Source organism: Paenibacillus sp. JJ-223, assembly GCF_927798175.1.
GTDB classification, from domain to species: Bacteria; Bacillota; Bacilli; order Paenibacillales; family Paenibacillaceae; genus Paenibacillus; species Paenibacillus hubeiensis.
In genome coordinates this window covers 57,672-115,342 of the sequence record NZ_CAKMMP010000020.1, presented here as the reverse complement: position 1 = coordinate 115,342, position 57,671 = coordinate 57,672, and the positions used below count along the sequence as shown (strand labels likewise).

47 protein-coding genes (1 of these 47 only partly in view) are annotated in these 57,671 nt (G+C 49.6%); 36 read left to right on the top strand and 11 right to left on the bottom strand.

The genetic code is table 11. The annotated features are described in order from the left end of the window. Window positions 1-112 precede the first annotated feature (112 nt). From L6H98_RS27705 to pseC, 12 genes are all read left to right on the top strand, one after another. A complete protein-coding gene (locus L6H98_RS27705) occupies window positions 113-484 on the top strand; it encodes a flagellar protein FlaG (RefSeq protein WP_236420930.1) in 372 nt (123 codons plus the stop codon). 16 nt (window positions 485-500) lie between these two features. Beyond that, window positions 501-2,003: a flagellar filament capping protein FliD gene (gene fliD, locus L6H98_RS27700; protein WP_236420929.1), complete on the top strand. Its 1,503-nt coding sequence runs from the start codon at window positions 501-503 to the stop codon at window positions 2,001-2,003. A 24-nt stretch (window positions 2,004-2,027) separates the two neighbouring features. Then, the gene (gene fliS / locus L6H98_RS27695; protein ID WP_236420928.1) at window positions 2,028-2,411 is read left to right on the top strand and encodes a flagellar export chaperone FliS; all 384 of its coding nucleotides are present in this window, start codon (window positions 2,028-2,030) and stop codon (window positions 2,409-2,411) included. Continuing rightward, window positions 2,411-2,755, top strand: a complete 345-nt coding sequence (locus tag L6H98_RS27690) for a hypothetical protein (RefSeq protein WP_236420927.1) — start codon at window positions 2,411-2,413, stop codon at window positions 2,753-2,755. The genes fliS and L6H98_RS27690 overlap by 1 nt, the downstream gene beginning before the upstream one ends. A 279-nt stretch (window positions 2,756-3,034) precedes the next feature. Next, window positions 3,035-4,816, top strand: a complete 1,782-nt coding sequence (locus L6H98_RS27685) for a 6-hydroxymethylpterin diphosphokinase MptE-like protein (protein WP_236420926.1) — start codon at window positions 3,035-3,037, stop codon at window positions 4,814-4,816. A gap of 16 nt (window positions 4,817-4,832) precedes the next feature. Next, window positions 4,833-5,828 carry an SDR family NAD(P)-dependent oxidoreductase gene (locus tag L6H98_RS27680; RefSeq protein ID WP_236420925.1) on the top strand — a complete coding sequence of 332 codons (996 nt, stop codon included), beginning with the start codon at window positions 4,833-4,835 and terminating at the stop codon, window positions 5,826-5,828. A gap of 14 nt (window positions 5,829-5,842) precedes the next feature. Beyond that, entirely contained in the window at window positions 5,843-6,574 is a 732-nt protein-coding gene (locus tag L6H98_RS27675; protein ID WP_236420924.1) for a glycosyltransferase family protein, read from the top strand. Window positions 6,575-6,576: 2 nt separating this feature from the next. Further along, the gene (gene pseG, locus L6H98_RS27670) at window positions 6,577-7,644 is read left to right on the top strand and encodes a UDP-2,4-diacetamido-2,4,6-trideoxy-beta-L-altropyranose hydrolase (RefSeq protein WP_236420923.1); all 1,068 of its coding nucleotides are present in this window, start codon (window positions 6,577-6,579) and stop codon (window positions 7,642-7,644) included. Window positions 7,645-7,646: 2 nt separating this feature from the next. Further along, window positions 7,647-8,255 carry a formyltransferase family protein gene (locus L6H98_RS27665; protein ID WP_236420922.1) on the top strand — a complete coding sequence of 203 codons (609 nt, stop codon included), beginning with the start codon at window positions 7,647-7,649 and terminating at the stop codon, window positions 8,253-8,255. Next, complete coding sequence (gene pseI / locus L6H98_RS27660) at window positions 8,252-9,304, top strand: pseudaminic acid synthase (protein ID WP_236420921.1); 1,053 nt, start codon at window positions 8,252-8,254, stop codon at window positions 9,302-9,304. Before L6H98_RS27665 ends, pseI begins: the two co-directional genes overlap by 4 nt. A gap of 34 nt (window positions 9,305-9,338) precedes the next feature. Then, complete coding sequence (locus tag L6H98_RS27655) at window positions 9,339-10,292, top strand: GDP-mannose 4,6-dehydratase (protein ID WP_236420920.1); 954 nt, start codon at window positions 9,339-9,341, stop codon at window positions 10,290-10,292. An 11-nt stretch (window positions 10,293-10,303) separates the two neighbouring features. Then, on the top strand, window positions 10,304-11,506 hold the full coding sequence (pseC, locus tag L6H98_RS27650) for a UDP-4-amino-4,6-dideoxy-N-acetyl-beta-L-altrosamine transaminase (RefSeq protein ID WP_236420919.1): 1,203 nt from the start codon (window positions 10,304-10,306) through the stop codon (window positions 11,504-11,506). Between the two features lie 140 nt (window positions 11,507-11,646). On the opposite strand, the gene L6H98_RS27645 is transcribed toward pseC, so the two are convergent. After that, on the bottom strand, window positions 11,647-13,518 hold the full coding sequence (locus L6H98_RS27645; RefSeq protein WP_236420918.1) for a glycosyltransferase: 1,872 nt from the start codon (window positions 13,516-13,518) through the stop codon (window positions 11,647-11,649). 229 nt (window positions 13,519-13,747) lie between these two features. Here L6H98_RS27645 and rfbH point away from each other — a divergent pair, with 229 nt between their 5' ends. From rfbH to L6H98_RS27600, 9 genes are all read left to right on the top strand, one after another. Then, window positions 13,748-15,313, top strand: coding sequence for a lipopolysaccharide biosynthesis protein RfbH (gene rfbH / locus L6H98_RS27640; protein WP_236420917.1), 1,566 nt, complete (start codon window positions 13,748-13,750; stop codon window positions 15,311-15,313). 16 nt (window positions 15,314-15,329) lie between these two features. Then, window positions 15,330-16,127, top strand: a complete 798-nt coding sequence (gene rfbF, locus L6H98_RS27635) for a glucose-1-phosphate cytidylyltransferase (RefSeq protein WP_236420916.1) — start codon at window positions 15,330-15,332, stop codon at window positions 16,125-16,127. Further along, window positions 16,127-17,200, top strand: a complete 1,074-nt coding sequence (gene rfbG, locus L6H98_RS27630) for a CDP-glucose 4,6-dehydratase (RefSeq protein WP_236420915.1) — start codon at window positions 16,127-16,129, stop codon at window positions 17,198-17,200. The genes rfbF and rfbG overlap by 1 nt, the downstream gene beginning before the upstream one ends. Window positions 17,201-17,215: 15 nt before the next feature. Continuing rightward, window positions 17,216-18,112, top strand: coding sequence for an NAD-dependent epimerase/dehydratase family protein (locus tag L6H98_RS27625; RefSeq protein ID WP_236420914.1), 897 nt, complete (start codon window positions 17,216-17,218; stop codon window positions 18,110-18,112). Window positions 18,113-18,351: 239 nt separating this feature from the next. After that, window positions 18,352-18,549, top strand: coding sequence for a cold shock domain-containing protein (locus L6H98_RS27620; protein ID WP_024631599.1), 198 nt, complete (start codon window positions 18,352-18,354; stop codon window positions 18,547-18,549). 397 nt (window positions 18,550-18,946) lie between these two features. After that, complete coding sequence (gene raiA / locus L6H98_RS27615) at window positions 18,947-19,507, top strand: ribosome-associated translation inhibitor RaiA (RefSeq protein ID WP_236420913.1); 561 nt, start codon at window positions 18,947-18,949, stop codon at window positions 19,505-19,507. A gap of 739 nt (window positions 19,508-20,246) precedes the next feature. Further along, the gene (secA, locus tag L6H98_RS27610) at window positions 20,247-22,751 is read left to right on the top strand and encodes a preprotein translocase subunit SecA (protein WP_236420912.1); all 2,505 of its coding nucleotides are present in this window, start codon (window positions 20,247-20,249) and stop codon (window positions 22,749-22,751) included. Between the two features lie 111 nt (window positions 22,752-22,862). Beyond that, window positions 22,863-23,976 (top strand): peptide chain release factor 2 gene (gene prfB, locus L6H98_RS27605; RefSeq protein ID WP_236420911.1). Its coding sequence is split into 2 segments (ribosomal slippage): window positions 22,863-22,934 and window positions 22,936-23,976, totalling 1,113 coding nucleotides; the frame shifts between segments, so codons are not numbered across the junction. A gap of 327 nt (window positions 23,977-24,303) precedes the next feature. Continuing rightward, window positions 24,304-25,167, top strand: a complete 864-nt coding sequence (locus L6H98_RS27600) for a YitT family protein (RefSeq protein ID WP_236420948.1) — start codon at window positions 24,304-24,306, stop codon at window positions 25,165-25,167. A 128-nt stretch (window positions 25,168-25,295) separates the two neighbouring features. Here the strand turns inward: L6H98_RS27600 and cls are convergent, their stop codons facing one another. Beyond that, window positions 25,296-26,744, bottom strand: a complete 1,449-nt coding sequence (gene cls / locus L6H98_RS27595; RefSeq protein ID WP_236420910.1) for a cardiolipin synthase — start codon at window positions 26,742-26,744, stop codon at window positions 25,296-25,298. A 561-nt stretch (window positions 26,745-27,305) separates the two neighbouring features. Here cls and argC point away from each other — a divergent pair. The 7 genes from argC (at window position 27,306) to argH (ending at window position 36,272) form a co-directional block, all read left to right on the top strand. Continuing rightward, window positions 27,306-28,355, top strand: coding sequence for an N-acetyl-gamma-glutamyl-phosphate reductase (gene argC, locus L6H98_RS27590; RefSeq protein WP_236420909.1), 1,050 nt, complete (start codon window positions 27,306-27,308; stop codon window positions 28,353-28,355). A gap of 127 nt (window positions 28,356-28,482) precedes the next feature. Then, the gene (gene argJ / locus L6H98_RS27585; RefSeq protein ID WP_236420908.1) at window positions 28,483-29,721 is read left to right on the top strand and encodes a bifunctional glutamate N-acetyltransferase/amino-acid acetyltransferase ArgJ; all 1,239 of its coding nucleotides are present in this window, start codon (window positions 28,483-28,485) and stop codon (window positions 29,719-29,721) included. A 173-nt stretch (window positions 29,722-29,894) separates the two neighbouring features. Beyond that, window positions 29,895-30,668, top strand: coding sequence for an acetylglutamate kinase (gene argB, locus L6H98_RS27580; protein ID WP_236420947.1), 774 nt, complete (start codon window positions 29,895-29,897; stop codon window positions 30,666-30,668). 94 nt (window positions 30,669-30,762) lie between these two features. After that, a complete protein-coding gene (locus L6H98_RS27575) occupies window positions 30,763-32,025 on the top strand; it encodes an acetylornithine transaminase (RefSeq protein WP_236420907.1) in 1,263 nt (420 codons plus the stop codon). A 194-nt stretch (window positions 32,026-32,219) separates the two neighbouring features. Beyond that, the gene (gene argF, locus L6H98_RS27570; protein ID WP_236420906.1) at window positions 32,220-33,185 is read left to right on the top strand and encodes an ornithine carbamoyltransferase; all 966 of its coding nucleotides are present in this window, start codon (window positions 32,220-32,222) and stop codon (window positions 33,183-33,185) included. 299 nt (window positions 33,186-33,484) lie between these two features. Beyond that, window positions 33,485-34,720 carry an argininosuccinate synthase gene (locus L6H98_RS27565; protein ID WP_236420905.1) on the top strand — a complete coding sequence of 412 codons (1,236 nt, stop codon included), beginning with the start codon at window positions 33,485-33,487 and terminating at the stop codon, window positions 34,718-34,720. A gap of 148 nt (window positions 34,721-34,868) precedes the next feature. Beyond that, a complete protein-coding gene (gene argH, locus L6H98_RS27560) occupies window positions 34,869-36,272 on the top strand; it encodes an argininosuccinate lyase (protein WP_236420946.1) in 1,404 nt (467 codons plus the stop codon). 134 nt (window positions 36,273-36,406) lie between these two features. On the opposite strand, the gene L6H98_RS27555 is transcribed toward argH, so the two are convergent. From L6H98_RS27555 to allC, 8 genes are all read right to left on the bottom strand, one after another. After that, complete coding sequence (locus tag L6H98_RS27555; protein ID WP_236420904.1) at window positions 36,407-37,192, bottom strand: alpha/beta hydrolase family protein; 786 nt, start codon at window positions 37,190-37,192, stop codon at window positions 36,407-36,409. Between the two features lie 186 nt (window positions 37,193-37,378). Next, complete coding sequence (locus L6H98_RS27550) at window positions 37,379-38,734, bottom strand: allantoinase (RefSeq protein WP_236420903.1); 1,356 nt, start codon at window positions 38,732-38,734, stop codon at window positions 37,379-37,381. A gap of 46 nt (window positions 38,735-38,780) precedes the next feature. Continuing rightward, on the bottom strand, window positions 38,781-40,175 hold the full coding sequence (locus L6H98_RS27545) for an NCS1 family transporter (protein WP_236420902.1): 1,395 nt from the start codon (window positions 40,173-40,175) through the stop codon (window positions 38,781-38,783). A gap of 316 nt (window positions 40,176-40,491) precedes the next feature. Further along, window positions 40,492-41,352 (bottom strand): fumarylacetoacetate hydrolase family protein, encoded by an 861-nt coding sequence (locus L6H98_RS27540; RefSeq protein ID WP_236420901.1) that lies wholly within the window; start codon window positions 41,350-41,352, stop codon window positions 40,492-40,494. Continuing rightward, window positions 41,349-42,674, bottom strand: coding sequence for an amidase (locus L6H98_RS27535; RefSeq protein WP_236420900.1), 1,326 nt, complete (start codon window positions 42,672-42,674; stop codon window positions 41,349-41,351). The genes L6H98_RS27540 and L6H98_RS27535 overlap by 4 nt, the downstream gene beginning before the upstream one ends. A gap of 104 nt (window positions 42,675-42,778) precedes the next feature. Beyond that, a complete protein-coding gene (locus L6H98_RS27530; protein ID WP_236420899.1) occupies window positions 42,779-44,080 on the bottom strand; it encodes a uracil/xanthine transporter in 1,302 nt (433 codons plus the stop codon). A gap of 176 nt (window positions 44,081-44,256) precedes the next feature. Beyond that, window positions 44,257-45,507 carry an alanine--glyoxylate aminotransferase family protein gene (locus L6H98_RS27525; RefSeq protein WP_236420898.1) on the bottom strand — a complete coding sequence of 417 codons (1,251 nt, stop codon included), beginning with the start codon at window positions 45,505-45,507 and terminating at the stop codon, window positions 44,257-44,259. 25 nt (window positions 45,508-45,532) lie between these two features. Next, a complete protein-coding gene (gene allC / locus L6H98_RS27520; protein ID WP_236420945.1) occupies window positions 45,533-46,777 on the bottom strand; it encodes an allantoate deiminase in 1,245 nt (414 codons plus the stop codon). Between the two features lie 171 nt (window positions 46,778-46,948). Here allC and L6H98_RS27515 point away from each other — a divergent pair, with 171 nt between their 5' ends. From L6H98_RS27515 to L6H98_RS27495, 5 genes are all read left to right on the top strand, one after another. Then, window positions 46,949-48,583, top strand: coding sequence for a PucR family transcriptional regulator (locus L6H98_RS27515; RefSeq protein WP_236420897.1), 1,635 nt, complete (start codon window positions 46,949-46,951; stop codon window positions 48,581-48,583). A gap of 201 nt (window positions 48,584-48,784) precedes the next feature. Continuing rightward, window positions 48,785-49,408 (top strand): YhbD family protein, encoded by a 624-nt coding sequence (locus L6H98_RS27510; protein WP_236420896.1) that lies wholly within the window; start codon window positions 48,785-48,787, stop codon window positions 49,406-49,408. A gap of 13 nt (window positions 49,409-49,421) precedes the next feature. Further along, the gene (locus L6H98_RS27505) at window positions 49,422-50,147 is read left to right on the top strand and encodes a polymer-forming cytoskeletal protein (protein ID WP_236420895.1); all 726 of its coding nucleotides are present in this window, start codon (window positions 49,422-49,424) and stop codon (window positions 50,145-50,147) included. 38 nt (window positions 50,148-50,185) lie between these two features. Further along, the gene (locus L6H98_RS27500) at window positions 50,186-50,902 is read left to right on the top strand and encodes a hypothetical protein (protein ID WP_236420894.1); all 717 of its coding nucleotides are present in this window, start codon (window positions 50,186-50,188) and stop codon (window positions 50,900-50,902) included. 77 nt (window positions 50,903-50,979) lie between these two features. After that, window positions 50,980-52,530, top strand: coding sequence for an MDR family MFS transporter (locus L6H98_RS27495; RefSeq protein WP_236420893.1), 1,551 nt, complete (start codon window positions 50,980-50,982; stop codon window positions 52,528-52,530). Window positions 52,531-53,309: 779 nt separating this feature from the next. On the opposite strand, the gene L6H98_RS27490 is transcribed toward L6H98_RS27495, so the two are convergent. Next, window positions 53,310-54,740 carry a VanW family protein gene (locus L6H98_RS27490; RefSeq protein WP_236420892.1) on the bottom strand — a complete coding sequence of 477 codons (1,431 nt, stop codon included), beginning with the start codon at window positions 54,738-54,740 and terminating at the stop codon, window positions 53,310-53,312. Window positions 54,741-54,991: 251 nt separating this feature from the next. Here L6H98_RS27490 and ftsE point away from each other — a divergent pair, with 251 nt between their 5' ends. The 3 genes from ftsE to L6H98_RS27475 form a co-directional block, all read left to right on the top strand. Further along, window positions 54,992-55,678 (top strand): cell division ATP-binding protein FtsE, encoded by a 687-nt coding sequence (ftsE, locus tag L6H98_RS27485; RefSeq protein ID WP_236420891.1) that lies wholly within the window; start codon window positions 54,992-54,994, stop codon window positions 55,676-55,678. Further along, window positions 55,668-56,585, top strand: a complete 918-nt coding sequence (gene ftsX, locus L6H98_RS27480; RefSeq protein ID WP_236420890.1) for a permease-like cell division protein FtsX — start codon at window positions 55,668-55,670, stop codon at window positions 56,583-56,585. Before ftsE ends, ftsX begins: the two co-directional genes overlap by 11 nt. A gap of 191 nt (window positions 56,586-56,776) precedes the next feature. Next, window positions 56,777-57,671, top strand: partial view of a M23 family metallopeptidase gene (locus L6H98_RS27475; RefSeq protein ID WP_236420889.1) — the 5' portion only. The gene runs 389 nt beyond the window's last position; only the first 895 of its 1,284 coding nucleotides appear in the window; its start codon is at window positions 56,777-56,779; its stop codon lies off the right edge, out of view.

The window sequence follows — 57,671 nt, the reverse complement described above, 5'->3', positions numbered from 1 at the left end:
TTTTTTAATTAAATTTCTTGAAATTCATAAAGAATAGCGAAATTTTACCGATATATAAGTTAACGATGGGAAGAAGCTGGATATTTTATTTTAAACCAAATGGAGGAAAAGTATGGACTCGAGTATTTCGAACGGAATTAGCGGGAACTTGCCTGTACCAATGAGGCCCTATCCAAAAAGCGATTCGTCCTCCAATCCGAATGATGTCGATTCAACTTTGCAGCCCCCACCCGTAACCACCATACCCAAGCTGCATCAAACCCAGGAACAATCTATTCGGGAATTGCAGAGAGCCATCGAGGCCATTCAGGGACCCCAGAGAACATTGGAAATATCTGTTCATGATAAAACTCATGCCATTACAATCAAAGTTTTGAATAAAGAAACCGGGGACCTGATTCGTGAAATCCCGCCTGAAAAAATTTTGGACGTGGTTGCGAAGATGATGGAGATCACGGGAATCATCGTAGACAAAAAAATATAATGAGGAGGAGAAGCGAATGGTTACCAGAATTTCGGGTTTTTCTTCAGGTTTGGATATTGATGCAATGGTCAAGAAGTTGATGACTGCAGAAAGCGTACCTCTCAACAAACTGAATCAACAGAAACAGCTTATGGAATGGAAGAGGGAAAGTTACAGAGAAGTGAGCACGAAGATGGTCACGTTTCTTCAAGACAAAATAACAAAACTAAGTTCAAGCACCGTGATGAATGCCCAGAAAGCAACTGTTACCGGAAATACTACGGCGGTGACTGCTGTAGCCTCATCGTCAGCGAGCGGTGTGTTTGAAGTGAAAGTAAATCGCTTGGCGACGGCCTCAAGCGAGGTTTCAGGAAACTGGACGGCAGAAAAAAAATCGGCTAAAACGCTTGGAGAGCTTAACATTGCTACAGGAACGTACCAAATTGGTAATGCCCAAATTGATCTGAATGCCGGAGATACGATCGATGCTTTTGTAGCTAAAGTAAATAACAATAAAACTGCAGGAGTAACCGCTATTTATGATCCCAATAATGGTTTGTCCCTGACAAGCAAAACTACGGGATCAACCGCTTTGCAAATCGATCCCGGGATCACCAGTGCGTTTGGTCTAGTATCAAAACCGGGGCAAGACGCCGAAGCTGTCATCAATGGGCTTACGGTTACTAAATCATCCAACACCTTTGATATCAATGGAGTTGCATTAACGCTCAATGAAACAACTCCAACAAACGGCACAGCCTCCCGGATTGTGGTCTCCAAGGATACAGATAAAGTCGTAGAGGCGGTTCAAGGCTTCGTAGATGCCTACAATGATGTTTTGTCTTCCTTGAATAGTAAAGTTAGTGAAGAACGCTATAAAAAATATGCGCCATTGTCTACAGAAGAACGAGCTGCAATGAGTGATGAGGAAGCCAAGCTCTGGACCGATAAAGCCAAAAGCGGCATGCTCAAAAACGACAGCATATTGCAGAGAACCATATCGGATATGAGAACAGCGATGCTGCAGGGCGTGGATATCGGGAGAACGGTTGAGGTCACTAATGCCGATGGTACCAAATCAACTGTCAAAAAACCTTTGATGCTGACTGAACTCGGGATTACAACGGGGACGTATCAGACCAATGGTAAATTGCAGCTGGATACAGACAAGCTTAAAGAAGCTCTGGAGAAAGATCCGGATATTGTAACCAATTTCTTCTCAACCAATTATAGTTCATCCTTTACGGATAATGACTATAAACAATCGGACGGTTTGCTTGCAAAAATGCGTAAAATCACCAATGTATCTTTGCAGCAGATGGCCGAGACTGCTGGTACTTCCCAAGTAAGCAAAGATCTGACCTCAACATTTATGGCCAATAGCACCATGGGGGAAGAGCTTACAGCTTTGAACCGTCGCATCGGCGAGCTGACCAGTAAACTGAACAGAATCGAAACCAACTATTATAAAAAATTCACCGCTATGGAGACAGCTATAAACAGGTATAATTCAACATCATCGGCACTGGCTGGTTTCTAGGATTTAGAAGGAGGAACGAAGACATTGATCAACTCACCCTATCAGAAATATCAGCAAGCCCAAGCCCAGACCGCGTCAAAATCCAAATTGCTGATTATGTTGTACGATGGGGCGATTCGATTCGTCCGGGCTGGAATAGAAGGCATTAGTGAACGTAACCACGAGAAAGCGAACAATAATCTCTGTAAGGCTCAGGCCATCGTAAACGAGCTAATTTCTTCCCTTAATTTTGATTACAGCATATCCAAAGATCTATTAGCAATATATGAGTATATGCTGCACCTTTTGATTCAATCCAATGTTCGCAAGGATGCAACAAAAGCCAATGAAGTATTGGAACACTTGTTGGAACTGCGTGAAGCTTGGATGGAAGCGAGTAAAATCTCCGGAATTTCTGGTGGAGCTTGATGAGTACGGGCAAGGTTGATATTTTACTCGGGAAGCTGCAAGAGATTACCGAAGAGGCGGTTCAACATCTGGACCAATGGGATCATGATGAATTTACACGGATGACCGAAACAAGGGAAGAAATCATGAAGGAGCTTCAATTGCTTCGATCCGAAATTAATGATCAGCATCGTGAAATTATTCAAGACATCCTAGGTTTTGATAGCAGCATCCTTCGTCGGATGCATCAGCTGAAAGATGAAGCAGGGGAATGGACGCAGAAACAGGGAGTAATTCGTGTACAGCAAAATGCATATCATCAAACGTATATGATAGATGGTCTGTTTATTGACCAGCGAAAATGACTTCACGACAAAACTTGGACCCATACGAAAAGCGCTTTGAGAAAAGCATTCTTCGTATGGGTCATTTGTGTTTTTTGGTAACGATCAGGGCAAGAGAAAACAAGGGAAGTTAGAACCTGGCGAAGTTAACGGAATAGAGTTGAAAGTTGCGTTTTCATTATCTTTACATTGGGGGAGAGCGCGTCTCTCCTTCATTTCAGTATTTTTGGGGAAATGTTCATTTCCATTCAGCGTATACCGATAAATGAAATATAAAGCCCAGAATGGTGGTATGTTGATTTGTCGAATTTAATGTTAAATTTAAATGTACTGAAAGAACGTTTTTCTCATGTTGCACATAAATTCGCTTCGTTCGAAACTTACCCTGAGGAAGACAGCTTCACTTACATTGAACGCGTTGAACAGGATCATGAATGGCTTCAGGCTGTTCGCGAATCGGTTGCAAGCACGGAATGCATCTTCATATATGGGTTTGCCCAAGGCTTGGCCATAGCCGATTTGTTGGAGATGTACCCTGACCGGCTGTTGTATGTGTACGAGCCTGATATTCATCAATTTTATAAGACTTTAGTAAATTATGACCTTAGGGATTTGCTCAACCATCGGAATCTGTATTATATAGGGATTGGGGAAGATCAATTAAATGCAGTTTTCTATATGGCCGCTATCCATATGCAGCAGACTCTTGCCTTTGTGGCCCTTCGCTATTATTTGGAGCGGGAGATGGATGTTTTGAGAGGGATCAAGAGCAAGTTTGAGGAGTTTCAAGTGACGTATGACTCGAACCTGAAAACCCACCAATTTTTTAAGGAAGATTGGGTTCGTAACGCACTCTACCAAATGGCCGATATGCTGTCATCCACTCCGATCGAAAGCTTAAAGAATGTTTTTCCAAATAGTACGGCTGTGGTTGTAGCTTCAGGCCCTTCTTTGAAGGCGGATATAGAATGGATTAATCGATTATACCCTCATGCACTTATACTAAGTGCCGGCTCAAGCATTCAAGCTCTTGTTAAACATGGTATACGGCCGCACATTGCTGTTACGTTGGATGGTGGTCCGATCAATGGAAAAGTGTTCTCGGATCCGAGAACACTGGAGGCACCTCTATTATATGCGTCTACGTCTTATTATGAAATTACGGATCGAAAAACGGATCATAAAATACATGCTGTAATGAGCAATGATGAGGTATCCCAATATTTTATGGGGATAGATAAAGCTCACACAGCACTGTCGCCGACTCCGACGGTTACGGGAACAGCGATTCAGGCTGCCGTGTGGATGGGAGCGAGAAGAATCATCATGATGGGCCAAGACCTGTCTTTCCCGGGAGGGCAGTTTTATGCCGATGGGGTTGAACATATCGATGATGAAAAAATAGCCTCCTTGATAGAAAAAGCGCCTCATAAGGTTCCGAACGTTCAAGGTTCCTATAATCAAGCAAGCGATAGCTTTATTTTTATGAAAGATTCACTTGAAAAATTGTTTGAAGCTTTACCTGGGATCGAAATCATTAATTCCACGAGATATGGGGTCTCTCTGGAGGGGACCGTTTGGAAGCCGATTGAAGAGGTGTATGAACTGATTCGAAATCATGAGTTTGCTGCGGATAAAGTTGCTGGGTTATTCAACGGCAGAAGCTGGGTTGATGAGGATTCGATCAATCTTGTAAGAGAAAAAATCAATACAACAATGAATGATCTGGTTATCATGAAAGATGAAATGTCGGCACTTGGGAAGAAAATGAGTGCAATTCGGGAATTGAGCAGGAATAAACCTGCCAAGTGTCAACAACTCATCGCAGAAATTGAAAAAGCCTGGGCTAACATTGCTTACAGAGAATGGTTCTCAGCCATTTATGAGATTGTTTTACCACTTGAGATTGCGCATTTTGACCAGCATCAGCCATTGATAGCGATTGAGCAGAATTTGATTCGAAAAGCAGACCTTATTCATAAACATTTAGGAACCTTGATTAAGCAAATCGAAAGTAAAATTCCAATGCTGAAAAGTGTTTTCGAAGAGTCTATCCGAAGAATTGATGCCATTAATATGTAGAGGGCGGTTATGAGTGATGTATAACGAATACTATGGTAAAAAAATTCTCATTATTGGCGGAAGCGGGACGATCGGAAATCACCTTGTAAGAAGGTTATTATTGGAAGAGCCCCAAGTGATCCGGATCTTCAGCAGGGATGAACATAAGCAATATGAAATGAACATTGAGTTTCAAAAAGATGCAAATCGGCTTAGATACCTGATCGGTGACGTAAGAGACCTGCAGCGTTTGACAAGAGCCATGGAGGGGATTGACTATGTATTTCATCTCGCTGCGATGAAGCATGTCCCTTCGTGTGAATATAATCCCTTCGAAGCCGTTCAGACCAATGTAATAGGCACGCAAAATGTGATACAGGCGGCTTTAGAGAATGATGTTACCAAAGTGCTGTTCACAAGTACGGATAAGGCGATTTCACCAACCAATACGTATGGGGCTACCAAGCTTACAGCCGAAAGATTGATTTCGGCTGCCGAATTTCAAAAAGGCTCAAAGGGAACCATTTTTTCATCTGTAAGGTTTGGAAACGTCATGGGATCAAGAGGCTCTGTTATTCCTCTATTCAAAAAGCAAATCTTGGAGAACAGAAGAATAACCGTAACGGACTCTAATATGCTTCGATACATGATGACGCCATCTCAAGCGATAGAGCTCATACTTCAGGCGAATAATAGAGCGCAGGGCGGGGAGGTATTCGTTCTGAAAATGCCGGTCATCCGTATAGGCGACTTGGCAGAAGTCATGATTGATTTGGTAACGAAACGTTATCGAATCGATTCAGAAGTTGAAATACGGAATATTGGGCTTCGACCTGGCGAAAAGAGATATGAAGAGTTAATGACGTTTGAAGAGAAATTGATCGCAGAAGAAGACCTGAATATGTTTATAATACCTTCAGTTCATAATGTAAATCCATCATTAAGCTCTGGAGGGCTTTCTGATAGTCCGTCTTTAAACCCAATTCATAAATCGGTAATTAGAGATTGGTTGATTCAAGAGAATTTAATCTGATAAGGGTGAAATTAATGACAGCCGTTGTAGTTATTCAGGCTCGGATGGGCTCAACTCGTCTACCTGGCAAAGTGATGAGAAAGATTTATGGGAAAACTATTCTTCGGCATGTAGTGGACAGGATTACTTCTACAAAAGGCATAAACGAAATTGTAATAGCAACAACCGAGTCAGCATTAGATGATGTTATTGTCAATGAAGCAAAAGCAATCGGCGTTAATGTGTTTAGAGGCAACGAGAATGATGTCCTTGATCGATATTATAAAGCAGCCTCTTCTTATAAGGCTGATACCGTTATTCGTGTTACGTCGGATTGTCCACTAATCGATAGTGAAATACTGTCATCCATGATTTCGCATTACAAAAGTACGAATTTTGATTATGTTAGCAACACTATCAAGAGAACTTTCCCTCGAGGGCTGGACGCTGAGATATTTTCTTTTAAATCTTTGGAAGAAGCCTTTTACAATGCCTCTTCCCCAGCCTTTAGGGAGCATGTTACACCATATATATATAATAATAGAGGTGATTTTAAGATTTATGATTATCTTAATCCAGTAGACTATTCTAAATATCGTTGGACACTTGATACTATAGAGGATTGGCATTTAATAGAGAAAATATATCATGAGCTATACGAATCCAAACAAATTTACTATTGGAAAAATATCCTATCCCTGATTGAAAAAAAACCGGAATTGCATCATATAAACATGCATGTTGAGCAAAAAAAGGTGTTGGAATAAAAATGAGAATCTTTATAAGAGCTGATGCTTCGAAAAGTATTGGTACTGGACACTTAATGCGATGCTTGTCTTTGTGTGAGGAGTTATCCCGCTACAGTGAAAGTATTATTTTTCTTTTTAAAGAGCTCACTGAGTATCTGAAAGAATCGATAATGAAAAAAGGATTTCGTTTGTTACAGTTAGTGTCCACGTATCCTTCGGGATCTGAGGAAGATGCAGAACAAACTATTGCTCAATTATTCGATAAATTCGGCTCTGTGGAAAATGACTGGATCATTATAGATAATTACTGTATAGATCATGTTTGGGAAAGAAAAGTAAAGGCATTATTTCGTAAAACGATAATTATTGATGATTTGGCTAATAGAGAGCATGATTGTGACGTGCTGATCGATACCAATCTACATGAAGGTAATGAGACTAAATATGATGGTCTTTTGCAAAACGATACGCTTAAACTGCTAGGCCCTAAATATGCACTGCTTAGGAGCGAATTTAAAGAAACAATAAAGAATATTGATTTCTTTGAGTACAAAAGCAAGGTTGAAAGAATTTTCGTGTGTTTTGGCGGGACAGATCCTACTAGCGAAACATTGAAAGTAGTAAATGTGCTAAGTTCTCTGGCAACGAGAAAAAATTTTATAGTCAATATCGTTGTTGGAGAATCTAATACTGATATTAAATTAATAGATAAAAAATGTGATGAAATAGAAAAATTCAATCTTTTTGTACAACCAAAATCTATCGCAGCCATAATGGGTGATTCTGACATAGCAATATGTTCAGGGGGGTCTTTAACTTGGGAAAGATATTGTATGGGGTTACCTGGACTTATAGTTACGGTTGCTGAGAATCAGGTTAGCATAGCTAAACAATGCGAACGGATTGGCATTGATAATTATCTTGGTAAATCAAGTGAAATTACAGAGACTAGTTTATTAGAATGTATAGAGGGAACTTTGAATGAAGAGTTTGGAATTATAGAAAGAAAAAATAAAGCCCGTTCTATTGTTGATGGTCTAGGAGTTACAAGAGTGGCAAATATTCTTTTTGAAAGGGACACAAAGTAAAAATGGATATACTGTGGCTTGGACCTAAAAATGAGGTTATTGAAAAAAAGCTGTTTGAAGAGCACCACGACACTCTTACTTTTTATGAAGACAGGTTATATAAAGATAGCGAGATACTAAAAGGAAAAGATTTTGTAGTAAGCTTCGGTTATCGATATATTATCCCAATGGACGTAATTAATCTGCTCAATAAAAGGATAATAAACTTGCATATTTCTTATCTTCCCTGGAATAAAGGAGCCGATCCGAATTTCTGGAGTATAGTCGAAGGAACAAAAAAAGGCGTTACGATTCACTATATTGATGAAGGTTTAGATACAGGAGATATTATTGCTCAAAAAGAGGTTGCTTTGGAACCCTCTGATACTTTGAGGACGAGTTATACGAAATTAGTATATGAAATAGAGAGGCTCTTTTTGGAGAAATGGGAAGATATTCGAATCAACCGCATCTCGGTGAAGCCTCAAAATAAGTCAGAAGGCAGTTTCCATTATAAGAAGGACATTAAACTTTATGAAGATTATTTAATAAAAGGTTGGGATACCCCTATTCAACAATTAATTGGCTTAGCTAATAAGCGAACAAATATAAAGCAAGGAGAGGGAAAATGAAACCAATATCCATATCTAATCGGCTTATTTCAACAGAGGTGCCACCCTTTATAATAGCCGAGATGTCGGGAAACCATAATAAATCACTTGATAGAGCCATTCGAATTGTAGAAGAAGCAGCAAAAGCCGGAGTTGATGCCATTAAATTGCAGACGTATACTCCTGATACTATGACATTGGATTTAGATCGTGGGGATTTCTTTATTAACGAAGAGAATAGTTTATGGAAAGGTCAGTCCCTGTACCAACTCTATAATGAAGCATACACTCCTTGGGAATGGCATGAGGCTATTTTCAAAAGATGCGCGGAGTTAGGACTTATTGTCTTCAGTTCACCATTTGATCATAGTGCTGTGGATTTCCTTGAGAAACTTAACGCCCCTGCTTATAAGATAGCTTCCTTTGAAAATACTGATCTACCGCTTATCCGAAAGGTTGCAGCGTTAGGTAAACCCCTTATTATTTCAACAGGTATGGCTTCCGTGGCTGATTTGGATGAGACAGTAAAAACTGTGAAGGAACAGCAAAACGAACAGTTGATACTGTTAAAATGTACAAGCACGTATCCTGCATCTCCAGAACACACAAACTTGGCCACTATACCTCATATGAGGGATCTTTTTGGTTGTGAAGTAGGGTTGTCAGATCACACACAGGGAATAGGTGCCGCTGTTGCAAGTATCGTGTTTGGTGCGACAGTGATTGAGAAACACTTCACACTATCAAGAGCCGATGGAGGAGTCGACTCGGCTTTCTCGTTAGAGCCAGAAGAAATGAAACAACTGGTTCAAGAATCCAAAAGAGCCTGGAAGGCATTAGGTGGTATTCGTTATGGGGCTTCTGAAACAGAGAAAGATTCCATGAAATTCAGACGTTCGATTTATACCTCTGAAGAGGTTAAAGCTGGTGAACAGCTTTCTTCAAGTAATGTAAGAATAATTAGACCGGGTTATGGCCTTGCACCTAAATACTATGATTTCTTGATTGGTAAGAGGGTGAACCGAGATATTCCTAAAGGAACACCATTAAATTGGGATTTTATTAGTTAAGAAAGTAACGCACAATAGTTGGAGGTAAATTAAAATGGCACATAATATTTTGTTAACGGGTGGCGCTGGTTTTATTGGACGTTGGGTGGCAAAGCGTCTATTGGAAGAAGGCCATTCTGTATGGATTCTGGATGACTTGTCCAATGGTCGCGCTTCGAATATTGCGGAGTTTGAGAATCATCCTAACTTGAAAGCTTTTATCGAAGGGACCATTCTGGATGAGAACTTGTTGAGCGATTTGTTTGACAAACACCAATTCTCGATTTGTTATCATTTGGGAGCCTCCATTAATGTACAGGATTCGATTGACGATCCCCGGACTACCTTTAATAATGATACGGTTGGAACCTTCTACATCCTTGAACAATGCCGTAAACATCACACCAAAGTAGTGTTTATGAGTACATGTATGGTATATGATCGTTGCGCTGATGAAAAGGGGATCGATGAGCTGCATCCAACCAAACCGGCTTCTCCGTACGCGGGAGCCAAGATTGGCGCTGAAAACATGGTTCTCTCCTATTATTATGCTTATGGCTTGCCTACTGTGGTCATCCGTCCGTTCAATACGTACGGTCCTTTTCAGAAAACGGGTGGGGAGGGTGGCGTAGTGGCCATCTTCATCAAAAATGAACTGGATGGTAAAACGCTGAACATTTACGGTTCCGGTACGCAGACGCGCGATTTGCTGTATGTCGAGGATTGTGCCCGTTTTGTGGTGGCCGCGGGATTCAGCGACGCCGTAAACGGTGAGGTAGTAAATGCAGGATTAGGTAGAGATATCTCGGTGAATGACTTGGCTCAACTCATAGCTAAGGACCCAAAAAAAATCAAACATGTGGAGCACATTCATCCCCAAAGCGAAATTGAGAAGCTGCTCTGTAATTCAGCAAAGGCGAAAAAACTGCTTGACTGGGAACCTGAGGTGTCCCTTGAAGAAGGAATTGCCCGCACAACACAGTGGATTGCACAAGGTGGTCTTCAATAGGAGGGGAATACATGAGCGAATCATTTCAGCCCAGATCCAGTATGCTTCCATATGGTCAGCAGTGGCTGGATGAAACGGATATTGAATCCGTCATCGATGTATTGAGAAGCAATTTTCTGACGCAAGGGCCTGCGATCCAGGCCTTCGAACAAAAAGTAGCCGACTATGTTGGGTCCAAGTATGGTGTGGCCTTCACCAATGGAACAGCCGCACTGCATGGCGCTTGTTTTGCGGCCGGAATTGGGGTGGGTGACGAAGTCATAACGACTCCGCTGACATTTCTGGCAAGCAGCAATTGCGTGCTTTATCAAGGCGGAACCCCGGTGTTCTGTGATATCAACCTAGAAACATATAATATAGATCCGAATGAATTGGAAGGAAAAATCACACCTAACACCAAAGCGATTATCGCTGTTGATTTTGCAGGCCAACCTGCCGAAATGGACCGAATCTCCGAAATAGCCCGAAAACATGGGCTTATTGTGATCGAAGATGCGGCCCATTCGCTTGGAGCTGATTATGATGGTCGTAAAGTGGGAACATGGGCGGATATGACGATGTTTAGCTTTCATCCCGTTAAACATGTAACGACGGGAGAAGGCGGATTAATCGTCACGGATAATGAGGAATTTTATCGAAAGTTAATTCAATTCCGGAGTCACGGCATGACGCGTAATCCGGATGAAATGACCAGAAACGACGGTCCATGGTATTACGAGATGCAATCGCTGGGTTACAATTATCGGATGACCGATATTCAGGCAGCATTAGGCGTATCCCAGATGGACAAGCTGGATCGTTTTGTTCAAAGACGCAGGGAGATTGTTGAGGTTTATAACAGGGAACTTGCGGGTATTCCAGGACTTATCTTACCGTATCAGCATCCCAAGGCCAATTCCAGCTGGCATCTATATGTTGTTCGTTTCCTTCTCGAATTTTCCAAACATAGTCGGAGGGAAATTTTCGAGAAATTAAGAAGTCTCAACATAGGCGTGAATGTGCATTACATTCCAGTATATTTGCAACCTTATTACGAGAAATTAGGTTATCAAAAAGGATTGTGTCTGAACGCTGAGAGATATTATGAGACTGCGATCACGCTTCCGTTATTCCCTAAGATGACAGACGATGACGTCTGGTATGTTATTAGTGCAATTAAAGCTCTCAGTAATAAATCAGAGATCCAGTTACCTTACGCTACTACAAGTGAGTAAATTGATTCTGTAAAACACAAATATTATGTTGGTGGTTTATACAGCTACTGGACAGAACCAAACCAAGCCTTTGTTGACTTCGATTCAACAGAGGCTTGGTCTCATTTTTTACTTGGTGGGAAGGTTGATTTCTCCAAGAGTTATCTATTCAATTTTTCATAAACAGATTTTATTTTTGTGGAATCAGCAGCCCATGCTTCTTCATTAGTACTGACGTAAAGTCTATAGAAGTCAGGATCAGACATAAATTGAAAAGCTCTTTTAAATATTTCTGCTGTATCTACATCCGTTTTGCTGTAGTATGCGTTAATCGATAAGTTGGTCAGAAACAATGTTTTTATACAAAGTTTCAGGTACATAAGTCTATGAAAGTTGAAATTTTCTTGAGAGATTTGCATTTCTTTTATGATTTTCGCGAATCCCTCGTGTTGCTCCAGCCGTCCCTCAATTGTAGCATAGTGAGTAATTTCAACTTTGCTATTCTCAAGTGCCATTTGTGAAAAACTCGTTTTTTCTGCTAAACCTGCTTGAATGAGAACAACAGACGTGCTGATCACGGCTCCATATTGAGCCAGTAATAGTTCCCAATACATGTGTGGGTAATAATAACATACCTTGTTATCCAGGTTGTTTTTTATATAATCAATACCTTGGTGCTGCTTAAGTAACTTATTGTTTAGTGTAAATCCCGATATATAGTTGGAGGTGAGCATGAATTCTTCCAAAGCCGCTGAACCTGCTGCCTTCATGGCATCCGTTAACTGGGAATGATTGGAGACGGATGGTTTCAGTAAGGCCAGCGTGTCAGATGATTCGTCAAGCTGCTTCATGATCAGATGTAGCGATTGAAGATCGATTAAATCTTCATCACTAAGCAACATGATGAATTTCCCAGTTGCCATTTCGCACACTTTGCAGCAGTTTACCGCAAACCCTTGGTTCTCCTCAAATTCATAATATTTTATCCGCGAATCTTCTAATTCTTTGATTTTAGCATAGGAGCTTTTTGTATCATTTTCAGTTCCGTTGTTGGATAAAACGAACTCGATTTCTTCATCATAATACGATTTCATTAATGCCAGGATATTCTCGTAAGCACGGTTTCCGCGATTGTAGCTTGGAATGCAAATGCTTAATAAAATATGTGAGCCATCTCGATTTTCTTTTGAAAGCCTAAATTTATGCCACTGATCGATATAGTTTTCTACTGATTCTTGGTTTCGGGTAAGGTCAATAATATTTCTTGGCAGCCTTGTACCGGGGTCAGAAAAATAAAAGTCTAGTTGACTTATATCGTCAGTAACTACCACATCTGAAATTACTGTACGATCCAGAAGATGGCCTTGTAAGCAAGAGAGAAATTTGCCTATTTCATTCACGACCAGATAGCTTTTTTTGTTAATATTTTTGATGGCTTGAATACATGTTAAAGTGTTGCTCCAGTTCCAATTGACCATGACTAAATAATCAGCTAAGGCATCAACGGTTGGAAGCTTCTGTAGACTTTCATATTCGAATAAGACAACCCGTTCTTCTATTCTTCTGTTCTTTTTGTTATATAGATAAAATTCATTCTCTGTTCCTGTGGGAAGCATCCAGTAAGGGAGATCTTGGAATGAAGGGATGGCCTTCAGATGAAGCTTATTGTCTGATTGAAGAAACTGAATATTCTCTGCATAATTTCTTTCAAATTCCGGAATGTTTGGTTCTATAAATGCAGCCCACAAGAAGGATTCCATCTCTTCTGATGGGTATCCATACTCCTGGGCTTTAATTAGCATAGTATAGAAATATCCGTATTCAGATACTCTGAACAAAAAATCAGCAAATGAACTATAAATCGTGGCGGCTAGACTTGTATCTATTATTAAAATGTTCTTTTCTACCTCAACGATAAGCGAGTCATACTCACGGAAGGTGTCATCTGCACGCCCCATGTTAATGAGTTCTTGGATGTCCATTAATTTTTGCTCTAATCGCTTGGCCAGCTCAGGTGATTCCGTGTTTTTCATATGCATGTGCTCCTAAGTGTAATATATTTTTTAAAGTGACTAATCAAATTAAAAATATGCTCTAATTAATTTAACGGTTTTTGTCGTTAAATTAATTAGTGGTTTGAATTTATAGGTCCTTGCTTATACTCGAAATTTGTGTAAATTGCAGTCATAGTTTTGCATTAGACTATGTCGTTCTACATTAATTAAATCGAGGATGAGGGCTAAGATGGTAAGGGGTGTGCAGATGATTGATCAAGGAAAGATTGTTTTTATAAAGGAAACTGAGGGATATGGTGTCGTTGCTTCTAAAATCAATGAGTATACGATTGAAATCTATCCATTCACCTTCAATCCTCCAAACACATATGACGAAAAATATATAATTGAAATAACCTTGTCCATATTTGAACAATCGGTGTTTCTAGATGTTCGGAATAAAGATGTAATGAAGCCTGCTAGTCTCGTGACGATTGGCGAACTGGATACTTCCTATCTCGAAAAGATCACCAGGCTTGAAATACTCTTAAAGGTAGAAAACTTTTACGATCAGTTCCATGCTGGCCGGGACAAAGTCTTTGATCCGGATACATCCTCAGTCTCATATGGCGGACGTGTCTATGATGAACGGGAAATGAGAAGTCTTGTCGACTCTTCTCTGGATTTTTGGTTAACCGCGGGCCGGTACAATAAACAATTTGAGCAAGAGTATGCCCAATTTCTAGGAGTCAGATATGCGCTGCTGACCAACTCTGGTTCCTCCGCTAATCTATTAGCTTTCTCTGCACTTACCTCGCCCAAATTGAAAGATCGTCAGATCAAGCCTGGAGATGAGGTGATTACGGTAGCGGCAGGGTTTCCAACGACAGTAACCCCTATTGTTCAGAATGGTGCAGTTCCAGTATTTGTAGATGTAGATTTAGGCACCTATAATATTTTGGTTGATCGGATTGAGGCTGCGATTACTCCTAAGACGAAGGCGATCATGATAGCTCATACGATGGGGAACCCCTTCGAGCTTGACCAAGTGATGGAGATTGCCTCCAAGTATAATTTATGGGTTATTGAAGATAACTGTGATGCTCTCGGGTCCACTTTTAAAGGTAAATTGACAGGAACTCATGGACATATTGGCACGTCCAGCTTTTATCCACCTCATCATATGACGATGGGAGAGGGTGGAGCGGTATATACGAATAATGCGCTGTTAAAGTCCATTGTTGAGTCGTTCAGAGATTGGGGAAGAGATTGCTGGTGCCCTTCCGGCTGTGACAATACCTGCAATAAACGCTTCGGATGGGAGCTAGGTTCGTTACCTTACGGGTATGATCATAAATACACATATTCGCATATTGGTTATAATCTTCGAGTAACTGAGATGCAGGCGGCGATCGGGGTGGAGCAGCTGAAAAAGGTTCCACGGTTTACTCAAGCTCGCAAAAATAACTTTAATCGCCTTTTGGAAGGACTCAAGGATCTGGAAGAATTCTTTATCCTTCCAAGAGCTACGAGAGATTCGGACCCAAGTTGGTTTGGATTTATATTAACGGTCCGTGATGGTGTGAAGTTTACCAAAAATGAAATTGTGGCTCATTTAGAAGCTCATCGTATTCAGACGCGAATGCTGTTTGCAGGCAACCTCACACGTCAGCCAGCATTTCAACAAGTCAATTACCGAGTTAGTGGGGGCCTAACGAATACAGATAAAATCATGCACGATACATTTCTGATAGGAGTCTATCCAGGACTGACAGAAGAAAAGATAGACTACATGATAAACACCATTCGGGGGTTTGTACTGGAGAAAAAATAGATTCGGAGGATTAAATATGAAGGTAGTCATTTTGGCTGGAGGATACGGTACTCGAATTAGCGAGGAATCTCATCTTAAACCGAAGCCCATGATTGAGATCGGGGAAAGACCAATTTTATGGCATATAATGAAGCATTATTCCTACTATGGATATAATGATTTTGTCATATGTCTGGGATATAAAGGCTACTATATTAAAGAGTATTTTGCGCATTACTTTTTGCATGAATCCGACGTTACCTTTGATTTTAAAAATAATAGTCAATTGGTTACACACACTCACACAGCTGAGCCCTGGAAGGTAACTTTGGCTAATACAGGCATAGATACGATGACAGGTGGACGGGTCAAAAGAATACAAAAGTATATTGGGAACGAACCTTTTATGCTGACTTATGGAGATGGTGTCTCTAATGTAAATATTGCTGAACTGGTAGAGCAGCATAAGATGCGCGGGCGATTGGCTACGGTGACAACAGTCCAACCTAGCGGACGCTTCGGAGCCCTTGATATTGATGGAAACAATGAGGTAAGGGGATTTCAGGAGAAGCCTGCTGGTGACGGTTCTTGGATTAACGCTGGTTTCTTTGTCCTACAGCCCGAGGTATTCGATTATATTGATGGAGACGATACTTTTTTTGAGAAGGAGCCGCTTGAGCAGCTTGCACGGGATGGTGAACTGGTCGGCTATAAGCATGATGGGTTTTGGCATCCGATGGATACTTTGCGCGATAAAAATTACTTAGAAGAACTGTGGAGAACAGGTGCGCCTTGGAAAATATGGGAATCCAATAAGATGGGAATGGTAAAGTGATGGCGGAGCATCATCCATTTTGGAACGGGAAAAAGGTTTTTATTACAGGCCATACCGGATTTAAGGGCTCCTGGCTTAGTCTTTGGTTATCTTCATTAGGAGCGAGGGTGACCGGTTATGCTCTCTCCCCTCTTGATAACCATAGTTTGTTTCATGTGGCAGAGATCGAGAGTACGCTTGAGCGGAGCATTAGTGGTGATATTAGAGACGGTGCCCATTTTACGAAATCCATGCTGGAGGCGGAGCCGGAGATCGTATTTCATTTGGCAGCTCAGCCGTTAGTTAGGGAATCATACCGTAATCCTGTGGATACGTACATGACGAATGTGATGGGGACAGTGCATTTGTATGAGGCGAGTCGAGAAAGTAGTACGGTAAAGGCTGTTGTTAATGTCACGACAGATAAATGTTATGAAAATAAAGAGTGGGTGTGGGGGTATCGCGAAGATGAGCCATTAGGAGGATATGACCCATATTCAAGCAGTAAAGCATGTTCTGAATTAATCACCTCAGCATACCGCAATTCTTTTTTTAATAAGGGCGGGAAAGGATCAGAGATTGCATTGGCTTCAGCGAGAGCTGGCAATGTCATCGGTGGAGGCGATTGGGCCGAAGATCGTCTCGTGCCTGATATTATCAGATCTTTGCTGAAGGGAACTGATATTATAATTCGCAATCCCCAATCAATACGCCCGTGGCAGCATGTATTAGAACCGCTTAGCGGCTATATAGAGCTGGCAGAGCGGTTGTATAGGGGAGAAGCGGTCGCGGAAGCATGGAATTTTGGCCCTGATGATGCGGATGTGCAGACCGTTGAATGGATTGTGAGATCCTTCTGCAGCAAGTGGAGAGAACCGTCAAAATATGTAATTCAACCAGAGACAACATTACATGAGGCTCACCAATTAAAATTGGACTGTTCAAAAGCTAAGGCATACCTAGAGTGGCGCCCGCGTTGGAATTTGGAGCAGGCAATAGATAAGATTATCGAATGGACTTTGGCATATGAGCGCAATGAACGGATGAAAACTGTCTGTCTGAGACAAATTGAAGAATATACACAGAGTCGCTAAAGGTGGACGCGTAATATGGAAATACTCTTAACGGGAGCTACAGGATTTGTAGGAAGCCATGTGCTCGAAGCGTTGCTGGATCAGGGACATAAGGTCTCTATTATAACAAGAGGCTCATCCGATCTCTACAGAGTCCGTACTAGACTACATGAGGTAGAACAAGTGTATAATATGGATCATGATGATTTGGAATCTATTTTTCAAACCAAGCATTTTGAAACTATTATTCATACGGCTACCTCTTATGGCCGCAATCAACTATTAAGTGAACAATTAGAGGCCAATATCCAATATCCCATTCGATTACTTGAATTAGGGTCCAAATATCAAGCTACAGCATTTATAAATACGGATACTTTTTTTGCTAAAGAACAACATCGTTCATATACCTACTTGGATAGTTATAGCAAGAGTAAAAAGTTCATGGATGGTATGGCGAAGGCATATGCAGCCTCTCATCCGATAAAATACGTAAATATGAGATTGGAGCATGTGTACGGCCCGAAGGATCAGAAGAATAAGTTTATAAGCGCTACGATTCGGGCGTTGCTTCAGGAGGCATCGTTACAGCTCACGCCGGGAGAACAAAAAAGGGATTTTGTCTACGTGAAAGATGTGGCGAAGGCGTATACAACCGTGCTCGATCATTTGGACACTTTGTCAGATACAACAGAATTTGAGATTGGTAGGGGGTTTAGTACCTCCATTCGAGAGTTTGTGGAGTTGGCGCATCGGCTTACCGTTTCATCGACAACTCTGGATTTCGGTTCATTATCATACCGCGAAGGCGAAATCATGGACTCTTATGCGAATCATAAAGAATTGCTTGCATTAGGTTGGAAGGCAGATACGGACCTCTTTGCGGGGATTTCAGCGATCATAGAGAGTTTGATCGAAGAACCAAAATACTAACACTTTTAAGAAATTATCGAATATTGTTTCGCTTTCCTAAATTGTGGGTTATTCTTCATTGAGTGTGCAGTTCAATGCAATGTTTCGACAGAAGTCCACATATCCATTACATTTTATTACAAAAAAACATTTGCATTACCAATTGACAATGGATAAGTTTGGATGGTATAGTCTGAGTTGTGAGCTAGGTTTTCGAGCTGAGGCTTCACTTCATTTGATGACGAAGGGAATGTTAGTGCATGCAAGGTAAAGTAAAATGGTTCAACGCAGAAAAAGGTTACGGTTTCATCGAAACTGAAGACGGCGGCGACGTATTCGTACACTTCTCCGCAATTCAATCCGAAGGCTTCAAAACTTTGGAAGAAGGTCAATCCGTTGAATTCGACATCGTCGAAGGCGCGCGTGGACCGCAAGCAGCTAACGTAATCAAATTATAATCATCCGGGCGATTCCGACCTACATACATGGTTTGATGGTTACCGAATTGAATTAACGCTAGCGTAGGACTCTGGCACAGGCCAGGGTCTTTTTTTGTTGTCAACGGAAGTCGCACGAATCAGCGAGAGCTTGCGATCATAGATTGGCCTTCTCTTTGTGCCACAGCGATTGGTACAGCGAAAAAACGGTTAATTTACATACTCAAGCGCCGTTTCAAAAAAATCTTTATATATCAAGGATAACGCCTAAAAATGGCGAGAAATCGCGAAATATGGCGATTGGCCTATGCTGGAAGAACTGGCTCGTGCAGATGTCATTATTCGGACACCCGGAGTTTTTACATGGCGCTTACATTCGTGGTATAATGAAGGAGCAAAGGAAAAGGAGGAGTGCCCTATGAATTTAAGTATTCGAGGTCAACAAATCGAGGTTACCGATGCTTTGAGAGATTACGTCGACAAAAAATTGAGCAGACTCGAGAAGTATTTCGATGCACCCCTTAACTCTGACGGTACGGTTACTTTAAGTACGACCAGAGGTTTGCATGCGGTGGAAGTAACGATTCCTTTGAAAGGTCTGGTGCTCCGCGCCGAAGACAAGAGCGATGACATGTACGCTTCCATTGACGCTGTCATTGACAAGCTGGAACGTCAGATTCGCAAACATAAAACGAAATTGAACCGCAAGTTCCGCCAGGACAGCGGCCTGAAAAACTTCTTTGTGGAGGATCCCACCGGAACCGCGGCTACAGCCGAGCTGGATGCCGAAGTGGACGACGATCTGGAAGTGGTCCGGACGAAGCGTTTCATGCTGAAGCCGATGGATGTGGAAGAAGCCATTCTGCAGATGAACATGGTCGGCCACAATTTCTTTGTTTTCTCCAACATTGAGAATGAAGAGGTTAGTGTCGTGTACAAACGGAATGATGGAAAATACGGTTTGATCGAGCAAGGATAATGGGCTTGTTTCAAACGCTTGCGGTATGAAATGAATACTTAATTTAATACGTACTTGAACATGGGGAATCTTTGATTCCTGGATCCGATATAACAAGAGCCTACATCCAATCGGGATGGGGCTCTTTTGGTTTTGGATTTTCCTAGGAGGAGTGGAAAAAGTTTCGGATGCCGTTTAGTGAAACTATTCCCTATGCTGCTGCGTCTAATACATGGATAGGATATTATCTCAGGTTTGCGAGTAGCATACCTAATTTGATCCAGTTTTCCTGCAAAATTCCTCATACGGAGGACGTTTTGATGTGAATGCGCTTATGAAGGCGAACGCTTCGGCTAACGGCTATGATTTTTTGCACTATTCTCCACCCAAAGGAGCGGCGAAAGATCAAAGAAGTCGGCTGTGCCGTGTTGCGGCGTCTCTTACAAACTGTTACAATTTATGAAAGAGAATCATTGTCCTGATGGGGAATTGTCAACGAATGATCACCAATCATTATCAATGACAGGCACAGCACCATGAACATGATTCGTCCGGCTTGGATTCCGGATTCATTTTGGATGGGCCCGGGTCCGGTTGAATACCGAATCGGCTTCATGAGGGACCCTTGCAAGCCTGGAGTTGATTCATCTCATAGTATTTGTATTACATTGTCACCCCCGGGCAAGTGGATGATATCATCCGAAGATGCCGCTGTGCGGCAACAGGGGGGCTATTCTGTTTTGCACGAAAGGGGTATACCATGCTAGGACTTGTCAAAAAGATCTTCGGAGACATGAATGAACGCGATGTTAAACGTCTGATGAAGACGGTCGACGTCATTAATAAAATGGAACCGGAATTTCAGGCTCTCTCCGATGAGCAGCTGAAGGGGAAAACAGAGGAATTCCGTGCCCGGATCGAAAAGGGAGAAACGACGGATGAGCTTCTGCCGGAAGCATTTGCTACCGTGCGTGAGGCATCTCGCCGTGTGCTCGGCAAACGCCACTATGACGTACAGATGCTTGGCGGTATTGCGCTGCACGAAGGCCGGATTGCCGAGATGAAAACGGGTGAAGGTAAAACGCTGGTAGGAACGCTGCCGGTGTATTTGAATGCACTGGAATCCAAGGGCGCGCACGTCGTGACGGTCAACGATTATCTGGCTCAACGCGACAGTGCCGAAATGGGACAAATTTACGAATTCCTGGGCATGACCGTCGGGGTCAACCTGAGCGGCATGGACCATGCTCTTAAGCAGCACGCATATGCTTGCGATATTACGTACGGAACGAACAACGAATTCGGTTTCGACTATTTGCGCGATAACATGGTGCTCTACAAAGAACAAATGGTACAACGTCCATTGTTCTTCTGTATCATTGACGAAGTGGACTCCATCCTGATCGACGAAGCGCGTACGCCGCTGATTATCTCCGGACAAGCCCAGAAGTCGACCGACCTGTATTACGCAGCGGACCGTTTCGTGAAACGTCTGACGCCGGAAGAGGATTTTACCGTAGATATCAAGGTGAAATCCGTAGCTTTGACCGAAGCGGGTGTTGCAAAATCCGAGAAAGCGTTCGGCATTGAAAACCTGTACGACCATGCCAACGTAACACTGAACCACCATATCGTGCAGGCGCTGAAAGCCAATGTCATCATGCGCAGGGACGTAGACTATGTGGTAAGCGACGAGGAAGTCATGATCGTTGACGAGTTCACGGGCCGCCTGATGTCCGGACGCCGCTACAGCGATGGCCTGCACCAAGCGATCGAGGCCAAAGAGGGCATCGAGGTACAGAACGAGAGCATGACGCTTGCAACGATTACGTTCCAGAACTATTTCCGGATGTACCGCAAGCTGGCGGGTATGACGGGTACGGCCAAAACGGAAGAAGAAGAGTTCAAGAAGATTTACGGGCTTGAAGTATTGCAAATTCCGACGAACCGTCCGAACAAACGGATCGACAACGCCGACGTCGTCTACAAAAGCGTTGACGGCAAATTCAAAGCCGTGGTGGAAGAGATCGTGGAACGCCATGCGAAAAAACAGCCGGTTCTCGTCGGTACGGTGTCCATCGAGAACTCCGAGCGCATCTCGGACATGCTGAAACGCCGCGGCGTGCGTCACCAGGTATTGAACGCCAAGTACCATGCGGAAGAGGCCGAAATCATCTCCGGCGCGGGCCAGGCGGGCGCGGTAACGATCGCGACCAACATGGCCGGACGGGGGACGGACATCATCCTGGGCGAAGGCGTGGCCGAGCTCGGGGGCCTTCATATCATCGGTACGGAACGCCACGAATCGCGCCGGATCGATAATCAGCTTCGCGGACGCGCGGGACGTCAGGGCGACCCTGGTTCCACGCAGTTCTATCTGTCGATGGGCGACGAACTGATGAAGCGTTTTGGCGCAGACAACGTACTGAACATGATGGAGCGCCTGGGCTTTGACGAAGACCAGCCGATCGAAAGCCGCATGATTACCCGTGCGGTAGAGTCGGCGCAGAAGCGCGTTGAAGGCAACAACTTCGACGTCCGCAAAGTCGTTCTCCAGTACGATGACGTCATGAACCAGCAGCGTGAGATCATTTACAAACAGCGCCGCGAGGTGCTCGAATCCGACAATATCAAACAAATCGTCATGGATATGATCAAACCGTCCATCGAGCGTATTGTCGAAGCGCACTGCAGCGACGAAATTCCGGAGAACTGGGAGCTGCAGGAAGTGGCCGACTACATGAACAGCAAATTGCTGGATGACGGCGCCGTGACCAAGGATGATCTGTGGGGCAAAGAAGCGGAAGAGATCGTCGAGTATCTCTTCGACAAAGTAGAGAAGAAATACAACGCCCGTGAAGAACGAATCGGACCTGAAATGGTACGCGAGTTCGAAAAAGTGGTTGTGCTTCGTGCGGTCGACAGCAAATGGATGGACCACATCGATGCGATGGATCAGCTTCGCCAAGGGATTCACTTGCGTGCGTATGGCGGTACCGATCCGCTGCGCGAGTACCAATTCGAAGGTTTCGAAATGTTCCATCAGATGATCGCTTCGATCCAGGAAGAAGTGGCCACATACGTAATGCGGGCGCAAATCGAGAGCAATCAGGAGCGTCAGGCAGTCGTGGACGAGAGCAAAATCTCTACCAGCGGCGAGCCAGCCGAGAAACGCCCGGTGCGCGTAGCCGATCAAGTGGGACGCAACGATCTGTGCCCATGCGGCAGCGGCAAAAAGTACAAACATTGCCATGGCCAAGAATAGGAAATAATATATAGTCAGGACACATGGCTCCTTGCAGCCGGGGATTTCATAGGATAACCTATGGGTTCCTCGGTTGCCGGGAGCTTACTTTAATGAAAAGAGGAATTGCACATGATTGATCCAAGCGTAAAGCATGACCTGCGTGAAATCAGCAAGAAACTAACAAACCTTAGGGGGTCTCTTTGACTTAGATCTCAAAAAGGAAATGATTGAGAACTTCGAAGAGAAAATGTCTGCGCCCGATTTCTGGGACGATAATGAAAAAGCGCAATCCGTCATCGCCGAAATGAATGCGGTCAAGGGTTCGGTAGACCAATACAACAAGCTGCAGCAGGATTATGATGATGCGGCCATGATGGTCGAGCTGGCTGAAGAAGAGGGCGACGATGATCTCGCGGCCGAGGTAAGCGGCAGCGTAGCCGCCATTGTGGAAAAGCTGGAACAATTCGAGCTCCAACTGCTGCTGAACCAGCCATACGACAAAATGAACGCCATATTGGAGCTGCATCCGGGTGCCGGCGGTACCGAGTCTCAGGACTGGGGCCAGATGCTGCTGAGAATGTATACGCGGTGGGCCGAGAAACGCGGTTTCAAGGTCGAAGTGCTCGATTATTTGCCGGGTGACGAGGCAGGCATCAAGAGCGTTACGCTTTCGATCAAGGGGCACAATGCCTACGGATATCTGAAAGCGGAGAAAGGCGTGCATCGTTTGGTGCGCATCTCGCCGTTCGACTCCTCCGGCCGTCGCCATACTTCCTTCGTATCCTGCGACGTCGTGCCAGAGATCGATGATACGGTCGAGATCGACATCCGGACGGAAGATCTCAAGATCGATACCTACCGCGCGAGCGGCGCGGGTGGACAGCACATCAATACGACGGACTCGGCAGTACGGATTACGCATATCCCGACAGGCGTCGTTGTAACGTGCCAGAACGAGCGTTCACAGATCAAAAACCGCGAGCGGGCCATGACGATGCTCCGTTCGAAGCTGTATGAGCGTAAAATTGAAGAGCAGCAAAAAGAGCTGGATGAAATCCGAGGGGAACAGTCGGATATTGCATGGGGAAGCCAGATTCGCTCCTACGTGTTCCATCCCTATAGTATGGTAAAGGATCACCGTACTTCTGTGGAAACGGGAAATACCGGAGCGGTAATGGACGGCGACCTCGATGCATTCATCGATGGTTATTTGCGCAGCCAAATTAAAGTGGAAACCGATTAATCGAGTTCCTGTATGGACTGGATACGTGTAGGCGTATGCTGGTCTATGCAGGAGCTTTTTTTGTGCGCGCACGATGCAGCCGGATGTTCCCCTTCAGAAAGGGGAATCCAAAAAATCTGGGGATAACAGCGATCGGAAGATGGTACAGCGCACGCAGTGGCCTAATGTGAATGATTATTGCGGTTTATATAACTTGAATACAAACCTCTAAACATCATGGGTATTCCCCGTATCGGCGGGATGGCATATATAGCACTATGGACAACAAAAGGAGAGCAAGATGACATGCAGGAACAACCGCATTTGCAGTACAACCGCAAGAAAAGAATGACGAACTTTATTCCCTTGAACGGCCCCTGGCGGACCGCTATGGATACGGCCTTGATTATCGTGGGATCGTTTTTGATCGCCGTGGCCTTCAATCTGTTTTTACTGCCGAACCAGATCGCTTCGGGCGGCGTGTCGGGCATCTCCATTCTGGGGAAAGAGTGGCTTGGCCTGGAACCGGCGTACACCCAGTGGGCGCTGAACATCCCGCTCCTGATCGCGGGGTTCGTGCTGATCGGCAAACAGTATGGCGTCCGTTCCGTGCTCGGCAGCATCGTACTGCCGCTCTTCGTGTATTTGACGAAGGATTGGGCGGTGCCAACGATGAATCCGCTGCTCGGTTCATTATACGGGGGGATCGGCGCGGGACTGGGAATCGGGATCGTATACCGCGGCCGGGGATCGACGGGCGGCATGAGCATCATGGCTCGCATCGTGCAGAAATACAGCGGACTCAGTTATTCGATTTGCGTCGTAATCATGGATGCAACGGTGATCATTTTGGCGGGCTTTGTGCTGTCGCTGGAACAGTCGCTCTATGCCCTCATCGGTCTGTATATTACCGGCAAAGTGATTGATGGCGTCGAAATGGGTTTTGGCAGCTCCAAGGTCGCATACATCATCTCTAACGAGATCGAACCGATCACACAGATTATTCTCGCCGATCTGGATCGTGGCTTGACCAAGCTGGAAGCACGGGGAGGTTATACGGATAACCAGCGGACGGTGCTGATGGTCGTGGTTGGACAGAGCGAGGTGCCGAGACTTAAAGCGTTGATCAGGTCCGTGGACCCGGGGGCTTTTGTCATTATCAGCAATGCGCATGAGGTGCTTGGCGAAGGTTTCAAACGGGAGCATGTTTAATCGTCACAGGCAGAGTGTACTCAGTCAAAAAAATACGATATCGGTTGCTCGAACAGGACAATGTGATATTCAAAGAAAAGCAGGAAATCCTCCAGTTCATCAGACTGGGATTCCCTGCTTTTTGCATTTTACAGAATCGGAGAGAGCAGCCGCGAGATGGCTTCTTTAAAGCGAATGACGATGCTGCGCCGATTGTATTCGTCCATCGTCATTTCCCGGGATACTTTCAGATCGTGTTCGAACGTGTTCGCCAGTTTGGAGGCGATGCCTTCATCGTACATGAAGGCATTGACCTCAAAGTTCAGGCGGAAGCTGCGATAGTCGATGTTCGCCGTTCCCACGGATGCGACCATGCGGTCAATGATGAGCGTTTTGGCATGGATGAAGCCGTTGTCGTAAACGAATGCTTTGGCCCCCACTTTGAGCAGCTCGCCGATGTAGGATAACGTGGCCCAATATACAAAGGCGTGGTCGGGCTTGTTCGGGATCAAGATCCGCACGTCAATGCCCGACAGGCAGGCAAGGCGAATGGATTCGAACACGCTCGCGTCCGGAATGAAATACGGCGTCTGGATCATGATGGATTGTTTGGCCCCGTTAATCATTTTCAGGTAACTGTTCTTAATGTGCTCGATCTCGGCATCAGGACCGCTGGACACAATTTGCATGGCCGTGGATCCCGTACCCTGGATTTTCGGGAAATGTTCGGGCACGTAAGGCGTGTCATGCTGTTTGGATGCTTCGTTCCAATCGAGCAGGAACCGGGTCTGGAGCGCGTGAACGGCATTCCCCTGAATGCGCAGGTGTGTGTCGCGCCAATAGCCGAATTTGGAGTTTAACCCCAAATATTCGTCGCCGACATTGAACCCGCCCGTGTATCCGAGATTGCCGTCAATGATGACGATTTTACGATGATTGCGATAGTTCATGCGCAGGTTGATGAGGCTGAATTTGGATGGGAAAAAGACTTCCACCAAACCTCCCGCTTCGCGGAGCTCTTTGAAAAAACGGTTTGAGACCCTGCGCGAGCCAAGCGCGTCGTACAGGACTCGGACCTTAATGCCTTGCCTCGCTTTGCGGATGAGGGCATCGCGGATTTTTTTGCCCAGGCGGTCGCCTCTATAGATGTAATATTGCACGTGGACATGGTCTTGGGCCGCCTCGATATCGCTCAGCAAACGTTGGAACTTATCCATGCCGTCCGTAATGATTTCGACGTCATTGTCCTCCGTCAGGAGCGCGCCGTTCTGCTTCAGGTTCATGTAGATCATGTCCTGATGGCTTTCGGTGGCCGTGTTGAGGAAAGGCCCTCGGTGGTCTTTCAGCTGCTCCAGCTGGGCGGAGATGCGTTCCTCCAAACCGAGCTTTTTGCGTTCTTTCCACTGGAACAGCCTGTAACGGGTCAGATTCTGGCCAGTTAATAAATATAGTACGAATCCGAGCACTGGAATAAAGTTGAGGACGAGCAGCCAAGCCCAGGATGCGCTGGCATCCTTCCGTTCGAAGAAGACGACGGCTGCTGCAAAAATGATGTTCAGGCCCAGAAGTACGATAAGCAAGATGGATTCGATGTGCACTGTAGCCCTCCGTGATTCAAAATAGATGTCATCTATATAAATCGCATTAATCATTCACACTAGGGCACTGCGAGTGCAGGACCATCTTCCGATCGCTGTTATCCCCAGATTTCATGGATTCCCCTTTTCTAAGGAAAAATCCGGTGAACAGCCTATGCTTCCGAAGCAGCTTTCTTTCAGAAAGCTTTTAGGCGAACGCTTCGCTTCTCCAGATTGGTTCTGCCTCTCCGTTAACGTGTGTATGTATTTTGCGATTTATATAGTTATTGCCGAGCGGCAAAATTGGCCACGTAATCTTTGTATGTAATGTGGCCTCATACTACGTATTTTAGCAGAAGTGACGTGGTTCGTCCGCAGATATTGGAAAGATATGTTTCGAGCTGAAAGAGAAAGCATGTGAAATTCATGGCAGAGTGTTGTATTTATATAAATGTGGATGTATAATAATACACAAATATGCATAGAAGCGACGGATAGGCGCGCCGATTGACTTTAAGGTAATCGGGAAACGAAGCGCGACATAGACTATACGGCGTATGCAGCGGGATTGGGGGAGCGAGAGTGAATAGCAAATTGAAAGTGGCAATCGTCGGTTCCACCGGCTACGGCGGGGTGGAACTGATTCGTTTTTTACAACATCATCCAAATGTTGAGATTACGTCCGTGATCTCATCATCCAGCAGCGGCGAATCCATCGCGGATGGATTCCCGCATCTGACGGGGGTTGTGCGAAGGCCGCTCGACGGCGTTGATCCGGCCGAGATTGCGACACGCGCTGATTTGGTATTCACTGCGACTCCATCCGGAGTAAGCGCCAAGCTTGTGCCGAGCCTGCTTGAGGTTGGACTGAAAGTCATCGATCTTTCGGGCGATTTCCGGTTGAAAGACGGAGCATCCTACGAACAGTGGTACAAACACCCTGCTGCGCCGGCGGCATTGTTGGAAGAAGCGGTATACGGCATGGCTGAAGTGTTCGGCGATCAGGTGAAGGATCGGAATTTCATTTCCAATCCGGGGTGTTACCCGACGGCTACGCTGCTGGGACTGATTCCGGCAGTGGAAGCAGGCTGGATCGATCCGTCCACCATCATCATCGATGCGAAATCCGGCGTATCCGGTGCGGGAAGAGGCATTGGACTTCCTCATCATTATGCCGAGATGAACGAAAACTTCAGGGTCTACAAGCTGAACAAACACCAGCACATTCCGGAGATTGAGCAAGTTCTTGGCCTGATTGCCGGAAAGCCGGTAACGGTGACGTTCACGACGCATCTTGTACCGATGACGCGCGGGATCATGAGCACGATGTATGCGAGCCTTACCGGGGAACATACGGACCGCGAAATGGTAGACTTGTATCGCAAATACTATGAGAACCGGCCTTTCGTCCGCGTTCGGGAGCCAGGCATCTGGCCTGCGACGAAAGAAGTGTACGGCTCGAACTACTGCGATATCGGATTTTCGGCAGACCCTCGCACAGGCAGACTGACGATTATTTCCGTCATCGACAACCTGGTCAAAGGGGCTTCCGGGCAAGCCATTCAAAATATGAATCTGATGATGGGATGGGAGGAGAACCTCGGACTGAACATGACGCCTGTATATCCATAAGAAATGGGCACGCAAGGAGTGCATCGGTTCAAGCTGCCGGTCACTCCCGGTCCTGTTTCATCGGGGTAGCGGTTCATGAAAGCGGCGGAGGTCGGCATGCAGCCGAACGCCTGACGGGGGATAACATATGGGAACAAATGTGGAACAACAGGCTTTTGCCGTCATTAAGAACGGAACAATCGTAACCCCGCGCGGGTTCGCTGCTGGCGGATTGCACTGCGGGCTGAAAAAAACATCGCGCAACGATATCGGCGCCATTCGCTGCGACGTGCCGGCGGCTGCGGCTGCGGTATATACAACGAATGTATTCCAGGCAGCCCCGCTCAAGGTCACTCGCGAAAGTCTCGTGAACGGCCGCCTGCAAGCGGTGGTAGTGAACAGCGGCAATGCGAATGCTTGCACGGGGCAGCAGGGCGAGGACGATGCGTACGCCATGCGCGCTGCGGCTGCACGCGAGCTGGGCGTAGCCGAGGACGATGTTGCCGTGGCATCGACGGGTGTCATTGGCGAATTGCTGAAAATGGACGCGGTGCATGCAGGCATTGCCGCATTGCCAGCAAACCTGGGCGTGGATGCGGAGCAGGCGGAACAATTTTCCCAAGCGATCCTGACCACGGATCTGGTGAAAAAGGAAGCTTGCGTATCCGTTGAAGTAAACGGCAAAACGGTAACGATTGCGGGCGCGGCCAAAGGCTCGGGCATGATCCACCCGAACATGGCGACGATGCTTGCTTTTATGACCACGGATGCGGCCATCGGTTCGGAGGCCTTGCACCAATTGCTGCGTCAGACGACCAACCGCACGTTCAACATGATTACCGTGGACGGGGACACGAGCACGAACGATATGCTGGTGGCCTTGGCCAGCGGATTGGCCGACAATGAAGAGCTGACGCCTGAGCATGCCGACTGGGAAGCTTTTGCGGCTGGATTCATTTATGTGTGCGAAGTGCTGGCCAAAGCGATCGCCCGAGACGGCGAAGGCGCCACGAAACTGGTGGAAGTCCAAGTAACCGGGGCAGTTAGCGATGACTCCGCACAGGCGATCGCCAAGACCGTGATCGGGTCCAGCCTGGTGAAGTCCGCCATGTTCGGCGCCGATGCCAACTGGGGGCGCATTATCGCGGCTGTAGGGCGTGCAGGCCAGCCTGTTAACCCGAATACGGTGGACATCCGTTTGGGTGACATTTCGGTGCTGAAGCAGTCCAGTCCGGTAGTTTTCGATGAAGAGGCGGCGCTGGCCTACCTGCAAGGCGATACCGTTCGCATCGTGGTCGACTTGAACCATGGCGAAGGTTCCGCCATCGCATGGGGCTGCGACTTGACTTACGACTATGTACGAATCAATGCGGCATACCGCACATAATAGAGCATTTGGATAGGTTGAACTAGACATTTACATGACCACGTAGTGTCTCCGTGTAAAAATCATTGGTTCAATGTTAATTCATCAGTGAAAGGGGTGGCGTCATGAGTTCAACAACTTTGCCAAGCGAACAGAACGGGGCTCGGACCGAAGCGGGCAAGCAGCGCTTTGTGATGAAATGTGGAGGAAGCACGCTGGCGGCGTTGCCGGAATCGTTTTTTGCGGATTTGCGGGATCTGCAGGCTCAGGGCATTCAGCCCGTCATTGTGCACGGCGGCGGCCCGGCGATCTCGGACAATTTGGCGAAGCTCGGTATCGAGACCGAATTCGTGAACGGGTTGCGCAAGACGACCGAAGCGGTGTTGGATGTCGTGGAGATGGTGCTCGCGGGCAGCATCAACAAACAGATCGTTCGCCTGATCCAGCGCGTGGGCGGCCGGGCGATCGGATTGTCCGGCGTGGACGGGGGACTCATCCAGGCCAGACCGGTAACGAACCACGCTGAAATTGGCTGGGTTGGTGAAGTAACTGGTGTGGAAGCGCCGATTATTCAAGGCGTTGTGGACATGGGTTACATGCCTGTCATCGCGCCGGTGGGCGTGGATGTGAGCGGGCAGCGTTACAATATCAACGCCGACACGGCGGCTGGAGCAGTAGCATCCCACCTTGGCGTAAGCCGCATGATCGTCGTGACGGACGTGCCTGGCATCATGAAGACGGTACGCGGCGAGAAAAAGGTGCTGCCTTCCGTCTCCGTGCAGGAGATCGAGGACATGATTCAGACCGGAGAAATCTATGGCGGCATGATTCCGAAAGTGCGCGCGGCCATTGCCTGCATTCATGGCGACGTCCGCGAGGTCGTTATCGTGGATGGCAGCGAACCGCAAATTTTGAGCCGCGTGCTTGGCGGAGAAGCGATCGGTACGCGCATTATCCGGATGCCTTAGGAGCTGCAAGGAAAGTAGCGATGCTTTATTTCGTTGCAGCCTCTTAATCGGCATTCCCTACGCATTCATTAAGGAACAGGAGAGTGAAACGGCGATGGCAAAAGACAATGAACAAATCGGCGCTGCTACGGCGGTAGCGGGTGCCGTAGCGGCTGGGGCGGCGCCTTCCGGGCAAACGGAGAGCTCGCTTTTTCAGACATATTCGCGGTATCCCATCAGTCTTGTTAAGGGCAAAGGCAGCTGGGTATGGGACGATCAAGGCAATAAATACTTGGACTTCATGAGCGGTCTTGCGGTAACGAGCCTTGGCCATGCGCCCGATCAAATCGCGGCGAAGCTGAAAGCGCAGATCGATGAGCTGTGGCACGTATCCAACCTGTTCCAAATTCCAGGCCAGGAGAAAGCGGCAGCGCTGTTGACGGCGAATACGTGCGCGGACGCGGTGTTCTTCTGCAATAGCGGAGCGGAAGCGAACGAAGCGGCCATCAAGCTGGCTCGCCGCTATCACCAGAAAGTGAAGGGCACGGACCGCTATGAAGTGATCACGTTTGCCCAATCTTTCCATGGACGCACCTTGGCAACGTTGACGGCAACAGGCCAGGATAAAGTGAAGGAAGGTTTCCTTCCGCTCCCGGCCGGTTTCGTGACCGTACCGCTCCATGATACAGAAGCGCTCGAAGCAGCCATCGGGCCCAAAACGGCGGCGATCATGATTGAAATGGTGCAGGCAGAAGGCGGCGTGCATCCGGTCAAACGCGAATTCGTCGAGCATATCCGGAAGCTGTGCGACGAGCACGGATTGCTGCTGATCGTGGATGAGGTGCAAACGGGCATGGGACGGACAGGCAAGCTGTTTGCGCATGAGCATTATGGCATTGAGCCGGATATTTTCACGGTCGCCAAAGGGATCGGAAGCGGCTTCCCTGTGGGCGCCATGCTGGGTAAAGGATATCTGAAAGATGCGTTTACGCCGGGCAGCCATGCGACTACGTTTGGCGGTACGCCGCTCGCTTCGTCGGTGGTGATCGCCACCGTGGAAACGATGCTGGAGGAACGCGTGCCGGAGCGTGCCGCAGAGACTGGTGAATACCTGATGAATGCACTGCGCGAGAAGCTCGCAGACATTCCGTTCGTGAAGGAAGTGCGCGGCCTCGGGCTGATCGTGGGCATCGAGTGTGCGGAGCCGGTCGGCGATATTATTACGGCTGGGCAAAAGCGCGGCATTCTGTTCGTCAATGCAGGACCGAACGTGATTCGTCTGCTGCCTAACCTGCTGGTGAGCAAGGAAGAGGTTGATCAGGCGGTAACCCTCGTTACGGAACTGATCCAAGAGCATGTTGCTGCTAAAAACGCGTAATTTGTAAGTCCACTCTTCAATTGAAGGTGGTTAAAATATTTCGTTTGCTCCGGGGGCCACTTCCGGCCCTCCGGGTGAACATGTACAGCTGAATCCCTGCAGCCGCATGGCGCCGCGTGAGAATGCAGAAGAGAATGGGTTTTCTTTTCTGCCCAGGCGGGTGCAGGGAACCGGAATGAAGGAGGATACGAATAATGACGCAAGCATCGCAAACCCAAATCAAAAAAATCGACCTTAGAGGCCGGGATTTCATCGAGTTCACGGACTATACGGCAGAGGAAATCCGTTATTTGCTCGATCTGGCCATCGAGATCAAAGGAAAACAGAAAAACGGCGTGCCTTATCAGCCGCTGAAAGGCAAAACGATCGGACTTATTTTCGAAAAATCGTCCACGCGTACGCGGGTATCTTTTGAAGTAGGCATGTTTCAGTTGGGCGGACACGCGCTGTTCCTCAGCAAAAACGATATTCAGCTCGGTCGCGGCGAGACGACGCATGATACGGCGAAAGTATTGTCCCGCTATCTGGACGGAATCATGATCCGTACGTTCGGACATCATAACGTGACTGAATTGGCGGAACATGCAGATATTCCGGTCATCAACGGCCTGAGCGATGCAGCGCATCCATGCCAAGTGCTGGCTGACTTCCAAACGGTGCTGGAGCACAAAGGCAAGCTTGAAGGCTTGAAGCTGGCATACGTGGGCGACGGCAACAACATGGCGCATTCCCTCATGCTGGGTGCGGCGAAAATGGGCATCCATGTCGCAGTTGCTACGCCGAAGGGATACGAGCCGGACAGCGCCATTGTAGAGCAGACACGCAGCATTGCAAAGGAGAGCGGCTCTGAAGTTACCGTAACTTACGATCCGCATGAAGCTGTGAAGGACGCGGACGTGGTATACACGGACGTATGGGCGAGCATGGGCTTTGAAGAGGAGCAAAAAGTGCGCGAGCAAGCATTTGCGGCCTATCAAGTGGACGAAGAGTTGATGAAAGGCGCAAAGCCGGACTACCTGTTCTTGCACTGCCTGCCGGCGCACCGCGGCGAAGAAGTGAGCGAAGGCGTCATTGACGGCCCGAACTCCGTCATCTTCGACCAAGCCGAAAACCGTTTGCATGCACAGAAGGCCTTGATGGCTGCGTTAATGAGCGAATAACCGCCGTTTGCCTCAAAATGGTTGATTTTGAGGACGGGGTTAGCGATGATAGAACAAAGCGAGATTTATCATTATTTATTAATTATATTTTTTGATAGAAGTGGATTTGATGTTTGTGCGTTAACGGAGAGTGCAGAACCAATCTGGAGAAGCGAAGCGCTCGCCTTTATCACCGGATTTGCCCGTTTATAGAGTGATCAAAAAATCCGGGGATAACGAAGATCGGAAGATGGTACTGCAATCGGAGTGGTGTGCACAACCCAACATATTCACGGATATCAACTTTGGGGGAAGCGACAATGGCTAAGGAAAAAATCGTACTCGCCTATTCCGGCGGACTGGACACATCGGTCATTTTGAAATGGCTGAAAGAAACATATGATGCAGAAATCATCGCCTTCACGGCGGATATCGGTCAGAAAGAAGAATTGGACGGACTGGAAGAGAAAGCACTCGCAACGGGCGCGTCCAAAGTGTACATCGACGATCTGCGCGACGAGTTCGCGAAAGATTTCATTTATCCAATGTTCCAGGCAGGCGCTCTTTATGAGGGACAATACCTGCTCGGCACAAGCATCGCACGTCCGCTGATCGCCAAACGCATGGTGGACATCGCACGCGCCGAAGGCGCTACGGCGATCGCTCACGGCGCTACGGGCAAAGGGAACGACCAAGTTCGCTTCGAGCTGAACGCGGCTGCATTGACACCGGATATTCAAGTGATCGCGCCTTGGCGTTTGGAAGAATTCCGCAACCAATTCCCTGGACGTGCGGAAATGATCGCATATGCCGAGAAACACGGCATTCCGGTAACGGCTTCCGCGGCAAAACCATACTCGATGGACCGCAACCTGCTGCACATCAGCTATGAAAGCGGCGTGCTGGAAGATCCTTGGTTCGATCCAAGCTCTGAAGAGAATAAAGACATGTTCCTGCTCAGCAACTCTCCCGAGGATGCGCCGGATCAACCGGAATATCTGGAGCTGGAATTCGAAAAAGGCGATTGCGTGGCCTTGAACGGCGAGCGTTTGAGCCCGCTGCAAGTCATGGAGAAACTGAACGAGCTGGGCGGCAAACACGGCATCGGACGCGTCGACATGGTGGAAAACCGCTTCGTCGGCATGAAGAGCCGCGGGGTATACGAGACGCCGGGCGGCACAATCCTGTTCACCGCTCACCGCAAAATGGAATCCATCACGATGGACCGCGAAGTGATGAACCTGCGCGACAGCCTGATTACGCGTTACAGCACGCTGGTATACAACGGCTTCTGGTTTGCGCCTGAACGCCTTGCCTTGCAAGCACTCGTGACCGAAAGTCAGAAAAACGTGACCGGAACCGTGCGCGTGAAGCTGTACAAAGGCAACATTATCGGCGCAGGGGTTCAAAGCCCTGTCAGCCTGTACAATCCGGACATCGCTACAATGGAAGCTGACCCGACGCAAGCGTATGACCAAGGAGATGCAACCGGCTTTATCCGCTTGAACGCGCTGCGCCTGAAAGTGAACTCCGGCGTAGAGCAAAACAAAAACTAATTCGCGGGCGCCGGGCGTTTTATACGGCTCGGAACGTGCATATACAAGCTGCCAGCGTTGGCATGCATAATCAATGACAAGGCGGGCCGTTCTTGCCGAAACTTCGGCAGGAGCGGCTTTGTCCATGAGCGAAAGGGGAATATTCACCGTGAGCAAGCTGTGGGGCGGACGTTTTACGAAACAAACGAATCATCTGGTGGAGGAGTACACGGCATCCATCAACTTTGACAAAGCGCTGGCTGAGGAAGACATTCAAGGCAGTTTGGCCCATGTGACGATGCTCGGCAAATGCGGCATTTTGCCTGCCGAAGACGTGGAAACGATCAAGGAAGGCCTGATTACCGTGCTGCACAAAATCCGTGCAGGCGAAGTGGAGTTCTCGGTATCTGACGAAGATATTCATATGAACATCGAGAAAAACCTGATCGAAACGATCGGCCCGGTTGGCGGTAAATTGCATACGGGGCGCAGCCGGAACGACCAGGTCGCGACGGACATGCACTTGTACCTGCGCGAGCGCGTGGTTGGTTTTGTCGGCATGCTGCATGCGCTGCAGCAAGCGTTGATCGGGCAAGCGAAGGACAACCTGGATACGATCGTGCCGGGATATACGCATTTGCAGCGTGCGCAGCCGATCCTGTTCGCGCATCATTTGATGGCTTACGTGTCCATGTTCCAACGCGATGCAGAGCGGCTGATGGACAGCTACAAACGCATTAACGTGCTGCCACTGGGCGCCGGAGCGCTTGCCGGAACGACGTTCCCGATCGATCGCCACTTCGTGGCCGAGCAGCTCGGGTTCGACGGCGTTTACGAAAACAGTCTGGATGCGGTCAGCGACCGTGACTTTATCGTGGAGTTCCTGGCAGCGGCGTCCCTGATCATGACGCATCTGTCCCGACTGAGCGAGGAACTGGTGCTGTGGAGCAGCACGGAGTTTGGCTTCGTGGAGCTGGACGATGCGTTCTGCACGGGCAGCAGCATCATGCCGCAGAAGAAAAACCCGGACGTACCTGAACTCGTTCGCGGCAAAACCGGACGTGTATACGGCAATCTGATGGGCTTGCTCACGGTGCTGAAATCTCTCCCGCTTGCTTACAACAAAGACATGCAGGAAGACAAAGAAGGCATGTTCGATACGGTAGCCACGCTGGAAGGCGCGCTGCAATTGTTTGCTCCGATGATCGCGACGATGAAAGTCAACAAAGGTCGCATGCGTCAGGCCGTCAATCAGGACTTCTCCAACGCAACGGACATCGCCGACTTCCTCGTGGGCGAAGGGCTGCCTTTCCGCCAAGCGCATGAAGTCATCGGCAAAACGGTGCTCTACTGTATCCAGAACGGCAAATATTTGCTCGATCTGACGATCGACGAATTCCGCCAGTTCTCCCCGCTGTTCGATGAGCGCATCTATGATGTGCTGCAGCCGGAGGCGGTGGTCAACGCCCGTAACGTTTACGGCGGAACGGCATCCGGCCAGGTTGCCGAAGCGATTGCACGCAGCGAAAAGGTGCTCGAGCTGACGGAGCAGTGGATCGAAAACCGCGGTTAATGTTTGGTCCGAAACGACCGGTTATATACAAAGAAGCAGGGTGAGAGCGTAAGCTCTCGTGCCTGCTTCTTTTTTTGGTAAAAGACGAAGCGGGCAGAATGTAAAATTCTGCTCCGATCGCTCTCGCTTGCCGACTATTCTTTCTTCGCCAATGGCAGCCATTTCAGGACATCCTGGATTTTCGCATCCCAATATCCCCATTCGTGAGCCCCAGGCCCTTCTTCGTAAGTCAGTTGGAAGTCTGTCTGTGCACAGGCCTGTCGGAACGTCTGATTGTCTTCGTAGAGGAAATCCTCTGTGCCGCAGCATTGGTATAAAAGAGGGCGAGGTCCTGTGGAAGCTTGGCTTTCCTTCAGCAGATGGAGCAGATCGTTTTCCGTCCCGGCGATGCTCGGCCCGAAAATGCGTTCCAGCTCCGCGCGGCTAAGTGCGCCGGAAGCGTTGTCCATGTGCGCTGCCATGTCGAGCGCGCCGGACAAGCTGGCTGCGGCCGCATACTGGTCCGGCTTGCGCAGCGCAAGCTTGAAAGCGCCGTATCCGCCCATGGAGAGGCCGGCAACGAAGTTGTCCTCCCGGCGGTCGGACAACGGGAAGAACGAGCGCGCAAGCGCGGGCAGCTCTTCGCTGATAAAGCTCCAGTACCGCCCGCCTTCGGCCATGTCGGTGTAGAAGCTGCGATGGACTTGCGGCATGACGACGGCAATGCCGAGCTGAGCCACATAACGTTCGATCGAGGTGCGGCGCAGCCAGATGGAATCGTCGTCGGACAAACCGTGCAGTAAATACAGGGTAGGATGAAGTCCTTTGCCCGTTACATTTTCCATGCCGATCTGGGTGTGGGTCTGCTGCGGGAGAATGACGTGCATACTTGTGCTCAAGCCAAGCGTATCGGAATAAAAGTTGCAAGTGATCAGTGCCATAACGTGAAGTAACCCCTTTCATTCGTGTTCATACCAAGATTAAATGGATTGTCCCTCTTTTGCAATCATGAATATGGATTTCTCGAACGGTATCCGTTAGCGATGAAAATAGAACGGTAGTCGCATACTTAAATGAAAAAAAAGCGGGTTGATCTCTCAACCTGCTTCTTTGTGATTCGTATCTATTCACGGCTTCTGCCAGCTGCCTGTCGCAACCTCCGTCGACACGTCGCCGCTGCGAGCGACGATATGTCCCCGAACGACGGTACCGGTCACGCTGCACGGGAAGGTATGCCCGATATACAGGCTCTGCTTATGTTTGGCATAATAATTTTCTTCCGTGACCGTAAACGCTTCGTTCAAATCGACGATCGCCAGATCGGCATCCATCCCGATGGCAATGGTGCCCTTGCTGCCCGCGAGACCGAAGCGCTCCGCCGGATTCGATGCCGTCCACGCGGCAACCTGCTCGAGCGGGATGTCGTGCGCCAGTGCCAGTTCCAGGGCCGACAGCAGCGTGAACTGTCCACCGCTAATGCCGCCCCAGGCCTGAAAGAGGTTATAATCTTTCGGGTCCTTCATATCGTACGGACACGGTGAATGGTCCGACGACAGCATATCGAATTTGCCTTGTGCCAGCAGGGCGATTAGCCGTTGCTGCTCGTCTGCTTCCCGCAGTGGAGGCGCGCACTTGGCGATGCTGCCTTTTTCCCGCAGACTATTGTGATTAAAGAGCAAATAATGCGGGCACGTCTCAACCGTTACATTCATGCCGCGAGCCTTCGCCGCCTCGATTTTCGCCACGGCCGCAGCCGAGCTGATATGCACAAAATGCAGCGCGCAGCCGGTTATTTCCGAATAATGCAGTGCGCGTTCCACTGCTTCAACTTCGGCGAGAATCGGGCGAGTCTCCAGATAGTCGTCAGCACTCACAAGTCCCGCCGCTTCCTTTTCCGCTTTCAGCCAGTTGGTGATTGCTGCGCTCTCGGAATGCAAGGCCAGTACCTTGCCGAGTGCTGCAATCTTTTTCATGCCGTTCAGGAGCGTCATGTCGTCCACGGCTTCGAATTCTTTGTTGCCTGTCGTGGACAGGAACGCTTTGAATCCAATCACGCCAGATTCCGCCAAAGGCTGCAGATCGTCTTCGTTACCCGGCACGAGTCCGCCCCAAAGGCCGAAATCGACGAGCGACTTTTCGTTTCCAAGACGAGCCTTATCCAGCAACGCCTCCTCATTCACCGTAGACGGAATGCCGTTCAGCGGCATATCGAAGAAGGTGGTGCAGCCGCCGGCAGCCATCATGGCTGATCCGGTCGTAAAGCCTTCCCAATGCTCGCGGCCCGGCTCGCTGAAATGGACGTGCACGTCGATCATGCCTGGAAGCACATGGAGTCCCGCCGCGTCCCATTCCTGCTCTGTTTCGCCCTCCAGTTTGGCGGCAATTGCCGCAATTTTTCCGTCTTTGACCCCGACATCGACTTTCGTGACACCTTTCGGCAGCACCACGCTGCCGCCGCGTACGATCAGATCGTAACGTTCCATGCGCATCTCTCCTTTTAGGTGGTTTCCAATGTATAGTTGAGACTGTTTATTCAAAAATCGTGCCCTTCTTGAACGATGAGCCTTTGAAAGCGAGTTTGCTCAGCAGCAGGTATGCGATGCCCGCTACGGTAAATCCGATGATCCAGCCGATGTCGACCAGTAGGAATGCTGCGCCTGCTCCGATCAGCATGGCGAGTATGGCGCTCGGATTATAGCCTTTGAAAGCGCCGTTTTCCAGATACAGCTCTACCGTATCGACCTTCTGTTTGCGCAAAATGTAGTATTCGACTAACATAATTGCGACGATCGGACCAAGGAAAGCGGAGTAGATCAGGATGAACATGTTTAAGCCTTTGGCCGAAGAATCCTGCACGAGTACCCAAGGGAAGGAGCAGAGCGCGAGTAATCCGGTTATAATGACGGATGCTTTGTATTTCAGCTTGGTAACGAGCGAGATGACGTAAGCTGGCGGTACGATGTTGGCCACCATGTTGACGGCAACCGCACCGATGACGATGAAGGCGGACACACCAACGGTGATATACGGATTGTCGACGATGACGGCGAATGCTTTGACCGGATTGGAAATGCCTGTCGCCGCGGCCATCATGGCCCCGATCGTCAGGACGAAGCCGTAGGCGATAAAGATGGGCAAGAAGTAAAGCATACTGCGTTTTTTGTCGCTGATGCCGCTTTTGAGCTCACGGGAATAGTCCGCTGCGCTCAGAAAGATCGCCGCATAGTTGCCGAGAAATACCATGATGAAGGCGAAGAAGGGAAGTCCCCATGTCCCCTGAGCGTTCACCCAATGCTCGGCAATTGCCGTGCTGTGGGAATTGAGCAAGATGCCGAACACGTAGACGAGGGCCAGCATGATGACAACGGAAGCGAGCGTCTCCACCCACTTGATCGCATGAAAGCCATAAAGCGAGAGAACGATCTGAACCGCCTGCAGTACCACGAAACAAATCGGGATGCTGTCGAAGCTGCCGCTACTCAGCACCTTCACAATTTCATTCAGCGCCGTTGCCCCGACCCAACTCTGGAAACCGTACCAGACGATGGCAGGCACGCCGCGCAGGAATGAGGAAATCATCGAGCCCTTGATGCCGAACGACATCCGCAGCTGAACAACGTAAGGGATGCCCGTCCGGTAGCCGAATCGATCGTTCAGGGCGAAAATAACGGAAATGATACCGATCGCAATGATCGCGGCTACAAATGTCTGAAACACATTGAGCGTAGCGACGCCAGCGGCAATCAGGCTCGCCCCGAGCGTCATGTTGCCGAGGTTCACGCCGTCCCCGATCCACATAAACATGTAAGATACCGGTCCAATCTTTCTGTCGCTCTCTTGCTTCGGTTTCAGGGAGTCGTCCACACTGATCTTTTCCTGCAGCTGCGTCTCCTCCAACACTCGACCTGCCAAATTCGTAGACATACTCGACCCACTCCCTCGTTTTTATTGGGTGTGCAAGGCTGGTCGGTTTGAAGATTAAACGACCGTTCGGCCAGCCTTTTGCATATATCCCAGATGATTTAATGTAAGATAACATCACTCTAATATGTAATGTATACTGACCTTCGGTTTATGTTTCTTATTTTATCACCTTATCTTCATAAATCATTGACAAAAACGTAGATTGTCATCGGGTTTGCTGTTGAATTTGACTAAAAAAATATTACACATTACGTAAGTTTATATTGTAAGCGCTATATTTTCGGGTTTTGATGTATAAAAGTACAAAGAATTTGATTCAGGTCTCCACGATATTGCTCAGTGTTTTCAGCCCGGCGATTCGGCATTCTACCTTGTCTCCCTGTTTGATCACGACGGAACCGGGCGTTCCTGTTAAAATAATATCTCCCGGATGCAGCGTCATCACATGTGAGAGGAAAGAGATCAGGTAAGCAGGGGAGAACATCATCCTGCTGACGGTATTACGGTGCGCCACTTCACCATTCAGCACGGTCTCGACCTCCAGTTCCGCCAGGCTCGCATATTCATCAACTGTAGTGAGGGTGGCGCCCAGGCTCAGAAACGTGTCGAAGCTCTTGGCGCGCTGCATGAATCGGGGATTGCGAGAGTGGATATCCTTGGCAGTCATGTCGAGCGAGGTCGTGAAACCGGCCACGACACTCATGGCTTCCTCTTCACTGATTCCCTTGCACGTTTGGCCGACGACGATCGCCAGCTCTGCTTCCGCGGTGATTTGCCCCGCTCGATCCGGGAGACGGATGCATTCGCCGGGACCGATCAGCGATGTGTCTGGCTTGAGGAAAATGACCGGTTCGTCCTCCGGCGGACGTCCGGACAGCTCGATTGCTTTTGCCATATAGTTCATGCCTACGCCAATCATTTTCCCCGGCTGGCGGTAAAGCGCACGATAAGAGACTTGTCCGTGCACGAGGGCAGGCAGTTCAGTGAGGAGAGCCTTTCCGCCGCCGGTATACCAGCCGAGCAGAGTGTTTAGTTTGTTTTTTTGCAGCAATGCCAACAGATCCGTTTCCCAATCCGTCCCTTCCCGTCTGTTCAGCCATACCAGCGGGATGATGCCCCGATCCGTCAAAAAGGCGGCTTGCTCCCGTTGTTCGTGTACAATTGTTGCGAGTTTCATCCGCGCACCTCTTCCGTAACATGTTTTGCTGTCCAGTGCAGCAGTTTCATATCCGTATTCGGACCGCCGATAAAGGAAAGTCCAAGCGGTAGCCCGTCCTGGCGGATCACGGGGATGGTAACCTGGGGCAGGCCTGAAAGTCCCGCGATACAGGACAACTGCATGGTCTTCGCCCGGTAATCCTCGGCTTCCAGACCTTGCAGCCCAAGCAGTGGAGCGGGGCCTGGTGCGGTCGGTATTGCCAGGAGCCCGTCTTCGCCCAGCAGTTCAACGAGCTTGCTCCGAATGCGGACGCGCAGTTCGGCTTCTGACGTGCTGGCGGATTCCTCGAGTGTTCCGGCCCATGCAAAACGTTCCGCGATTCCCGGGCCAAACTTCGGACGCTCACTTGTTATCCATTCACCGTGTTCCCGAGCGATTTCCAATCCCTGAAGCACGCGGAACGCCGCCGACCAGTCAATCAGGCTCTCCGTATGTCCTGTCAATCGGACTGCGGATCCACCATCCTGCCAGTCGGTAAGCTGTCGGAGCTTCGTATTCAGAAGCGAGCGGTCTTCGGCTTCGAGCAGGCCCCATGCTTCTTCCGCCGTGAAAAAACGCGTGAATTGCGGTATGTCGCTGCCGGATGGGTGAACTTCCGCGTTTTCACTGAAGGTTTTGCTGACCCGCTCAAAATTCGAAGTGCCTTTGCTCTGTTCCAGCAGAACGCTTCCGACGTCTAATAAAACGTTCGCAGTCCGGCTCATCCAGCCGACCGTATCAAAACTGCGTGCCAGTGGAATGACGCCTTCTGACGATACGGCTCCGTGCGTAGGGCGGAAGCCATATAGGCCGCAGTATGATGATGGAATGCGTACTGAACCGCCAGTATCCGTTCCTATGGCAAAGTCGACCAGCCCCGCCGCAGCCGCGACGGCCGAACCGCTTGACGAACCGCCGGGGATCCGGTCGGGTGCGGCGGGGTTGACCGGCGTTCCGTAATGGGCGTTCTCCCCGTTCAGGCTGTACATCAGCTCGTCGGTCTGCGTCGTGCCTTCGAGTTTTGCGCCGTTTGCCAACAAGGCCAGTAATGCCGGAGCGGTAGATTCGGCGGGTTTGTGCGTGCGCAGCCAATCCGGGTTGCCGGCGCCGCTTGTTACGTCCTTGATGTCGAAGACGTCTTTGACTGCAAAAGTCAATCCGGTGAGCCGGCCTGTTCCGGTGCACGGCAGCTTGATTGAAGCGTCGACGAAAGCTCCCCATTTGTCGGCCTTGGGCGGATTATTTTCCGCCTCAGCGTTTCGTTTTGATACCTCTGTATGAACCTCGTGTATTCCTCTCATTATGTTTCTCCTTTCGTTTATGAATCGAGGTGGAGAGCGCTCCGGGAAGAATGGGTTTCTCCTTAATCATGTACTCGATCATCGTTCAAGCCCGCTGCCCCTGCTTACCGTGCGGAGTGGAAGCGGACCCGGTCCAGCAGCAATGCCAGTAAAATGCCGACCAGCAGGCCGTTTCCGAGCAGTGGACGCAGCAGTGGGGGCAGCGAAGAGAAGGTTGATGACGGCAATCCCATAACGATAATTCCGACAAATAAAGGCGCTGCCGTCCGGTACAGGTTCGCCGCATCCATACGAATTTGGCCGAAATATTGCAGCGAAGAGCCAAGCAGCCGCAAATACGTCACCAACAGCACGGCGCTCCCGATGCTTAGCGGCAGTTGCGTCAGTACAGCACTGACTGCCGGAATCAGGCCGATTCCGAAGAACAGCAAACCGCCGATCACGAAGGGGAGCCGATCCCGGATGCGGGTTTGCTGGAGAAAACCCACGGACGAAACATAAGGTGCATATGGCACAAGCCCCAGTAGCCCGGACACGACCGCGAGCACGCCGCTGATCGTGAAGGAGCGTCGGTACTGACCTCCAGATGCCTCATGTTCGTAAATGCTGTCGGTTCCTTTCAATGCCCCGAATGTATTCGAGGTGTTGACTAAACCGGCGATGACTGCAATGGCTACAACGCCGGTGTCGAGTCCATCCGAAGGTCCGCCGAGCGGGAACCAGCCCGCTTCCAGCTTGCCTGATCCGGCTGTTGCGCTCTCTCCGCCGAAGATCAGCACAAACAGCGCCCAACCGCCCAAAATGCCGATCAGCAGCGCATATTGTCCGATCGCGGCTCTGGCTTTTACCGACAGAACGGCGACGAAAATGGCCACTGCTGCGGCTAAGAGGAAAATGCTTGGCTGAATGACCGAGGCTTCGGAGGAAGAACCTGCTGATATGCCGAGCATGCCTTCGAGAAAAATCGTGTTCAACCTGCAGCCGAGCAGGAACATGAATACTGCCATCACACCTGGCGTAAACAGTTTCGATAATGGAGCGGCCAATCCGCATACACTGATCAGAACTGTGATTACGCCTGAGATCATGATTCCGACCGCCAGACTGCCGCCCAGTTCCGTTAGCGAAATGCCCAGAGACGGCGCGGATGCGCTGAGGCTCAGGATAACGCCCCACCATAATCCGGACTGTCCTTCCATGACAGCTCTTTGATGCCCAAGCCCTGCTTGTACGACACAGGCAAGCCCTGTCAGGACAAATGAGCATTGAATCAAAAATTGAATTTTCTCCTGCGGCAGCCCGAAGGCTGCTCCGACGGTGATCGGAATGACGACCGTATTCGTGAACAAAAAAAACAGCCACTGCAGCCCCGCCAGACCCGAGCGCAGCGAGATCAAATGGTTCATACTTCACCTTCCGCTTGGAGCTTCGTTGAATTCGTTCAAGCGGCGCAACCATGCGCAGAACGCTTTTCATCGAAGCTGGATTTATGCAAAAGGATTCCGGAGGTTTCCGGAATCCTTTGTAACTGAAAATCAGTGTGAACGGACGCCGAGTCTTGTTCTTCGCGTCGTAGCCCGTCTTAGCTTTGCGATGCAACATCTAACCGTGCTTGTTCATACACATCAAGCGCCTCTTGCACGCCGCGCCCGATCACGATCGGAGCGTTATGTCTGATCAGCACAGCTTCCAGCGCGGACAGAACGAAGAGGACGTTCTCTTTGCGGCAGCTGTAGCCCATCGTGCCGATCCGCCAAATCTTCCCGTGAAGCGGGCCGAATGAGCTGGCAATCTCGATGCCGAACTGTTGTAGAAGCATGGTTCGGACGGACTCGCCGTCGACACCTGCCGGAATATTCACGCAAGTCACGACCGGCAGCTTCCATGCGACGTCGTTGAATAACTCCAGGCCCATGCCTCGGATGCCGGCCATCAGTGCCTTTTCGTGCAGTTTATGTCTCTCGAAGCGTTCTTCGAGTCCTTCGTCGAGCAGAATGCGCAGGCCTTCGCGCAGCGCGTACAGCATGGACGTGGCCTCCGTATGATGATTCAGCCTGCGCGGTCCCCAGTAATCCTGCAGCTGGCTTAAATCCAGGTAGTTGCTGCGGATCGGCTGCGCGACGTTCCGGCGGTCACTGTCGATCGCGACGCCGCGCTCGACCTTTTTCCGGCTCGCCAGAATACGCTCGACTCGCTCGTTATAGGTGACTGGAGCCATCCCGGACGGCACGGAAATGCATTTCTGCGTTCCGCCGATGACCGCGTCAAGCTGCCATTCGTCCACTTTGACCGGCGCGCCGCCGATCGAAGCGACCGCATCGACGACTGTCAGCACGCCTCGCTCGCGACAAGCTGGTCCGATTTTGTCCAATGGCTGCATGCAGCCTGTTGAAGTTTCTCCGTGCACAATGGCTAAAATTTTCGGCTGTATGCGCTCAACTTCATCGATGACGGCTTGTTGGTCGAACACTTCTCCCCATGGACACTCCATGAAGTGAAGCTCGGCACCATAACGCTCTGCAATCTCGGTCAACAGATGGCCAAAGCGGCCGAAGATCGGAATGAGTACCTTGTCGCCTGGTTCGATCAGACTGCAGAGTACGGCTTCCAGGCCGGAGCGGGAAGTGCCGTCGACAGGGAAGGCCCACTGGTTCGCCGTCTGGAACGTCTGCCGCAACATGTCCATGGTTTCGTTCATCATCCGCGTGAATTCCGGATCGAATTGGCCCAGAATCGGCGTCGCCATCGCGCGCAGCACTCTTGGATCAGCCTCGACCGGCCCCGGCGTCATAATCGTTCTCAAAGGTGCATGGATTTCCCGGTACTTCGTCATCTCGTAACGCCTCCTGATTGTTTGTTCAATAAGCCAACTTATACAGCAGGTCGATCAGCAGGCGCACGCCGCGCTGCAAATCTTCCGTATTCGTAAATTCCTCCGGCGAGTGGCTGATGCCGCCCCGGCTCGGTACAAACAACAGCGCCGTCGGACAATAGATCCCGAATACCTGTGAGTCATGTCCCGCCCCGCTGGTCATCGTTTTGTACGAAATGCCTTTCTGCTTCAAAATATCTTCGGCAGTCGCGCTCAGTACAGAGTCCATCGCGACCGGCGACTCGTCCATCCATTTCCGGCAAACGACGTCTGTTCCATGTTCGGCTGCGATTTTGTCGAATTCGCCAAAGCATTCTTCGCAGAACAACCGTATTCTCTCCGCATCGCTGTGCCGCACGTCCAAGCTGAAGGTGACCTCTCTAGCAATCACGTTTCCGACATTTGGCTTGACATCCATCCGGCCGACGGTGGCGACCAGTCCGCTCTCGTCCGCTTTGGCACGATGCGTTAGCAGCCGGATCAATTCGGCTGCGGTAAACATCGCATCGTGACGCCAATGCATCGGCGTCGTGCCGGCATGATTGCTCTCGCCGCGAACCGTAATATCGTAGCGGCGCTGTCCGACGATATGACTGACAACGCCGATGGATTTCCCTTCGCGCTCCAGCACCTGGCCTTGCTCGATGTGCAGTTCGATAAAGCATTCCAGGTCGCGGCGCTCCGGCTGCGGATGCTGTCCGAATCCGAACCCTGCATCCCGCATCGCTTGCTCGAACGGAACGGCGTTGGCGTCCTTGATGTCGCGAACCTTCTTCCGGCTCTTGACTCCGGTAATATTGCCGGAGCCCCAGTAGGTCATCGGAAAGCGGCTTCCTTCTTCTTCGCATAGTGACACAACCTCGATCGGCTTGAGCGGCAGGCCATAATGGGTCAGTAAATATTCCACGGCAATCAGCGCGGCGACGATGCCGTAGGCTCCGTCATATTTTCCGCCGCCTTTCACTGTGTCGATATGCGAACCTGTCAGTATGACACGCGCTTCGGGATCACGGCCGGCAACGCGGCCGAAGAGATTGCCGACATCGTCGTAGCGGGCAGACAACCTGATTTTTTCCATTTTCTCTTTGATTGCCCGCTGGGCAGCTATCCAGGCGGGGTCATACAGCAGCCGTGTCACCCCGCCGCTTTCGTCTCCCCCGTGGGAGGCCAGCCATTCGATCATGTTTTCGACCTGTTCGGATAAGGCTGACGGATTCGGCTGTTCGATCATCAATGTAATCTCTCCCCATTCCGGCACCACAAGCTTTCCAACCGGTGTTATATTTGTTAACTTGGCAATATGATTAATTAATCGTAAAATAAAACAAAAGGGAAATCATTCACGTAAATGTAGAAGAATTAGAAAATTTATTAGTCATGTTAACCAAAGGGTGAGGGAACGATGAAACTGGATGATCTGCTGAAGCTGCCGGTGTTTGATGGGACTGCCATTGTCGCGGGAGCGAAGGGGGTGAATCGGGAAGTTTACACCGTCAATATGATGGATGCCCCCGATATCATTCCTTACCTGAAAAGAAATGAATTGCTTGTTACGACGGCCTTTCATTTTAAGGACGATCTGCCGGCACTCCTGGAGTTGATCCGGCAGATGAGTCGTCAGGACTGTGCGGCCCTCGGCATAAAAAGCAAACGGTTCCTTGGCGGTATTCCCGAGTCGGCGGTCCGGCTTGCGGACGAGCTGGGACTGCCGCTGATGGAACTGCCTGTGGAACCGTCACTCGGGGATATCGTCAATAAATCGTTGAGTCATATCCTCGACGTGCGGACAACCGAACTGCACAATGCCATGAAGACGCATCGACAATTCACTCAGCAGATTATGAGCGGCCAGGGCATTCCGAAGCTGCTGGACCAACTGGCTTCCCTGCTGCGGTTGCCTGTTCTTCTGCTTGGTCCTTACCTGCAGCCGATCTGCGGTCGCTTCTCCGCTGCCTCCACCGCGGTTCGTTTTGAAAATATGCTGTCCGGAGGCAGTCGTGTTCATGTGGCACCTTCCATTTTCTCCGCTTTCTCCTTGCTGGACGGAGAACGACAGGCGATCACGCTGTTTCCGGTGTATACCCATAGACAACTGCATTACCTATGTATTGAGGGTTTCGTTTTGCCGACCGAACGTTCGAGTATTCTGACCGTGGAACAAGCGACCAATGTCATCGCGTTCGAGCTGATGAAGGACAACGCGCTCAAGCAAAATCGTCGCCAGATCCAGAACGAGTTTTTCGCTAACTTCATCGGGGGTTCGTTCTCGAGCAGTGAGGAGATCGCCAGCCGAGGCCGGGAATTCGGCCTGTCTTCACACCAGCGGTATATCTGCGCGGTCGGCAAGCTCGATGGTACCGACAAAACGACCTCGTTTATGCAGTACAAAGCGGAGCAGGACCGCATCGCCGAACATCTCGAAGCGGAACTGGCCCATTTCCGCCATCCGCTGCTTTTGTTCAACCATGATCGCTCATACGTGTTCTTGATGCCGCTGGTCCATGAATGGAAAGAGGTTGAACCTTCTTTTGTGGCGCTTCTGGAACGCCTTCAGTTCAAAATCGCTGCTCATTACGGAGCGGAACTGTCGTTCGGCGTCAGCGGTTATGCGCAGCCTCTTGCCCAAATCCCTGTCTCTTATAAGGAAGCGAACGAAGCGCTATACTTCGGCAGCATGGCGGGCAAGACACGTTTTATTGAACATTATCAGCCCAAAGAAGTGCCCGAAATTTTGCGCATGATCCCACACGATCATTTGCGGAAGTTTTACACCGACACGATGCAAGGTTTCACAGATGAGACGCTTAAGGATCATCATATGCTGCTCCAGACGCTGTCTGTTTACCTGGAGACCCATTGCCAACTTGCCGAAACGGCGAAGCGGCTGTACATCCATCGCAATACGGTTATTTACCGATTGGAAAAATGCGAGGAGATTATCGGCCGGAGTCTTAAAGATCCGGAGGAAACGCTGCGTTTGCGTATGGCATTCAGAATTAAAGCGTTGCTGCCGGAAAACGGAATGGAGACGAAGTAAGGAAACAAACGAAGAAGATATCCGTGCCGAGAGCGGCGGACTTTCCTGACGGGGGAGTCCGTCGTTTATTTTTGTTAACGGTGCCGTTGGAGTGGGTTTCATCTCCGGGTATAGAAGTGTGTTTCCCGGGAATCATTGAATTATGATTTACAACGTAACAATGTTATGTTACGATGTTTGCGACGAAAGGGAGGTTCGAAAATGACGGATGATTTGATCTCCAAAAAAGAATTGCTGGACCTGACGGGCATATCCTACGGCCAGTTGTACCGCTGGAAACGGAAAAACCTCATTCCCGAGGAATGGTTTATCCGAAAGTCTTCTTTTACCGGGCAGGAGACGTTTTTCCCAAGACAGCAAATACTGCAGCGCATCGATAAAATTTTGAATATGAAAGACGGCTTGTCCCTGGACGAATTGGCCGATGTGTTCTCGCCTACCCTTGGGGAAGTACAGATGTCAGCAAAACAGCTGATAGACCGAAACATTGTTACGGAGCTTTCGCTTGGTTTATTGAAGGAAGCTGGACGCGAGCAGCCGCAGTATGCACTTGAGCAGATCATGATGCTTTACGTTCTGGAGAAGCTGCTTATGGGCGGGGACATTACACGCCAGGAGGGAGCTCTGCTCATTGGCGTCATGGCGGAGCATTATTATCGGTTTGCCGGCAAGCCGTGCGAGCTGCTGTTATTGCGCAAAATGGGCGTGCCTGCATTCATGCTGGCCGGCGCGGGAGCGGAGATTTACTTTGACGACGGGGTAAAGGTCGTCCTGCGATTGCCGCTCGGCACGTTCATGGAAGAATTGAAACTCAAATTGGGATAGGGAGAGATTGCACATGGAAGAACGGGATTTGCGCAATGATCTGAATGTATCTGGTGTGAGCAAGGCGGCCGGAGGGCAATTCCATCGCGTGCGGATCGATGGGGTGGCCAAAATCAACGGAGACCTGGATTGCACCTCCATGGACGTCAATGGAACATTGCGCCTTGAGGGTGGGGTAGATGCAGAGAGCGCCACGATCAACGGCGTGTGTACGATGAACGGCCCTCTCCGCTGTGAGCGCGCTCGCATTGACGGGCTGGCGACCATTCACGGCGATTTGAAAAGTCCTGAATTGGATGTCAACGGAAAATGCAGCGTGCACGGAAGAGTGGATGGGGAGCGTATCGACATTGGCGGCATGGTCAGCGTTGATGGTGATGTGCAGTGCGAATCGCTCCATGTGCAGGGCAACATCAAAATCAGTGGTTTGCTGAACGCAGGGTCTGTGGAGATCAGGCTTCATACGGCCTCTTCGGCCAAGGAAGTTGGGGGTGAAACCATCGATATCCGCAGCAGGGAACAAGGCGGGTTCTGGAAAAGCATCGGTCTGGGCGGCAAACCATCTTTCAAGGCCGATCTGATCGAGGGAGACGAAGTCGTGCTTGAGAATACGGAAGCGGATATCGTGCGAGGCGGCAAAGTCCATATTGGACGAGGATGCAAAATCCGGCTGGTCGAATATTCGAACATGTTGGATGTCGATGGGGATGCCGTTGTAGGCAGCAGCAAACGTATATAAGAGAAGCGATGTGAGGAGAGAGGAAGGTGGAATCGTATATGGATCGTCAAGCTAAGGGTTCATCGGCGCAGCCTGGGGACATCAGCATTACCGGGGAGAGCAGCTGGGCAGGCGGTGAATACCGCAAAGTCAAAGTCGTGGGTGATTCCACGTTTAATGGTGCTACGCGCTGTCGCCAATTCAAGTGCACCGGGACATCGGTGGTGAAGGGTTCGCTTGATGCGACCGAAATCAAAGTGACGGGAACCCTCGCTTTGGTGGCTGCAGAGGATGGAGGCAGGGGCCAGGCTCCGGGGAACGAAACAACCGCTTCCGGTCGAGAAAGCCAATATGATCTTAAGGCGGAAGAGGTAAAAGTGTTAGGCGAGCTGCATGTGGCCGGAAACTGCCAGGCAGAGCGGATTCGGCTGACCGGGCGCATTGAGGTAGGAGGCATGCTGAGCGCCGAACAGCTGAGCATTCAATTGAAAGGTCCATCCAGGGTCCATGAGATCGGCGGTTCCCGAATTGAGATCGGGCGGGGCCGTGGAAGGCTGATTCAAGGGCTGCTCGGGCAGCATGCCGTGGCGACGCTGAAGGCGCACGCGATTGAAGGAGACGTTATCGAATTGGAGGATGCTGAGGTTGACGTCGTCAGGGGTCATCGGGTCGTCATCGGCCCGGGATGCCGAATCGGTTTGGTGGAATATACGGAGTCGCTGCAGGTCCATCCTCAAGCGGAGGTTAGGGAGCAGCGCAATCGGTCTCGGGACTGATTAACCCCGGAAGCATTTCGGCTATACTAGTCCAGTCGAAAATTGAATAGATCGCGGAATGGAGAGATTGGATTACCATGGCTGTACGGAAAAACAAAATTGGATTGGTGCTGGCAGGGCTGCTGCTCAGCATCCTGATGGCTTCGATGGACAATACCATCGTGGCTACGGCGATGGGAGACATCGTCGGCAAACTCGGGGGACTGGACAAATTCGTATGGGTCACCTCCGCCTACATGGTCGCCGAGATGGCAGGCATGCCGATTTTCGGCAAATTGTCCGACATGTACGGACGCAAGAGATTTTTCGTGTTCGGCATATTGGTATTTATGCTGGGATCTGCCTTGTGCGGCACGGCAACGTCCATCGTTGAACTGACGATGTACCGGGCCGTGCAAGGGATCGGGGCAGGCGCTTTGGTGCCGATTGCGTTCACGATCATGTTTGACGTGGTTGCGCCGGAAGCGAGAGGCAAGCTAGGCGGTTTGTTCGGCGCGGTATTCGGGCTTTCCAGCGTATTCGGTCCGCTGCTCGGGGCGTACATTACGCAATACGCGGCATGGGAATGGGTATTTTACATTAATTTGCCGCTCGGTCTGATCGCGTTTGTGTTTATCGCGTTTTTCTATAAGGAGTCGCATCAGCATCAATCCCAGCAGATCGACTGGCTGGGGGCGGCGACGCTGATCGGCGCGGTCGTGTGCCTGATCTTTGCGCTCGAGCTTGGCGGCAAGGCGTATGCATGGGATTCGGCGCAGATTCTCGGCTTGTTTGCCGGATTCGCCGCGTTGACCCTGCTGTTCCTGTATGCGGAGAGCAAAGCGAAGGAACCGATCATTTCGTTTGCCATGTTCCGCACCCGGGTGTACTGGTCCAGCAATGTCATGGCGATGTTCAGCGGGGCGGCATTCATTACCGCTTCGGTGTACATTCCGATTTTCATTCAGGGTGTGCTCGGCGGAAAAGCCACGAATTCGGGGCTCGTACTGCTGCCGATGATGCTGGGTTCCGTCGTCACGGCCTCGATGGGCGGTGTGTTGATGACCAAAGTCCGGTATCGCAGCATCATGATTCCTACGCTTGCACTGCTCGTGGTTGGACTTGGTCTGCTGACGACACTGGATGAGAACTCTTCCTTGTGGACGATCCGGATTTTCATGGTGCTGATTGGTCTCGGCGTGGGCGGTTCCTTCTCGGTGCTCAGCAATGCGGCCATGAACGCGTTCGAGCCGCGCCAGCGCGGTGCCGCGAGTTCAACGCTGAATTTTCTGCGATCCTTGGGCATGACGATGGGCATCACCATTTTCGGAATCGTGCAAGGGCATGTCTTTACGCAAAAAATGGGTGAGGCTCTCGGTGGCGGCGCGGCGGGCAGCGGAGCAGCCGCAGGCGGCATACCGCAGGGCATGGACCTGGCCGACCCGCATGCGCTGCTCTCGCCGGAGCTTAGGCAGGCGATCCCGCCCCAAGTGCTGGAGGCTATTACGCATGCGCTCTCCTCTTCCATCGTGCAGCTGTTTGCCTGGGCCATCATTCCGGCCGCGTTGGCCTTGATCGCCGCGTTTTTTATGGGCAAGGACAAAATGGTTGTGGGCGAGGAGCAGGGAGAGTATACGGCAGGCCACTAAGTGGGAAGTTTGGTTCATGTTTTGCTGAGCATATTCCATCACGCAAACTTGCTATTGCAATGAACGACTCGTTCGAAGCATCGGCAGCAGGCAAGCGTTGTGGAGGAGCATCCAATCCATGCTTGGCGTGATCCATCAAAACAGAATCGTACATGCAGCAAACGAACGCAAACATACACAATGAAATGTTAATTATCCGCATCACTAACATCATCGAGGGACCGTCCAGTCATAAATATGACAGGGGCGGTCCTTTTGATGTGGAGCGAACAAGCTGTAACGAATCTGAGACACCTTATTCCTTGAAAATCAGCATGTGGAAAATTGTAATGAACCTGACGCACGTTATTTCAAGGGGATTGCGCCTAAACAGCGCATTTTCCTATAATAGCTTGTCCTGGGTTCGTTACAATTTTTGAGTGTGCAAAAGCCTCCATATAACGCGTGTGAAGTTCGTAAGCGTACTCGCGATTAGCTCCAAGTCGCAGTGAACCAGCCTACCAGCCCCGAGCACACCTGGAGAATGATAAAGGAGCGCAACCATCCGAACCTCACCGTTCGTATAAGGTTGCGCTCCTTTTATCACATCGGGCACATGAATACACAAGTGCAATCTATGGAAGCTTCTGTTGCAAATACCGCGTCATGCTCTTCAGCAAACTATGTCGATAGATGCATAAACCTTCTGCGCCTTCGCATGCCTACATTGAACTCACCCGAGATTGACCCTGCATGACCTGTTCGCCCTGCCCTCGGGACCATCATCTCCAAACTTTCCCTCAGGGGCGGCTGCTGCTGACCCCATCCTCCACGACGGACGGTTCCTGCAGATCGGGCAGGCTGCTGTGGCCCGAGCGGGCAATCAGGCGGTTTTGCGCTTTGTACGTGTCTCGCGAGATCGTTTGGGTTTCCACGACTTTGCCGTCGACTTTTTTGATGCGAACGGTTTCTACGATATATCCCGGTTGGCCGTTTTGGAGAACCTGCTCTACGCCTTCGGGCAGCACGTTGCTTGAGACGTATTTCACCGGAACGCCGAGCGTTTCGACCGTCCGGGATTCCAGCTCATAGGTGACATTCTCGGGGAATGTGCCGAAAAATTTGACGGTGAGGTATCCGCCCTGAACCTTGGCATGGATCAGCAGCGACTTCCCGGTATTGTTTTTGAAACGGAAATTGATCGCTCCCGAGGCGAAAGTGGCATCAAGCCCTTTCGGCAAATACTTGACCGGCAGGGAATGATTGCGGCGCTCGACGATGTCCAGTCCCGTCAAAAGGGCGGCATTGTATACGGTGCTTGATACTTGGCAAATGCCGCCGCCGATGCCTGGCGTCAAGCGGCCGTTCACGATCACCGGAGCTTCACGGAAGCCGTATTCTTTTTCGGCCTTGCGAATGACCTTTTCATAGTCGAACATGCCCCCCGGAGGCAGAATCATGCCGTCTACCGCCTGGGCCGCCGAGCTGACGTTATGTATCCGTCCGTTGCTGCTGTTTCCCAAGCTTGTGGAGAACTGGACGATTTTCCGTTCGATGCCTTCCTGCTGCAACGAATGCACGGTCACCTCGGGTTGCTGAGTGTACAGAGGGAGCCGAACCGACACGGGTTTGCGTTCCGTGGCGGAGTCTATTCCGGTAAAATCATGAGGCAGCTTGGCTGCCATCAGGCTTGCCAGCTCATCCCAGGCGATCCGGCGGGCGCCTTTCTCGGGGATGTATTGTACTTTGTCGCCTGCGGTGATGCGGCGGACGGCGTTCGCGGGCGATCCGAAGGTCTCTTTTTCCCATTCCGGATTCAATCTCTTCTTGAGGATGCCTGCATCATACGACATGTCCAGCGACCACGTCTCGGCGAAATGATAGCGCGCATAGGCACGTTCCCATACATCCCCTTCCTCCAACGCCTTAACGGCGGACCGGAATGCGTCTGCTCCATAGCGGGCTCCCGTTTCGGATGCCGTGAATTGCAGTGTTTGGGGTTCCGGTTCGACCACTTCAAGCGAGACGGGCCAGTCCGATAGCTGTTGCAATCGCTCGTCCAGCGTGCTCAAAACACTTTTACGGGGCTGTCCCCCCACGGACCAACCGCCAACGACGACTTCTTTGGGGAGGTTAGGCTGGTTCACGTACATATAGAGCACACCGTAAGAAGCGGAACCGAGAAGGAGTAACGAAAAGAGGGCAATGACCGTCAAATGTATTTTTTTCATCAGCGTACGCTCCTTTTGGCTTCTGTTGTTCCGTCATTTGCAACATGCTTTATCTATATGATCCAAGGTTGGAAAACTTTCGGGTACTCAAAAGGTAACAAATTTGTTACAATAAATTTCATGTGCAGCCATTCTTCGGGCTCGAAAAAGGGAGAATGCGGGATTGCTGATGAAATTCAGTCTTTTTTAAAGGAAATGACGGTATGATGTCGAAAGTATAATGGCTAACTATGCGAGCAGGAAGTGATGATGTGATTGAAATGCAGGACGTGTGGAAGACCTATCCCAATGGTACCCACGCATTACAAGGGGTGTCGGTGAAGATCGACCGCAACGAATTCGTTTATATTGTCGGTCCGTCCGGGGCGGGTAAATCGACATTTATGAAATTGATGTACCGGGAAGAAATTCCGACCAAAGGACAGATCTCCATCAACGGATTTAATATCGGCAAGCTGAAGCCGCGCAAAATCCCTTACGTACGCCGCAATATCGGCGTTATTTTTCAGGATTTCCGGCTGCTGCCGAAAATGACCGCGTATGAGAACGTAGCCTTTGCGATGGAAGTCATCGAGGCGCCAAAGCGCCATATCAAGAAACGGGTACTGGAAGTGCTCGACCTCGTCGGTTTGAAAGGAAAAGCGAATCGCGAGCCTTCCCAACTGTCGGGCGGCGAACAGCAGCGCATTGCGATTGCGCGAGCCATCGTGAACAATCCGTCCGTCATTATCGCGGACGAGCCTACGGGCAATCTTGATCCGGAGACGTCCTGGGGCATCATGCAGCTGCTGGACGAGATCAATTTCCGGGGAACGACGATCGTAATGGCGACCCACAACAAGGATATCGTCAACACGATGCGCAAACGGGTTATCGCCATTGAGCGCGGTCAAATCGTGCGCGACCAGATGAGAGGGGAGTACGGTTATGAATTTTAGCACTCTCGTGCGCCATTTGCGGGAGGGATTCAAAAACGTATTCCGTAATGGCTGGATGTCGGTGGCCTCAATCATGTCGATTATTGTCTCGCTGCTTATTTTGGGCGTGTTCATGCTGCTGGTGCTCAACGTGAATTCCATGGCGAATCAAGTGGACAGCCAGGTGCAGATCAGCACCTTCCTTGAGCTCAACGTGGACGAGCAGATGCGCAATACGCTGGAGCAGGAGATCAGCGCCATGCCTGAAGTGAAGGAAATCCGCTTCGTTTCGAAGGAGGAAGGGCTGAAGGAATTCCGCGAACGGCTCGGCGATAGCGCAGACAACGTGCTTGACGGTTTTGACGTGGACAACAATCCGCTGCCGGAGACGATCGAAGTCGAGGTCATCGAACCGGAAACCGTCACTTTTGTGGCGCAAAAAATCGAAGCCCTCAATGAGAAGCATCCGGAAAAACCGATCATGAAAGTGAACTACGGCAAAGAAACGGTAGAAGTCCTCTTTAAGTTTACGAAGCTTGTGCGCAACATCGGCTTTATTTTTGTCGGCGGGCTGGGTCTGATGTCCATGTTTCTGATCTCGAATACGATTCGCGTAACGATTCTGGCCCGTCGCCGGGAGATTGGCATCATGAAGCTGGTCGGTGCCACGAACACGTTCATCCGCTGGCCTTTCTTCATTGAAGGGGCATTGATCGGTCTGATCGGCTCGGTCGTTACGGTAGCGGTGCTATTCTTTGGGTACAGCCGCCTGATGGCGACCATTTCCCAGGATATGTTCATGCAAATGCTCAATTTGATCCCGCTCGGGGATATTTGGTTCCTTATGGGTACATTGCTTGTGGTTTTGGGCGTGCTCGTAGGTATTTTGGGAAGCACGTTGTCCATCCGCAAGTCGCTTCAAGTGTAAGCTGCGGACGGCGCGAATGATTGGAAATTGCGAATTTTGTCGAAATCGAATGGCAAAGCAGGTTCACTAACGGACCCTGTTTGACGATATGTACATTGACGGAGTCTTTTAGATGAAGAAAGCAGGAACATGCTGTTCACCACCTGTGCAGGTTGCTTTCTCGTGAATTCATAGGATGGGGGATCACCATTTTGAAAAAAACAGCTTCGCTGCTGGCCTTATCGTTATTGGCCGGTTTGACCTTTCAAGCTTCTGACGGATATGCGCAAAGCATCAGCGATATTGACAAGCAGATTCAGCAGTTGGAGAGCAAAGCGGCTGCCGCCAAAAAAGAGCAGCAAAAAGCCGCTGCCAACAAGCAGAAGGCCCAACATTACAAAAACAAAACCAATGCATACCTGAAGATCGTCATGGAGCAGATCAACGTGGTCAGCGACGAACTGACGAACGTTACCCTGGAGATCGAGAATACGGAAGAAGATCTCCGAACCACGAAAAAGGAGCTTAAGGCTGCAGAAGAGCGCATCGTTTCCCGCCAAAAATTGCTCGAGTCGCGGGTGCGCCTGATGTACACGGACGGTGCCGTTTCGTATCTGGATGTTCTGCTGTCCTCCACGAGTTTTTCGGATTTCCTGACGCGTGCGGATTCTCTGAAAACGATTGTGGACCAAGATCAACATCTGCTCGATGAGCACAAAAAAGACAAACAGCTTGTCGTGGAAAAAAAGGCGGATTTGGACAAGCAGTATGCTGAAGCCAAGAGCCTGTACGCACAGAAAAAGCAGCGCAAAGCGCAGCTGGACCAGAAAGAGAAGGAGAAGCAGGTGCTTCTCGCCTCTTATGATGCTAAAATTGAAGAGTCGGAAGAGGCAACGCAGGAGCAGGAGACCATGCTGCTGCAAATCGCCAGCAAACGTTCCGCATTGCTGCAGGAGAAAAACAAGCTGCGCGAACAACAAGCCGCAGCCGCGGCCAAAGCAAAGGCCTTGGCAGCAGCCAAGGCGAAAGCCCAAGCTGCAGCCGCAGCCTCTGCGAAGACAACGACCAAGGTAAGTTCAGACGGAGGTTCCTCGTACAGTTCCGGCA

Bases quoted from the DNA above. Each gene is read 5' to 3' on its own strand.
- pseC (WP_236420919.1), top strand. From the start codon at position 10,304: ATGAGCGAATCATTTCAGCCCAGATCCAGTATGCTTCCATATGGTCAG.
- L6H98_RS27620 (WP_024631599.1), top strand. From the start codon at position 18,352: ATGCAAGGTAAAGTAAAATGGTTCAACGCAGAAAAAGGTTACGGTTTC.
- L6H98_RS27500 (WP_236420894.1), top strand. From the start codon at position 50,186: ATGGATCGTCAAGCTAAGGGTTCATCGGCGCAGCCTGGGGACATCAGC.
- L6H98_RS27535 (WP_236420900.1), bottom strand. From the start codon at position 42,674: ATGAGAGGAATACACGAGGTTCATACAGAGGTATCAAAACGAAACGCT.
- L6H98_RS27490 (WP_236420892.1), bottom strand. From the start codon at position 54,740: ATGAAAAAAATACATTTGACGGTCATTGCCCTCTTTTCGTTACTCCTT.
- L6H98_RS27505 (WP_236420895.1), top strand. From the start codon at position 49,422: ATGGAAGAACGGGATTTGCGCAATGATCTGAATGTATCTGGTGTGAGC.
- L6H98_RS27495 (WP_236420893.1), top strand. From the start codon at position 50,980: ATGGCTGTACGGAAAAACAAAATTGGATTGGTGCTGGCAGGGCTGCTG.
- rfbG (WP_236420915.1), top strand. From the start codon at position 16,127: ATGGCGGAGCATCATCCATTTTGGAACGGGAAAAAGGTTTTTATTACA.
- raiA (WP_236420913.1), top strand. From the start codon at position 18,947: ATGAATTTAAGTATTCGAGGTCAACAAATCGAGGTTACCGATGCTTTG.
- rfbH (WP_236420917.1), top strand. From the start codon at position 13,748: ATGATTGATCAAGGAAAGATTGTTTTTATAAAGGAAACTGAGGGATAT.
- L6H98_RS27690 (WP_236420927.1), top strand. From the start codon at position 2,411: ATGAGTACGGGCAAGGTTGATATTTTACTCGGGAAGCTGCAAGAGATT.
- L6H98_RS27675 (WP_236420924.1), top strand. From the start codon at position 5,843: ATGACAGCCGTTGTAGTTATTCAGGCTCGGATGGGCTCAACTCGTCTA.
- rfbF (WP_236420916.1), top strand. From the start codon at position 15,330: ATGAAGGTAGTCATTTTGGCTGGAGGATACGGTACTCGAATTAGCGAG.
- L6H98_RS27625 (WP_236420914.1), top strand. From the start codon at position 17,216: ATGGAAATACTCTTAACGGGAGCTACAGGATTTGTAGGAAGCCATGTG.
- argF (WP_236420906.1), top strand. From the start codon at position 32,220: ATGACGCAAGCATCGCAAACCCAAATCAAAAAAATCGACCTTAGAGGC.
- L6H98_RS27530 (WP_236420899.1), bottom strand. From the start codon at position 44,080: ATGAACCATTTGATCTCGCTGCGCTCGGGTCTGGCGGGGCTGCAGTGG.
- L6H98_RS27550 (WP_236420903.1), bottom strand. From the start codon at position 38,734: ATGGAACGTTACGATCTGATCGTACGCGGCGGCAGCGTGGTGCTGCCG.
- L6H98_RS27555 (WP_236420904.1), bottom strand. From the start codon at position 37,192: ATGGCACTGATCACTTGCAACTTTTATTCCGATACGCTTGGCTTGAGC.
- fliD (WP_236420929.1), top strand. From the start codon at position 501: ATGGTTACCAGAATTTCGGGTTTTTCTTCAGGTTTGGATATTGATGCA.
- pseI (WP_236420921.1), top strand. From the start codon at position 8,252: ATGAAACCAATATCCATATCTAATCGGCTTATTTCAACAGAGGTGCCA.
- L6H98_RS27600 (WP_236420948.1), top strand. From the start codon at position 24,304: ATGACGAACTTTATTCCCTTGAACGGCCCCTGGCGGACCGCTATGGAT.
- argJ (WP_236420908.1), top strand. From the start codon at position 28,483: ATGGGAACAAATGTGGAACAACAGGCTTTTGCCGTCATTAAGAACGGA.
- L6H98_RS27575 (WP_236420907.1), top strand. From the start codon at position 30,763: ATGGCAAAAGACAATGAACAAATCGGCGCTGCTACGGCGGTAGCGGGT.
- L6H98_RS27565 (WP_236420905.1), top strand. From the start codon at position 33,485: ATGGCTAAGGAAAAAATCGTACTCGCCTATTCCGGCGGACTGGACACA.
- L6H98_RS27665 (WP_236420922.1), top strand. From the start codon at position 7,647: ATGGATATACTGTGGCTTGGACCTAAAAATGAGGTTATTGAAAAAAAG.
- L6H98_RS27680 (WP_236420925.1), top strand. From the start codon at position 4,833: ATGTATAACGAATACTATGGTAAAAAAATTCTCATTATTGGCGGAAGC.
- argB (WP_236420947.1), top strand. From the start codon at position 29,895: ATGAAATGTGGAGGAAGCACGCTGGCGGCGTTGCCGGAATCGTTTTTT.
- allC (WP_236420945.1), bottom strand. From the start codon at position 46,777: ATGATCGAACAGCCGAATCCGTCAGCCTTATCCGAACAGGTCGAAAAC.
- pseG (WP_236420923.1), top strand. From the start codon at position 6,577: ATGAGAATCTTTATAAGAGCTGATGCTTCGAAAAGTATTGGTACTGGA.
- ftsX (WP_236420890.1), top strand. From the start codon at position 55,668: ATGAATTTTAGCACTCTCGTGCGCCATTTGCGGGAGGGATTCAAAAAC.
- L6H98_RS27540 (WP_236420901.1), bottom strand. From the start codon at position 41,352: ATGAAACTCGCAACAATTGTACACGAACAACGGGAGCAAGCCGCCTTT.
- secA (WP_236420912.1), top strand. From the start codon at position 20,247: ATGCTAGGACTTGTCAAAAAGATCTTCGGAGACATGAATGAACGCGAT.
- L6H98_RS27645 (WP_236420918.1), bottom strand. From the start codon at position 13,518: ATGAAAAACACGGAATCACCTGAGCTGGCCAAGCGATTAGAGCAAAAA.
- L6H98_RS27525 (WP_236420898.1), bottom strand. From the start codon at position 45,507: ATGACGAAGTACCGGGAAATCCATGCACCTTTGAGAACGATTATGACG.
- L6H98_RS27655 (WP_236420920.1), top strand. From the start codon at position 9,339: ATGGCACATAATATTTTGTTAACGGGTGGCGCTGGTTTTATTGGACGT.
- L6H98_RS27510 (WP_236420896.1), top strand. From the start codon at position 48,785: ATGACGGATGATTTGATCTCCAAAAAAGAATTGCTGGACCTGACGGGC.
- L6H98_RS27545 (WP_236420902.1), bottom strand. From the start codon at position 40,175: ATGTCTACGAATTTGGCAGGTCGAGTGTTGGAGGAGACGCAGCTGCAG.
- L6H98_RS27515 (WP_236420897.1), top strand. From the start codon at position 46,949: ATGAAACTGGATGATCTGCTGAAGCTGCCGGTGTTTGATGGGACTGCC.
- L6H98_RS27705 (WP_236420930.1), top strand. From the start codon at position 113: ATGGACTCGAGTATTTCGAACGGAATTAGCGGGAACTTGCCTGTACCA.